Raw genomic sequence first — 56,869 nt, forward strand, 5'->3', positions numbered from 1 at the left:
CGAGAACACCGGGTGCCCTGGCGGCCCTGACCAGCACCCGGCATCCCCCCGGACGGAGTCCGGCACGCCGCCGAAGGCGGCCGACGAACACAGCCCAGACGGCTGGGAGGCGAACCACGCCGCACTCGCCCACCTGCGAGAACACCGGGTGCCCTGGCGGCCCTGACCAGCACCCGGCATCCCCCCGGACGGAGTCCGGCACGCCGCCGAAGGCGGCCGACGAACACAGCCCGGACGGCTGGGAGGCGAACCACGCCGCACTCGCCCACCTGCGAGAACACCGGGTTCCCTGGCGGCCCTGACCGGTGCCCCCGGCGCGGGATCCCAGGTGGTCCTGAGAAGTGGTGATCGGGGTGGGGTCGGGGCCTTGCGTTCGCGGGACACAATGGAGGGTGGCCCTTTCGCAGGGCGGTGTCATCCGGACCCTTCCGAACCGTACGAGGAGGTCGAGACATGGCGGAGCCAACGCCGCGTCGTGACGAACAGCGGCTACGCCCCGCGCCCCTGCTCTTCGAGCCCGCCGAGGCGGCCGCCGACCCCGAGCACTTCTTCGACCTGGAGTCGATCGACGATCCGCGGGCGCTGCTCTCGCGGGCGACGGAGCTGACGGTCGCGTTCCGCGCGGCGGCCGACCGGGCGGTGGAGTTCCAGGCGATCGCGGCGGCGCAGCTCGCCGATCCGCGGCGGTTCGACCGGCTGACCCCGGCGGCCATCGCCGAGCGGGCCGACTGGACCGAGGACTATGCCAAGAAGATGGTGGAGTTCGGCCGGGACCTGCTGAGCGGAGCCGAGGGCGGCGTGCACGCCAACCCGGCCGACCCGGTCTGACCCCACACGCCCCCCGCGCCCCGCGCGCGCCGTCCCCCGGCTCTGGCATATGCCGGGCGGGCAAGATACCCCCGCCCACCGTTCCATGTCCCGATTTCCCGCAACCCTGAGGAATCGTCCACTCACAGCGGGTAGATGTATCCGCCATGAGCCGCACAGGGAACGAACCCTTCGCCGACCACCTCGACCAGCGGGCAGGCCAGCGCTCCGACGCCTCGGGCGTCACCGCGGACGGCGCCGCCTGGCTGGCCTCGGCGGACACGTATCCCCGCAGCACGCTCGCACTCTGGCAGGAGCGGCCGGACGCCCCGCTCGTACTGCCCTGCGGCACCGTCTTCGACGTGGTGAACGTGCCCGCGGTCTTCGGCCGCCGGATGCTGGACCGGCTGTGGGACGAGGGCCCGGGGTCGGGCCCGGTGGCCGTCCACCGGGGACGGATGCTGCTCTTCGCCGCGGCCGGCACCGCACACCGGCTGCCCTCGCTGCTGGAGTGGGAGGAGTGGGGCTGCCGCGGCCGGGACGACGGCCGCAAGGAGGGCATCCCGCCGCTGCTGTGCCACGGCAACGGCGACGCGGTGACCCTCCCGGCCCTGTCCGGCGAGGCTCTGCCCATACGCCCCGCCTCCCGCTGGCTCGTCGCCCCGGACACCCGCCACCCCTGGCTGCCGGGCCCGGAGATCATGCTCTGGGCGGCCGTGCGGGCCGCCCGCGCGGCGGTGCGGATATCGATTTTTCCTCCCAGCGACCAGGATGCTAAGGTCTACGACGTCAGCAGGCGCCGCTAGCTCAGTTGGTTAGAGCAGCTGACTCTTAATCAGCGGGTCCGGGGTTCGAGTCCCTGGCGGCGCACGACGACGATGGCGGGACAAGGTCGCGAAGAGCGATCCGGTCTCGCCATCGCTGTATGTACGCGGCAAGGAGTACGCGGCATGCGCGCGACAGGCGTCAGGCCGTGGTGATCTTGACGGTGTAGGCGCCGGACGCCGTACGGTTCTCCACCTCCACCCGGACCCCGTCGCCCGGCACGGTGAAGCTCTCCCCCACGTCGATCGGGGCGTCGGCGAGCGCGGGCTGGACCGAGGACTCCTCGCAGGCCCCGGTGTGCGGATGGGCGTCGATCACCTCGATCGGGCCGCCACCGGACTCCGCCCCGCTGCGCACCCGGTACACCAGCACCCCCTGCCGGCACCCGGTCACGTCGTAGCCGATCGACGCCCGCGCCTCGATGGCCAGCACGCTGTCGCTCCCGGTGCGCACCACGACCAGCTTCGTTCCGCCGCCGAGCCCGAACAGCGGCGACCCGGCGGCGGTGGTCACCGACGGCCCCTCCTCCGGCGGGCTCGCTCCCGCCGGGCCCGCCTCCACCGGCTCCAGGGTCACCCGGGTCGGCCCGCCTCCCCGCACACAGGTCACCTGACGGGGGTCCAGCCAGCCGAGCTTCCACTTGTGCCAGGCGAAGAGATCCGGCGACAGGCCGAACTGACTGCCCATCAGGTCCCAGTCCCCGACGTAGGTGTCCCAGTCGCCCTTGCCGTCCGCGGGCCGGTGGTACAGGTCGGGCAGGTCGAAGACGTGCCCGGTCTCGTGGGCGAGCACCAGCCGGTCCGGCGGGTGCCGTTCGAAGACGGTCACCACCCGCCGGATCTCCTTGCCGTCGGCCACCAGCGGGGTGTCCAGGTTGACGACCTTCGTCGCGTCCGAGTCGACGCCGGGCGCGTCCGGGTCGGCGACGAAGTAGACCACGTCGTAGCGCGAGAAGTCGACTTCGGGGTCGGCCGCGGCGAGCGCGTCCCGCAGATACGCGGTGCGGTCCCGGGCGTTCCAGTCGCGGTGCACTGCGTACGCGGTGGACGGGCGCGGCATCCGGATCCACCGCCGCAGCGGGTGGGGGCGCAGGGTGAACCTGCCGTACGACGCCTGTTCGAAGTACCGGCTGGTGGCCGGGAAGTGGTCGGCGGCGAGTTCGGCCGGGGTGGTCCGCGGGGTGGAGTCCGGGAAGGACAGGAACACGAGGACGGCGTTCAGCGTCCGGGCCGGCCGTACGTAGGCGGGGTTCCAGGTGTCCAGCCCCTCCGAGTGGTGGGCGTCCGTGCGTTGCAGGGCGCAGGGCGCGGGGGAGAACGGCTCGGCGACCGAAGGGCCGCCCAGGACCGAGGTGGCGGCGACCGCCGACATCGTGGTGAACACGGCCGCGGTACTGCGCAGCACGGGACGTGCCCCGGCCAGGTTCAGCGCGTTGCGGACGTCACGGCCGAGTGCCTTCAGGGGCAGCTGACACGGCACGGGGGACCTCCGGGGGCGGTTCACGGGACACCGAACCCAGCCTGTGGGAGTTTGGAGGAGTACGCCCTGTTTGTCTGCACCGGAAGGGTGAGGGAGGCGAGTTCACGGCAGGACAGCCCGACAGGGGTCCGGGAAAAGAAACACCTCCGGACCGCTCACGGAACGTCACAGATGGTCAGCCGTACAAAGAACTCGTCCATGTGTGGTCGAAACGATGTCGGTGAGTGGCCGGTCGTCGCGCGGGACAGGCGAGTGGCTGGAAGGGGTCCGCCGACGGCATCTATGATCGACACACTTTTCCTGCACTTTCCTGCGCGGACACGGGCCGGGACGCCGTCCACCAGCCGGCGGACCACCCGACGAGACCGAAAAGAAGACCGAGTGCACTGCGGGAGCGAGCGGTGAGCGGAACGTCCGAAGGGCCGACGCCCGCGGCAGACCTCATCCGACCTACTGTCACGGAGAGTGATGCCGCGAGGCCTCCGGGTACGGACCCGGTCGCGGCGGTCGCCGCCGAGCGGGCCGTGGCCCCCACCGCGCCCGCGCCCTCCGGCACCGGTCCCGCCGGGTTCCTGCCCGTCCACGGCCTCACCCGGATGGCGGAACCGGCCCCGGCGGCCCCCCGATTCACCGTCCTGGCCGAATCCGCACCGCCCGTCGTCGACCTGCTCGGGTCCGCACCGCCGCCTGCCGGCACCGTCCCGGAACCGGAATCAGCCCCGGCTTCCCACCCGGACACCGACGCCCTCTCGGAGCTCGGCCCCGACGCCGGGGCCGAGCGTCCCTTTCGGTCCGCCTTCTCCGCGGCGCCGTTGGCGATGGCCGTCGTCGACCCCGAGGGCCTGGTCGTCAGCGCCAACGAGACCTTCGGCGCGCTCCTCGGCACCGCCCCCGACGAGCTGACCGGCCGGAACGCCGCCGAGCTGGTGGACCTCGCCTCCGACGCCCGTACCCGGCACGCCTACGCGGAGGTGCTGCGCGGCCGGCAGGCCCGGCTGCGCTGCGCCCGCCGGCTCAAGCACCCGGACGGCCACCGGCTGTGGGTCCAGGTGACGGTCGCGCCGCTGACCCCCGGCTCCCCCGGCGTGCTGCTGTCCGTGGCGGACATCAGCGCCCGGCGCGAACTCCAGGCCCGGCTGCGGCACTTGAAGAACCACGACCCGGTGACCAGGCTGCCCAACCGCACCCTGTTCTTCGAGCGCCTGTCGGCCGCGCTGGAGACGGAGTCGTACGAGTGCGGCGGGAGCGGCCGGATCGGCCTGTGCTACCTGGATCTCGACGGCTTCAAGGCGGTCAACGACACGCTCGGCCACCGCATCGGCGACCGGCTGCTCACCGCCGTGGCCGAACGGCTGACCCGGTGCGCGGACGCGGCAGGGCACGGCCGGACCAGCACACCGCTGGTGGCCAGGCTAGGCGGCGACGAGTTCGCGCTGCTCGTCGAGGACTCGACCGGCACCGAGCAGCTCGCGGAGCTGGCGGAGTCGGTGCTCTCGGCCCTCCAGGAGCCCTTCGAGGTCGCCGGCCGGCGCCTGTCGGTGTCAGCGTCCATCGGCGTGGTCGAACGGCACGCGGCCGGTTCGTCGGCCACCGCGCTGATGCAGGCCGCCGACACGACGCTGTACTGGGCGAAGGCCGACGGCAAGGCCCGCTGGACCCTGTTCGACCCCGAGCGCAACGCGCACCGCATGACCCGCCAGGCCCTGGTCTCCACCCTGCGCGCGGCCGTGGAGCGCGGCGAGTTCGCCCTGGAGTACCAGCCGCTGGTCGGCATGGAGGACGGGCGGTTGCGCGGGGTCGAGGCCCTCGTCCGCTGGCGGCACCCGGAGTTCGGCACGCTGACGCCGAATCGGTTCATCGCGCTGGCGGAGGAGGACGGCTCGATCGTCCCGCTGGGCCGCTGGATCCTGGGCACCGCCTGCCACCAGGCCCGCCGTTGGCAGCTCGACCACCCGGACGAGCCGCCGATCTTCGTCAGCGTCAACGTGGCCGTCCGCCAGGTGTGGGACTCCGACCTGGTCGCGGACGTGGCCGAGGTGCTGGCCGAGACCGGTCTCGCGCCGCACCTGCTCCAGCTGGAGCTGACCGAGTCGGCCGTGATGGGCTCGGCCGGCCGGCCGCTCGAAGCACTGCGCTCGCTGAACGACATGGGCGTCCACATCGCCATCGACGACTTCGGCACCGGGTACTCCAACCTCGCCTACCTCAGCCGTCTGCCGGTGTCGGCGCTGAAGCTGGACGGCTCCTTCGTACGCGGATTCCAGCACGAGGAGCCGGAGGGCGCGGCGAGACGGCCGAACCCCGCGGACGAGGTCATCGTGGAGGCGATGATCCAGCTCGCGCACCGGCTGGGGCTGACCGTCACCGCCGAGTGCGTGGAGACGTCCGACCAGGCGAGCAGGCTGCGCCGGATCGGCTGCGACACCGGGCAGGGGTGGCTGTACTCCCGCCCGGTGTCGCCGGACCGCATCTCCGAGCTGCTGGGCGGCCGCGCCTGCGGACGCGGCTGAGCCCGCTCAGTCGCCGGGCCGGCGACGGACGTCGGCCGGCAGTCCGTAGGCGTCCGCGATGAGTTCGTAGCTGCGCAGGCGTACGGCGCCGCTGTGCGCGTTGCTCGTGATCATCAACTCGTCGGCGCCGGTGCGCTTTTGCAGGTCGTCGAGGCCGGAGCGGACCTCGTCGGGGGTTCCGTGGACGACGTTGGCGTTCCAGGAGTCGACGAACTCCCGCTCCATCGGGCTGAATTCGTACGCCTCCGCCTCCTCGGGGGTGGGCACGAGACCGGGGCGGCCGGTGCGCAGCCGGACCATGTTCAGGGCGGCGGCCAGCACCTGGCGACGCGCCTCGCGCTCGTCCTCGGTGGCGAGGGCCGCGACACCGATGAGGGCGTACGGGGCGTCCAGCACCGCGCTCGGGCGGAACGAGTCGCGGTAGAGGTCGAGGGCGGGGACGGTGTTCTGCGCGGAGAAGTGGTGGGCGAAGGCGAACGGCAGGCCGAGCGTGCCGGCCAGGCGGGCGCTGAAGCCGGAGGAGCCGAGCAGCCAGACCGGCGGGCGGTGCGGGGACTGCACGCCGCCCGGGGAGGTCGCCTGGACCGGGCCGGGGACGGCGTGGATGCGGCGGTAGGGGTGGCCGTCGGGGAAGTCGTCATCGAGGAAGCGGATCAGCTCGGCGAGCTGCTGGGGGAAGTCGTCGGCGCCCCGGTCGATGGGGGTCCCCCCTGCTCGAGCGGAGCCGAGAGCTTGGGGGAGGTCGGTGCGGCGCAGGGCGGCGGCGGTGGCGCCGTCCGTGCCGGGGGCGCGGCCGAGGCCCAGGTCGACCCGGCCGGGGGCCATGGCCTCCAGGGTGCCGAACTGCTCCGCGATGACCAGCGGGGCGTGGTTGGGCAGCATGACGCCGCCGGAGCCGAGGCGGATGCGGTCGGTGTGGGCGGCGAGGTGGGCGAGGATCACGGCCGGGGAGGAGGAGGCGACGCCCGGCATCGAGTGGTGTTCGGCGACCCAGTAGCGGTGGTAGCCGCGGGACTCCGCGGTCTTCGACAGGGCGACGCTGGTGCGCAGCGCGTCGGTGGCGGTGTGGCCCGCGCCCACGGTCACCAGGTCCAGTACGGACAGGGGCACCGGGGCGGTCCCGTGTGTGGTGCCCTTGATCTCGTCTCCCGCCACGGATGCCTCCAGCTGGTTGACCGTTCACTTTCCTGATCGGGGTCAACAGGGCACCGCTGCCGTTTGTTCCTTGCCCACCCGCCCGTCTCGCCCGCTTCGAAGGGACCGCCACGGGGCTCTGCCCCGGACCCCGTGAGGTGTCCGGGGCAGAGGCCCCCGTGACGGCTGTCTCAGACCGTGTTCACGCCGCGAGCGCGTGACCCGGGTGCAGGACCACCTTGGTGTAGCCCTCGATCCGCTTGTCGAACTTCTGGTACGCCTGGGGCGCGTCGGCCAGCGGCAGCTCGTGCGAGACCACGAAGCTGGGCTTGGCGCGCCCGGCCATGATCAGATCGCGCAGCTGCCGGTTGTACTGCTTGACGTTGCACTGGCCGGTGCCCATCTGCTGACCCTTCTCGAACATCTTGCCGATGGAGACCAGCAGCTGGCCGTGCTTGGCGTGCTCGTCGGGCCCGCCCGGGTCGGAGGGCACGTACAGACCCGGCACGCCGAGCATGCCGGTGGGCCGCACCGTCATGACGAGCGTGTTCAGGACGACGGCGGGCTCCTCGTGGCTGACGTCCTTGTGCGACTGGGCCTGGTAGCCGACGGCGTCCACACCCTTGTCGGTGCCCTCGCCGTTGGTCATCTCCTTGATCTGCTCGGCCGGGTCGCCCTTGGTGAAGTCGATGGGAATGGCCCCGATCTCCTCCGCCTTGGCGAGCCGCTCGGGCACCCGGTCGACCGAGAACACCTTCGACGCGCCGCGCAGCAGCGCCGAGTAGGCGGCCATGAGGCCCACCGGTCCGGCGCCGAAGACGGCGACGGACTCGCCGGGCTTCACCTGGGCGAGTTCGCAGCCGTGGTACCCGGTCGGGAAGATGTCCGCGAGCAGGACGAAGTCCGTCTCGAACTCTTCGCCCGGCGGCAGCTTCAGGCAGTTGAAGTCGGCGAACGGCACCCTCAGCCGCTCGGCCTGGCCGCCGGTGTAGGGGCCCATCGCCACGTATCCGTAGGCGCCTCCGGCGAAGCCGGGGTTCACCGTGAGGCAGAACCCGGTCTTCCCGGCGAGACAGTTCTTGCAGAACCCGCAGGCCACGTTGAACGGCATCACGACCCGGTCGCCCCGGGACAGCGACGTCACGCCGTCCCCGATCTCCTCGACGATGCCGAGGTTCTCGTGGCCGAAGACGATGCCGGACTGGGCGGCCGTGCGGCCCTCGTACATGTGCAGGTCGGACCCGCAGATCGCGGTGGACGTGACCCTTACGATCACATCGTTCGGGTGCTGGATCTGGGGATCGTCGACGTCCCTCACCGTGACGTTGAAGGGCTTTTCGTAGACGACGGCTTTCACCTGGGTCACCTCCGCGTCGAAAGCTGGACGACGGCGGCGACGACGGGCCGTTGCCGGGGGACACCAACCAGGGGGATGACACAGGAAGGCGGGGGCGCTCGGTCGTCCCGGGCCCCGGGCGTTCTCGCTGCACCGCCGGACACTTCAAGGGTCCGCCCGCGTGACCGCGACCGCAACCGCGCCGGTGTCACACCTGGACGATCGGCTCCCGTGTGAACAGCGCGCCCAGAGCGGGGGCGTTGACGCGGCGGTCGGTGAGCCGCAGCGCCTCCCAGACGGTCACCTGGTTCGCCGTGAGGACGGGCTTGCCGAGCTGCTTCTCCAGGGCGGGCAGGTGGGACACCGTGTGCAGGGCGGTGTCGGGCAGCAGGACCGCGTCAGCCTCGGGGACGTCCGCCTCGCGCGCCAGGGCCAGGATCTCCGCCTCGCCCCAGGTGCCCGCCTCGGCGGCGGTGACGATCCCGGCGCTGCGGGCGGCGGCCACCTCCACCTTCCCCGCGTGCAGGAAGTCCGTGAACAGGCCGGTGACGTCCTCGGGATACGTCGCCGCGACCGCGACCCGGCGGGCGCCGACCTCGGCCGCCGCGTGCACGAAGGCGAACGAGGTCGAGGAGGCCGGCGTGCCCGCCGCCCGGGCCAGCTCGCGGACCTGCTCGTGCGCGCCCTCCCAGCCGCGTACGAAGCCGCCGCCGGTGCTCGCCCACACCACCGCCTCCGCGCCGGACAGCCGCAGCCCCTCGACGCCCCGGGCGAGCCGCTCGGGCGCGCCCATCTCGTACAGCGTGTCCACCCGGTAGGCGTCCTCGCCGATGTCGGTGTGGACCAGATCCACCCGGATGTCGCTGCCCAGGAGCTGCTCGATGCGCGGATAGTCGTCCTCTGCGGAGTGGCCCGGGTAGAGGAATCCGAGTGCGGTCATGGCCTGCCTTCCTGCGGTTCGTCGAACGGTACGGGCCAGGCGCCGTCCTCGTGCCGCGGCCCGGACGGCGCGGGAGCACACCGGACGGCAGCGCCTGGTACGGCCCTACGGCTCGGGTACCCAGCCGGCGCGGGGCAGCCCACATCGTGACCTGGTTGGCCGAGATCACCGGTATGCGCGGTCCGGCCTCCGGCTGCGGGATCACGTCGTAGGTCTCCCGGACGTGGTGACCGCGGCCACCGCGCCCGCCCGTGTCGTCGCCGCGCGCAGGGCGCGCTCGCCGGCGATCCCGCCGACGGAGCTCCGCGCTGCGGGCGGGGTCCGCCGGGGAAGGAGATCCCCCGTGCCGTTCATGTCGTTCGTGGTGTCCATGGCAGCCACCTGCCTCACGTGCGGGAGACGGAGGGGCGCCGCCGACGGCAGGCGAACGACACGGTGGGGCAGCGGAGAGCAACCGTCCGTGCCGGCCCCCGTGTTGACGTCGGTGGATTCGGGTGCGAGCGTGGTCAATCCGTGCACGTCAGACGGCCGCCCCTTTCGAGAAACGGCTCGCCATGAGTGTCCCCGTCCTGCTCGTCCTGGACGCCGATCCGCCGCCGCGTCTGGGCCGGCTCACCGGCCGCGCCCGGATCGTGCGCACGGACGCGGCCGGGCTGGCCGCGCGGCTGCCCGAAGCGGACGTGCTGCTCGTGTGGGACTTCGCCTCCACCGCGGTGCGGGACGCCTGGCCGGGCGAGGGGCCGCGGCCGCGCTGGGTGCACACGGCGAGCGCGGGTGTGGACCATCTGATGTGTCCGGAACTCGCGGCGTCCCCCGCGGTGGTGACCAACGCCCGGGGCGTTTTCGACGAGCCGATCGCCGAGTACGTCGCCGCGCTGGTCCTCGCCCTGGCCAAGGACCTGCCGCGGACCCTGGACCTCCAGCGCGAGGGCCGGTGGCGGCACCGCGAGTCGCAACGGGTGGCCGGTACGCGCGCGTGTGTCGTGGGCTCCGGGCCGATCGGCCGGGCGATCGCGCGCACGCTGGGCGCGCTGGGGGTGCGGGCGGCGGTCGTCGGCCGTGCCGCGCGCGCCGGTGTGCACGGCCCGGAGGACCTGGACCGGCTCGTCGCCCGCGCCGACTGGGTGATCGCGGCGGCCCCGCTGACCGAGGAGACCCGCGGCATGTTCGACGCCCGCCGGTTCGGGCTCATGCAGCCCTCGGCGCGCTTCGTCAACGTCGGCCGGGGGCAGCTCGTCGACGAGGAGGCGCTCGTCCGGGCGCTCGCGGACCGCTGGATCGCGGGCGCCGCCCTGGACGTCTTCCAGGACGAACCCCTCACCCCCGAAAGCCCGTTGTGGCGGGTGCCGGGCCTGGTCGTGTCCCCGCACATGAGCGGTGACACGGTCGGCTGGCGGGACGAACTGTCGGCCCAGTTCGTCGAGTTGTACGGCCGCTGGGAGGCGGGCGAGCCGCTGCCGAACGTCGTCGACAAGCGGCGCGGGTACGTACCGGGACACTGACCCCTGTCTGGAGGCGCGATGACCGAGATCACCGAGCTGACCGCGGGAGAACTGCTCGCCGGCTACCGCAAGGGCGAGTTCAGCCCCGTGGAGGCCACCCGGGCGGCCCTGGAGCGGGCCGAGCGGATCCAGCCGGAGGTGAACGCGTTCGTCCGGATCACCGCCGAGGACGCCCTGGCGCGGGCCCGGGAGTCGGCGGACCGGTGGCGGCGCGGAAGCCCGTCGGGGCTGCTGGACGGGGTGCCGGTGACCGTCAAGGACATCCTGCTGCTGCGCGGCCACCCGACCCTGCGCGGTTCCAGGACCGTGCCGGAGGACGGCCGTTGGGACGAGGACGCCCCCTCGGTGGCCCGGCTGCGCGAGCACGGCGCGGTCTTCCTCGGCAAGACCACGACCCCCGAGTTCGGCTGGAAGGGCGTCACCGACTCACCGCTGACCGGCGTCACCCGCAACCCGTACGACCCGTCGCGCACCGCGGGCGGCTCCAGCGGTGGCAGCGCGGCGGCCGTGGCGCTCGGCGCGGGCCCGCTGTCGCTGGGCACGGACGGCGGCGGCAGTGTGCGCATCCCGGCCGCGATGTGCGGGATCTTCGGGATGAAGCCGACGTACGGCCGGGTCCCGCTGTATCCGCCCAGCGCCTTCGGCACGCTGTCGCACGTGGGTCCGATGACCCGGGACGCGGCGGACGCGGCGCTGCTGCTCGACGTGATCGGGGTGCCCGACGCGCGGGACTGGTCGGCGCTCGGACCGGCCCCCGGCTCGTTCACTCAGGCGCTGGCCGGCGGGGTGCGGGGGCTGCGGGTCGCCTACTCGCCGTCCCTGGGCGGACAGGTGCCGGTGCGTCCGGCGGTCGCCACGGCGGTGCGCCGGGCGGTGGCGGGGCTGGCGGATCTCGGCGCGTACGTCACCGAGGACGACCCGGACTTCGCGGAACCGGTGGATGCCTTCCACACCCTGTGGTTCAGCGGCGCGGCCCGTGTCGTGCAGCATCTGGGGCCCGAGCGGCGGAAGTTGCTGGATCCGGGGCTGCGGGAGATCTGCGCGGCCGGCGCCCGGCTGTCGGCGCTCGACTACCTGGCCGCCGTGGACGTGCGCATGGAACTCGGCCGCACCATGGGCCACTTCCACCAGGGCTACGACCTGCTGGTCACGCCGACGCTGCCGATCACGGCGTTCGAGGCGGGCGCGGAGGTGCCGAAGGGCTCGGGGCACCGGCGCTGGACCGGGTGGACGCCGTTCACGTACCCGTTCAACATGACCCAGCAGCCGGCGGCGTCCGTGCCCGTGGGCAGCGACGAGGACGGGCTGCCGGTCGGTCTCCAGATCGTGGCCGCGCGGCACCGCGACGACCTGGTGCTGCGGGCGGCCCACGCGCTGTACGAGGCGGGGCCGGCGACCCGGCTCACGCCCGCCGGAAGGTGAGATCGCCCGGGATCGGAGTGACCGTCGGATTCCCCGTGGTGGCTCCGCGCCCGGACACGGAACGGTATCTCCCCGGACACCGTTGGATCACATCCCCGAGTCCACCCGCATAGACCACCCAGAGCGGGCAGGCGCCACCACTGTCCGCGAAGGGCCCGAGCCGACGAGGCCCTCTTGGAGGGTGAGTATCCGTGTCCGAGTTCCCCAACCTGTCCCGCCGGGGCTTTCTGACCAGGACGGCGGCCGTGGGCGGCATGCTCACCGTCCCCGGGCTGCTGGCCGCGTGCAGCAGGACGGACAGCGGCGACGGCAAGGGCTCGAAGCTGGAACAACTGAGGAAACAGGGCTATGTGAAGGTGGCCTACGCCAACGAGGCCCCGTACGGCTTCGAGGAGGGCGGGCAGCTCAAGGGCGAGGCGCCGACGCTGCACAGAGAGATCTTCAAGGCGCTGGGAGTGGACGAGCTGAAGCCGGCCTTCTCCGAGTGGGACGGCCTGATCCCCGGTCTCCAGGCCGGCAAGTACGACGTGATCAGCGCGGGCATGGCCATCATCCCGGAGCGCTGCCAAAAGGCACTGTTCTCCGAGCCGGAGTTCGTCTCGCCCACCGCGATGATGGTGAAGAAGGGCAACCCGGGGAACCTGACCGACCTCGCCTCCGCCAAGGCGGCCGGGGCGACCCTCGGCGTGATGTCGGGCGCGGTGGAGAAGGGCTACGTCACCGCCGCCGGGATCTCCGAGAGCGGCATACGGACGCTGCAGAAGCCGCAGGACGGCGCGGACGCGGTCGCGCAGGGCAGGATCGACGCCTTCGTGCTGACGGGCATCTCGCTGCGCTGGCTGGCCAGGACCAACCCGAAGGTCGAGGTCACCGAGTCGTTCGTGCCGGTGGTGAACGGCGTGAAGCAGTACAGCCCGGGCGGCGCCGTCTTCCGCAAGGGCAGCGAGGAACTCCGGGACGCCTTCGACGAGCAGCTCAAGAAGATCACCTCGGATCCGGACCGGTACGTGCGGCTCGTCGGGGAGTACGGGTTCGGCAAGGACACGATCCCGCCGGCGGACCTGAAGACCGCCGACCTGTGCAAGGACTGACGGGGTCGCCTGCCCATGGCTGACTTCTACTCGTACTTCTTCGACCACATCTCCACCGTGTGGTCGGGGCTCCTGGTGACGGTCGAGGCCACGGTCCTCGGATCGGTCGTCGCGCTCGCCCTGTCCTTCGTCTTCGGCTTCGCGGCCGGCAGCAGGCTTCCGCTCGCCCGGGGCGTGTCGCGGGTGGTCGTGGAGTTCCTGCGCGGCACCTCGCTGTACGTCCAGCTCTTCTGGCTGTACTACGCCTTCCCGCTGCTGGCCGGGTACGAGCTGTCACCGCTGTTCTGCGGTGTGGTGGCGTTCGGCATGAACTACGGCGCCTACGGCTCCGAGGTGGTGCGCGGCGCGCTGAACGCCGTGCCCAGGGCACAGTGGGAGGCCGCCGTCGCACTGAACATGACGCCCCTGCAGCGCATGCGCCGGGTGATCCTGCCGCAGGCGTGGGTGCAGATGATCCCCTCGTTCACGAACCTGCTGATCCAGTTGCTGAAGTGCACCCCGCTGCTGTGGCTGATCTCCGCGGCCGACCTGACGACGGTGGTCCAGCAGATGCGTGACCGCACCGGCGCGACCACCTGGGCGTATCTGACCCTGCTGGTGATCTACTTCGTCCTCGCCTACGCGCTGACCCTGCTGATGAACGCCCTGGAGCGGCACGCCAAGTCGCGGCTCGGCCTGCGCACGGACCGCCGCTCGCTGCTGCGCCGCCGCGGCGCCGGGCCCGCGCGCGAGCCCGGGACGGCGGGAGGCGCCTCGTGAGCTACGCATGGGACTGGGACGCGGTCCGTGACTCGCTGCCGCTGCTGTGGCACGGCTTTCTGACCACGCTGCTGGCCACGGTCCTCGGCACCGCGGTGGCCGCCGTGCTCGGCCTGCTCGCGGCCGTGGCCGGGCGGGTGCCGACGCGGCTGGTCACCGTGCCGGTGCGGGCGGTCACCGAGTTCGTCCGGTCCACCCCGCTGCTGGTGCAGCTGGTCGGCGCCTACGCGGTCTTCGACACGGTCGATCCGCTGACCATCGGCGTCGCGGTGCTCGGCATCCACTACGCCTCCTACCTGTCGGAGGTGTACCGGGCGGGCATCGACGCCGTGCCGAAGGGCCAGTGGGAGGCCTGCCGGGCGCTGTCCATGTCGCCGCGCCGCACCTGGCAGGCGGTGATCCTGCCGCAGGCGGTGCGCAAGGTGCTGCCGGCGCTGGGCAACTACGGGATCTCGATGTTCAAGGAGACCCCGTTCCTGGCCGTCATCACGGTCCAGGAGATGGTCGCCAAGGCCCGGGAGTACGGCGCGGACCACTTCACCTACGCCGAGACGTTCACCCTCGCGGGCCTGTTCTTCCTGGCGGCAAGCTATCCGACCTCGCTTCTGATGAGAAAGCTGGAGAAGCGCCTTGGCCACTGACCCTTTGCAGAAGACGCCGCCGCAGGCGCCCGAGAACGTGACGCCGGACGCGCCGCCCGCGGATCTGGTCCGCTTCGACCAGGTGGTCAAGCGCTTCGGTGATCACGTCGTGCTCGACCGGCTGGACTTCGCCGTCCGGCGCGGTGAGCACGTGACGCTGATCGGGCCGAGCGGCTCGGGCAAGACGACCATCCTGCGGCTGCTGATGACGCTGGAGCGCGTCAGCGGCGGCGTGATCCACGTGGACGGCGAGCCGCTGTCCCACATGCCCGGCCCGGACGGGACCCTGCGGCCGGCGGACGAGAGGCATCTGCGCCGGATCCGCAGGAAGATCGGGATGGTCTTCCAGCAGTTCAACCTGTTCCCGAACATGAAGGTGCTCCAGAACATCACGGAGGCGCCCGTCAACGTGCTCGGGATCGGCCGCGACGAGGCGGAGGAGCGGGCCCGGGAACTCCTCGGCCTTGTCGGACTCGCGGACAAGACCGACGCCCATCCCTCCCAGCTGTCCGGTGGCCAGCAGCAGCGGGTGGCGATCGCCCGGGCGCTCGCCATGCGGCCGGAGATCCTGCTCCTGGACGAGGTGACCTCGGCCCTGGACCCGGAACTGGTGGCCGGTGTGCTCGACCTGCTGAGGGAGATCGCGCACACCACCGACATCACACTGCTGTGCGTGACCCACGAGATGAACTTCGCCCGGGACATCTCCGACCAGGTGCTGATGTTCGACTCGGGCCGGGTGATCGAGTCCGGGCCGCCCCGGAAACTCTTCGGCGACCCCGACCACGAGCGGACCCGGGAGTTCCTGAGCGCCGTTCTGTAGGGGCCGCTCCGGGGGCGCCGGCGGTCTTCCGGGCCGCCGCGGCGCCCCCGGCCTCCGGGGTGGTCGAAGCACCCCCGAGGACCAGGTAGTATTTTCTTCGTCGCCGGCCGCGGGAAGCGGACGGCGGGAGTCATGCGCCGCTAGCTCAGTTGGTTAGAGCAGCTGACTCTTAATCAGCGGGTCCGGGGTTCGAGTCCCTGGCGGCGCACGGATGAAGGGCCCCTCGTGATCACGAGGGGCCCTTTTCGTGTGTTTACGGCAGGAAGCCGTCCACCGCCGAGAAGGACGCGTGGACGACGACCATGAAGATCACGCAGCCGGTGATGAACACGCCCAGGAAAGCCAGCAGGCAGCCCGACTCCGCCGCGAGCTTCCCGTGCGCCGGGGCGTGGGCCGTCGCCCGCTCCGGCCGCTCCGCCACGTAGTGCACGGTGACGATGTCGCCCTCGACGACCGTCGCGGGTCCGTTGCTCTCCTCGAAGCGGACGCTGCGGCCGTCACGCGTGGTGAACTCATAGACGTGGTGCAGCGTCGTGCTCACCATGCTCTCCCCGCCGCCGGCCGTGGTGTACGTCCGCAGACACCGCGCCTCGGCCGTGAGCCCGCTGCCCCAGGCGCCGCGCACCTCCCGGGCCCGGCGGAGGACCCTGGTCAGCATGAAGACCGCGGCGCCGATCATGAGCAGCGGCACGACGTAGAACAACGCTTCCATGACATCCCCCGAACTCCGGTGCCGCCGCGATCGGCCGGCGTGGGGGGAATCTACCCACGCCGGCCGGCCCGGCGGCTCAGGGAATGCTCAGATCCGCGCTCAGAACGTGACGTCGGAGCAGGCGTAGAACGCGTTGCCCGTGTCGGCGATCGTCCAGACCGCGAGGATGACGTGGTGGCCGCTCAGCCCGCTGGGCAGGTTGCCGCTGTGGCTGAGGGTGGACGGCGGGCGCTGTCCGTTGTAGGGCACCGTCAGGAACGGGGTGGTGTTCAGGTCGGCGCGGGTCAGGGCGTGGTTCTGGTTCCAGCCCTGCTTGGTCACGTAGTACTTGAAGTCCGTCGTGGCGTGCATGGCCGTGAACTGCCAGCGGAAGGTGTAGCTCTGGCCGCCGTTGACCTTGGTGGTCGGCCAGGCGCCGCCCGAGGGGGTCTTGGGGCTGTCGAGCTGGCTGAACCGGGTGTTGTTCCCGGAGCAGAGCTGCCCGTCGGACGCCCCGGAGGCCGGGAAGCCCTTGGGCCCCTCGACGCTCTGCGGCTCCCACTGGATGTCGCCGCAGTTGGCGACGGTCCCGTTGTTGCAGAGCTTCTGCCGGCTGATGGGCAGGTCGGTGTAGCCGTGGCTGCTCGCGCCGCCGGTGGAGAGCACGAAGGCTCCGGCGGTCGCGATGCCGAGCACGGCTGCGGAGATCTTGGCCTTGGTGCGCATACTGCCGCTCCTGGAGACGTGGGGGAGGTTCAGTGAGCTGTGCAGGTCTAGACCAAGTTCAGGCTATTGCCGTTACTTGAACATGTCCATACCAAAGGTGGGACCTCCCCCGCGCCCGTCACGACCCCGGTTCCCGGCCTCCCGCGCAGAACGCCACCGTCAAGTCCCGTACCAGCAGCTTGCGTTCGTAGTCGTCGAGATCGACAAGACCCCGCGTGGTCAGCCGGGTCACCGTGTCCTCCACCGAGTCCACCACCGAAGTGAGCATGGTCGCCCGGTGCCGCGCGTCCAGTGCGGCGACGCTGCGCCGGTGCATGGCGGCGGCGACCTCGGGCGCGTACTCGACGCGGACCGGCCGCACCGAGAACACCTCGAGACCGACCGGCGCCACCTCTCGCGCCACCAGCCGGGTCAGCGTGTCCGCGGGGGCCGCCCCGCCCCGCGCGGCACCCGGCGGGTCCACCGGCACCCGGGCCAGCGCCGCCTCGACGCACTCGCGCAGATACGTCTCGTGGTCGTCGATCGCGAGTGTGGCCCGCGCGGTGTCCCGCACCCGCCACACCACCAGCACCACCACCCGCAACGCGACCCCGCCCGGATCGGCGGCCGGCATCGGCTCGCTGCGCCAGTGCCGCAGCCTGACGTCGATCGGGCGGCGCGGCATCAGCGGATTGAGCCACAGCAGCCCGGTGCGCCGGACGGTCCCCCGGTAGCGGCCGAACAGGCCGAGCACCCAGGCCCGCCCGGTCCCGCCCCGGGCCAGTCCGCCGAAGCCGAACAGGGCGAGCGCTCCCGCCCCGGCGTACGCGGCCCACTGCGGTCCGCCGAGTCCGGCGCCCGCCGGCTCCGGCAGCCGCAGCGCCTGCGCCGCGACGTCCGGCAGGACGCCGGCCCACCACGAGGTGAGCACACAGCCCGCCGCCCCGCAGGCCCCGGCCAGCACCCCGGCCGCGCCGGGCAGCACGCGCGCCGGGTGCTCCGCCAGTTCGGGGTCCACCTCCGGCACCGGGCGGGCCGGCGCGGGCACCCGGCGCCCGCGCCCCAGCCGCGGCTGCTCGCCCGTGCCCTTCCTGCTGCCCACCACCGTGGGCCTGGCCGGCAGCGGGGCCGGACCGGGTTCGTCGCGGAACAGCAGATGGACGGGGATCTCGGTGGTCGACTCGTTCTGGATGAGCCGGGGGACACAGCGGCCCGCCCGGCCGTCCGGCGCCATCGTCGCCTCGCGCCCCTCGGATTCGGGTGTGGGGGACGTGGTCGTACTCATACCTGCCTCCAGCCTCCGCGCCAGATGGTTCAGACGTTCGTACGGTGGGTCGGCGGCCCCGCGGGGACCGCGGTCATGCGAAGAGCCGGCGCCAGGTGTCCGGCCCCGGCAGGCCGTCCGCCGCGCCGCCCCGCCACCCCAGGGCGCGCTGGAAGGCCTCGACGGCCCGCCGGTCCGCGTCCGACCAGCGCGGCCCCGGCCCGTTCCGGTAGAACCGGCCGTACCCCTTCCGCACGAGCTGCCGGCCCAGCTCGGTGACGTGGCGGTTCTCGGCGCCGGGCCGGAACATCTCCCGTCCCGGATAGGCGGGCACCCCGTGCGAGGCGGGGGCCGCGGCCTTGATGTCCTTGCCCTTCCCGGTCACCAGCAGCCGCCACGTGCCGGGCCCCGGCAGCCCGTCCGCGGCCGCCCCGGTCCAGCCCTGGGCCCGCTGGAAGGCCCGGGTGGCCCGCCGGTCCGCCTCCGACCAGCGCGAGCCGGGCCCCTTGGCGTAGTAGGAGGCGCCGCCGCGGGCGGCGAGCATCCGGCCGAGGCGGGCGACATGCGGGTTGTCGGCGCCGGGACCGAAGTACGCCGCTCCCGGGTACGGCGCGGGCGGGGGCGCGGCGGGGGCGGCCAGGTCCCGGGTCAGGCCCTTGTAGCGGTAGGGGACGTACCGCTTGGAGTTGGTCCAGTAGGCGTACGGGGTGGTGATGCGGCGGGTGTGCGGCGGCACCTGCTCATAGGCGAGGTACGAGATGTGCCGCGGGTCCTTCCAGCCGCCGAAGAGCACCACGTGCGAGCCCTTCTGGGGGTTGGCGGGGTTGTGGAAGAGCAGGATGTCGCCGGGCTGGAGCTGGTCCTTGGTGATCCGCACCGCGTACTTGCCGAGACTGCCCGTCCACTCGTTGCGCGGCAGGTTCCAGGCCATCGAGACGTAGCCCGAGCAGTCCTGGCGGTATCCGTCGCGCCAGAAGCGGCTCATGTCGTACGGCACCCGCGCGTCCAGCCACTTCTTGGCCCGGCCGACGATCAGCGACCGGGTGGTGGCGCCGATCGCGAGCGGCTCCTCCTCCTTGACCGGCCGGTCCGTCCCGTCCGGCCCGAACAGCGCGCTCACGCCGCCCTGCGGGGTCCCGGAGTCGCCGCCCCGGGACTGGTCGGCCCGCAGGCCGGGCGTCCGGCCCGCGCTGTGGATGGCTGCCGCCGCCGGTACCGCCTGGCCCGCGCCGAGGGCCGCGGCGGTGACGGCCGCCACGACCAGCGCCCGGTGCGCGGCGGCCGGACGGGCCGGGGTGCGGGCGGCCGGGGAGCGGAAGAGGCCGCGTCCGGGCACGCACCGGGGGCAGTCGCAGTCGCCCGCGGGGTCGATGTCCTCGAACACCGGAGACCTCATGCGATCTTCCTCACACTTCATAGGTGTATGTCCGGATCTGTGCACGTTGATCATTGCCACAACTGTCCACCGGGCGCGAACATTGACGGTCCGAATGATGTACAGGGCGGCTCGCCCCCCCTGGCGGCCGGGCATGGGCGGCCGGGCACGGGTGGTCGGGAGGCCCCCGCAGGTCATGTAAAGTGAACGACGTCAGCAGGCGCCGCTAGCTCAGTTGGTTAGAGCAGCTGACTCTTAATCAGCGGGTCCGGGGTTCGAGTCCCTGGCGGCGCACCACGACGAAGGCGAGCACGGTCCCTCAGGACCGGGCTCGCCTTCGCGTTTTGGCGACCCGAACCCCCTCGATGCACGTTCTTCCCGCAATGCGCGCGTATGGCCGGTAAACTCCGAGTTTCGCGTCTTGCGATCATGCTGAGCACCGTAGAACCCTGGATGTCGAACTGCCGCCTCTTTGGCGGCACTTGGGGGGTGCGAGGGATGTTGGGGGGTGTTGGGGGGTTGTAGGAGCCGGTTGTCCGGCGGCGCGGTGAGCCGTGACTCCCGCGCGCCGACGGCTGCCACGGGGCGGCCGGACAACCGGTGGGCCGCGACGCCGTGTCTCCGGGGTGGGACCGACGACCAGGTGATCCGCGGCCGGCACGCACACGTCCGTCACGGGCCGAGGGGGGCCTCGAACGGGCGAAGGAACCGACGAACACGCGCTCGCATGCGTGTGGGGGGATGAGTCATGACGTCGACGCCGACGGGCGCCCGGCACGAATCCGATCCTTCTGAGACGACCCGGCTGAGAGTGCCGGGACACCGCACCGGCACCACGGGGACCTTCCGCAGAATCAAGAAGTCCCTGCCGAAGTACGACTACGAGCACTACAGCCGGCTCGCCGGCCCTCTCACCGAGCCCGACCCGGACAAGCCGTACACGGTGCAGTACCGCTCGCTGATCTCGCAGGAGCCGCACCGCATCCGGGTCGCGCTGATGCTCGCCGCCGCGCCGCTGCTGTCGCTGGTCCTGCTGGCCTGGCTGCTCCAGCCCACGCACTGGACCGTACGCGACTACCCGGCCTACGACTTCCTGCCGGCGCTCGACATGGTGATGCTGGTCTCGATCGGCCTGATCGAGTTCTTCCGCTGCATGAACGTGCTGTCCAACGCGCACGCCACTCTGGTCGCCCGCGACCCGGTCCCGGTGGTGCCGCAGAGCGGCACGCGGGTCGCGTTCCTGACCTCCTTCGTGCCCGGCAAGGAACCGCTGGAGATGGTGACCAGGACCCTGGAGGCCGCCGTGCTGCTGCGCCACCGGGGCCTGCTGCACATCTGGCTGCTCGACGAGGGCGACGACCCGGAGGTGAAGGAGGTCTGCGCGCGCCTGGGCGTGCACCACTTCAGCCGCAAGGGCGTCGAGCGCTGGAACCAGGCCAAGGGCCCGCACCGCGCCAAGACCAAGCACGGCAACTACAACGCCTGGCTCCAGGCGCACGGCGACGAGTACGACTTCTTCGCCTCCGTCGACACCGACCACGTGCCGCTGCCCAACTACCTGGAGCGGATGCTGGGCTACTTCCGCGACCCGGACGTCGGCTTCGTGATCGGCCCGCAGGTCTACGGCAACTACGACACGTTCGTCACCAAGGCCGCCGAGTCGCAGCAGTTCCTGTTCCACGCGCTGATCCAGCGGGCCGGCAACCGCTACGGCGCGCCCATGTTCGTCGGCACCTCGAACGCCGTGCGGATCAAGGCGCTCAAGCAGATCGGCGGACTGTACGACTCGATCACCGAGGACATGGCCACCGGCTTCGAGATGCACCGCGCCAAGAACCCGGCGACCGGCCGCAAGTGGAAGTCGGTGTACACCCCGGACGTGCTCGCGGTCGGCGAGGGCCCGAACGCCTGGACCGACTTCTTCACCCAGCAGCTGCGCTGGTCACGGGGCACCTACGAGACGATCCTCAAGCAGTACTGGAAGGGCTTCGGCACCCTGCCCGCGGGCAGGCTCTTCAACTACACCATGATGATCATCTTCTATCCGATGTCCGCCCTCAACTGGATCCTGGCGGCGCTGAGCTGCGCGCTGTTCCTGGGCCTCGGCGCCTCGGGCGTGAACATCGACCCGACCGTGTGGCTGATGCTGTACGGCAACGCCTCCGCGCTCCAGATCGGCCTGTACGTCTGGAACCGGCGCCACAACGTCTCACCGCACGAGCCGGAGGGCTCCGGCGGAGTGGCCGGCATGGTGATGTCGGCGCTGTCGGCGCCGATCTACGCCCGCTCGCTGATGGACGCCGCGCTGCGCCGCAAGAGCAAGTTCGTGGTGACCCCGAAGGGCGAGTCGGCGAGCCCCGACACCCTGTTCGGGACGTTCCGCATCCACTGGTTCTTCATCCTGGTCTTCGGCGGCTCGCTCGTCGCGGGCTTCGCCCTCGGGCACTCCCACCCGGCGATGGTCACCTGGGCAGTCTTCGCCATGCTCGTCACCGCCGCACCGATCTTCGCCTGGCGGTGGACCCTGCGGCAGGAGCGGCGCCGGCAGGCGACCGCGTCCGCCGCGCCCCGTCCGCCGGCCGCGGTCCCGGCGCACCCGGACCGGGCGCACACACCGGCCCAGGGGACGCCGGTCCCGGCGGCGGAGGTACCGCCGGGCCAGGGACCGGGCAACGCGGGCAGGCAGGGGCCGAGTTGGGCCGGAAAGGACGCGGCGACGGGCGAGCACACCATGGAGATCGCCCTCGGTGGACTGGGGGGACGTAAGGAATGAAGGACCAGGCCGGCCTCCGGCGCGCCCGACGGCTCGGGATCGGCGCGGTGGTGGTAGTCGCTCTGGCCGGGATGAACGGGCCGTGGCTCTACCGCTTCGGCACGGAGCGCTATCACGAGTACAAGATCAACAAGCCGGAGTACAAGGCCGAGAACGGCCACTGGGAGATCGTCGAGTTCCCCGAGGAGTACCGGCAGAACACCATCCACGCCGTGCTGCTGCACACCGGCAAGGTGCTGATGGTCGCGGGTTCGGGCAACAACAAGAAGAACTTCGACGCCCGGCGGTTCGACACCCGGATCTGGGACCCGGTCAAGGGCACGATCAAGAAGGTGCCCACGCCCGAGGACCTGTTCTGCACGGGCCACACCCAGCTCGCCGACGGCAACATCCTGATCGCCGGCGGCACCAAGCGCTACGAGAAGCTCCAGGGCGACGTCACCAAGGCCGGCGGCTTGATGATCGTCCACAACGAGAACCCGGACAAGCCGATCACGCTGCCCGCGGGCACGACGTTCACCGGGAAGGAGAACGGCAGGACGTTCGTCTCCAAGGACCCGGTGCTGGTGCCGCGCGCCAAGAAGAACTTCGACAAGGCCGGCCGGTTCCTGGGCAACACCCCGGGCCTGGGCCGCATCTACGTCGAGGCGCAGAAGAGCGGCGCCCGGTACGAGACGGGCAGCCAGGACAACTACCGGATCCAGGGGCTGTCCGGCGACGACGAGCGCAACACCTACGGCATCGCGGAGAAGCTCGCCCTGGACAAGAAGGACTTTCAGGGGATCCGGGACGCCTACGAGTTCGACCCGGTCGCCGAGAAGTACATCAAGGTCGACCCGATGAACGAGGCCCGCTGGTACCCGACGCTCGCCACCCTGAGCGACGGGAGGATCCTCAGCGTCTCCGGCCTGGACGACATCGGCCAGCTGGTCCCGGGCAAGAACGAGGTCTTCGACCCCGGGACCAGGAAGTGGACGTACACGCCGAAGGTCCGCCAGTTCCCGACCTACCCGGCGCTGTTCCTGCTGCGGAACGGCAAGCTGTTCTACTCCGGCTCCAACGCGGGGTACGGTCCGGCCGACGTGGGCCGCGACCCGGGCGTCTGGGACGTGGACAGCAACGAGTTCACCAAGCTGCCCGGTCTGAGCGACGCGCGGATGATGGAGACCTCCGGCACGGTGCTGCTGCCGCCCGCGCAGGACGAGCGGTTCATGGTGATCGGCGGCGGCGGGGTGGGCGAGTCCGAGCTGGCCAGCCGGAAGACCCGGATCATCGACCTGAAGTCGAAGAACCCGCGCTTCACGGACGGCCCGGCGCTGGAGAAGGGCACCCGCTACCCGCAGACGTCGATCCTGCCCGACGACTCCGTCCTGGTCTCGGGCGGCTCGGAGGACTACCGGGGCCGGGGCGACTCCAACATCCTCCAGGCCCGGCTCTACGACCCGGCGACCAGTACCTTCAAGCGGGTCGCCGACCCGCTGGTGGGCCGCAACTACCACGCCGGCTCGATCCTGCTGCCGGACGGCCGGGTGCTGTTCTTCGGCTCCGACTCGCTCTACGGCGACAGGGCCAACACCAAGCCCGGCACGTTCGAGCAGCGCGTCGAGATCTACACGCCGCCGTATCTGTACCGGGACGCTCGGCCCTCACTGTCGGGCGGCCCGCAGACCATCGCGCGGGGCGCCTCCGGCACGTTCACCTCGCAGCACGCCGGGACGGTCAAGAAGGTCCGGCTGATCCGCCCGAGTGCCTCCACGCACGTGACGGACGTCGACCAGCGCTCGATCGCGCTGGACTACACCACGTCCGGCGACAAGATCACGGTGACGGTGCCGAAGGGCCGGAACCTGGTGCAGTCGGGGTGGTACATGCTGTTCGCCGACGACGACCAGGGGACGCCCAGCGAGGCGCAGTGGGTGAAGGTCCCGTAGCTTGGACACGTGTGTGGGGCTGTGACTTGGTGCTGGTCACAGCCCCACAGGTGGAGTGGCACGGAGACTGCGGCACGTTCCTGAATGCCTGAACCAACCGGGGTGGGCGGCGGAAGACCCCGTGCCCACCCCGGGATCCGGGGGTGGGCACAGGGCTGCGGGCCCTGGATCACCTCGCCGCCACACGCGCACCCGGGCCCTGTACCGTCAGAAGACCATCTCTGCGATCCGCCCGGCGATGGTGAACGCGTGTGTGCCGTAGACGGCGAAGACCGCGACGGCGGCAAGGACGACTATTCCGAGCGGGACAGCCCAGGCGAGACGGATCTTCATGCGTGCTCCTTATTCTTGACGGGTTCCGGTTCCGTCATGCTTCCGACAGTCAGTACGGTGTCGCAGCGGTCTCGGACAATGTCGTTGTGCGTGGCGATGACCACGGCGCAGCCGTCATCGCTCATCGTGCGGAGAATGTCCACCACGAGGGCGGTGTTGTCGTGGTCGAGCGCGCCGGTGGGTTCGTCGGCCAGCACGAGGGCCGGTTGTTTGACGATGAGGCGGGCCAGCGCAACGCGCTGCTGTTCACCGCCGCTGAGCCTGTGGACCTGCTCCTTCTCGCGGCCGTCCAGCCCGACACGTTCGAGGGCGTCGGCGACCGTTGGGGAGTTCTCCCGCTTCCTGCGCGGCTTCATGGCCACTTCGAGGTTGGCGGCGACAGTCGCGTTCTCGATCAGGGCGTAGTTCTGGAAGAGGTAGCCGAGGACGTCGCGCCGGTACCGCCGGGCGGCGCCCGGGCCGAAGCCCGTGATGTCCTTGCCCTCGTGGCGGATCGCTCCCGAACTGGGGCTGTCGAGAAGCCCGAAGCAATTGAGCAGAGTCGACTTGCCGGAGCCACTCGGGCCGACCAGCGCAAGCAACTGACCGCGCCGGACGGTGAAGTCGAGGCCGGACCAGAGAGTGCGGGGGCCGTAGGACTTGCCGAGGTTTTCGATCTTGATCATGCGCTGGCTCCGGGAGAACGGTTTGGCGTCATGCCTCTGCCGCTCCTTCCTTGACGATCCGGCGATGGAAGACCGCCAGTGCCACGACAACCGCCGTGACCTCGACGGCGACGAGTAGGGCATTGGCGGCGAGGCCGAGGCCGGTGATCTCGATGGGGGCAGTGGGCCGCGCCGCTCGCATGGCCGCACGCTCCAGGTTCTGCTGGTTCTCCCGCCAGATCTGGAACGGCATCCAGACAGCGAGAAGGGCGGCCAGGACACCCTCCAAGGCCAGGAGGGAGCGGTGGGTGGCGGTGAACCGCCAGCCGCTGATGTGCCGGGCAAAGATGTTCTGTGCGTTCTTTCGGGCGTGGACGACGCACGCTCCGACGCCGGTAATGAGCAGGACCGATATCGCCACCGCCAGGTTGAAGAGCTGAAGCCTGAAGTCGGCGACCAGGTCGCGGAGGTTGAGGGCGGCGTTCTGGCCGACCGGGCTCATGCCGGTGACGTATGTCTCCAGATGGTGCTTCGCGATTCCGGCTGTGACATCGTCCGGGTCCTTGAAGACGAGACTCTGCTGGGAGGCATAGGACATGTACCCGCGGTCGCTCATGTAGGGGGACCCGTCGGGAATGACGATGAGAACCGGGTCTTGTACGAAGGACTCGTCCGCATCGGGGTTGGTCCTGCTCTGCAGCCGGCCTCGGGGATTGTAGGTGAAGAAACGTTGACCGTTCTTGATCTTCAGAGCGGATACCCGCTTGCCGGGGACCTTGTCCGGTTCTCTCGGATTCAACGTCTCCGGGACCATGGCGGCGAGCCGGTCGGTGTACCGGCTCAGACCCTCGGGCACGAGCAGCCGAATCCGGGTGTGGTCGGCTGTTGTCCCGGGCAGACGTCGACCGCCCGGGTCGAGGACCGGCTGCGCGGCGAGGTAGGACTCGTTGACCAGAAGAAGATCACGGTCAGGGAGTGCATCCCGGTTGCCCGAATTCCGGAAATGCCGGTGTCCGACGACAAGAATCCGTCCGTCCTTGTCCGCCTGGCGCAGCCAGCCCCCCCACCTGCTCGGTGAGCTCGTTCAAGCCGTTCTCGCTTGCGACACTGCCGTTGAGGGCGAGCGCTGTCGTGTCCCCGATCCGGCGGTAGGTCTCGATGCTTGATTCACGGGCCATGATGTTCTGGCCCGCCAGGACGACGTCACCGGTGATACCCACCGCGAGCAGCAGGGCGGGAATCCGTACGAGGTAGGTGCTCACCGAAGCGGTGCGTGTGGGCAGTTCACCCTTGAGGGCGCGCAGCAGCTCGGTCCGGAAGGTCAGCTGGAGGACGATCGCGTGGGTCGCCAGGGCGACGAGGCCCAGCCCGGCGGCGAACCCCAGGGCGACGAGAGCGAAGGTCCCGATCCAGGCCAGCCCGTTGTACAAGGCCAGCAGCAGGAGGACCAGGGCGGTCACGGCCAAGAGGGCGGCCATCCAGAAGACGGCCAGCTGACGAAGGTCCCGCAGGAGTATCCGCCCGAAGCCTCTGCCCTGCAGCCGTTGGACTCCGTAGGTCTTGGCACTGAGCATGACTCCGGCACCTGTCATCGTCACGGCGGCCAGGGCGACGATGAAGAAGGAGTGGAGAAGAGCGCTGCCGCTGTATACCGGAGTCAACTGCTCGATGGAGTAGGGGTGGTAGACCGCGGCCTCGAATCCGAGGCCCGTCAGGACCTGGACGAGTTCGCCGGCAGCCTGGTCCGGTCCGAAGACGTAGTAGTAGCCGCGGGGATCACGATTGCCGAGTTCGGCGACGGGGTGCACATCGGTGCCGTAGTCGCGGTCGAACGCGGGATAGCCATCGCGCAGCCAGTCGGAGCGGGGCCCGCCGGCGGCGAGATAGAGGTGTCGACGACTGTACGGCGCCTTGAGATCGGGGGTCTCACGGGCGATCGTCGCCCTGTGGGAATCGGCGAACTCCGTCAACACGCGGGTGACGTCCGCACCGCTGGTCGCACCGTTCGAATCGGTCACCCATACTACGGCTGAATGCCCCATGGCCCAGCGCCCGTCGAGGTCTCGGATGAACAGAAAGGCGAGTACGGCGGAGAACACCAGCACAGCGGCGTGGACGAACTTGATACTTCGGTGCAGCATGAACGACCCGGGATTGGGGAGCGCGGCTCCGGGAGGGCAGAGCAGACAGGCAGCGGGCCATCCGCGCGAGACGTAGCGTCTGTGTGCGCAGCCGACCCGCTCACCTCAGGGTCAGCAGACGGTCAGGCCCACCCGCATCAGCAGGAGGTGTTGTAATAGGCATGCGCATGACATGGCTGTGGGAATAATTCAAGATCATCACGCCCGGCGGCAAGATCATTTTTCGGCCATCCCTGCGGTTGAGGGGTCGTCGCGTTCAGGCGCAGGGCCAGATGCCTACGCGCCCGTCGAGTGCCTGGGGCATCGCCCCGTCGGATCCCGTCGGATCTACCCGCTGGCCCTCGCCAGCTTCAGCGCGTAGTCGGACCACCAGTCCCCCGCCTTCGGGCCGCCCTTGCAGGTGCCGTCGGACTCGCCGGGCCGCTTGACCCACAGATACGCGTCGGCGAGCGGGTCGGCCGTGCTGGTCGTGGGCGTCTCGCCGAGGGCACGCCCCGGCGGGTTGCACCAGCGTTCGCCCGGATCCCCGCCGTCGTAGGGGCCGTTGCCGTTGCGGCTGGTGTCGACGACGAAGTGCCTGCCGCCGAGTTTGGCGGACAACTGCCTGCCGTAGGCGAGGGAGTCCCGGGTGGAGTAGAAGTTGGAGACGTTGACCGCGAAGCCGTCGGCCCGGTCCACGCCCGCGCGGCGCAGCGGTTCGAAGATCTGGTCCGGGTGGCCCCAGCCCGCGTTGCCCGCGTCCACGTACACCTTGGTGTTCTTCAGGGACTTGAGCCGTTCGACCGCGCCCTTGAGCAGGTCGTAGCGCTCGTCCTGGAACTCCTCCGGGGTGCAGCCGTCCACCAGGTGCAGCAGGGCGTCCGGCTCCAGGACCACCGTGGCCGGGCGGTCGCCGATGCCACGGGCCACGCCGTCCACCCAGGCGCGGTAGGCGTCCCCGTCGGCGGCGCCGCCCTGCGAGTACTGGCCGCAGTCGCGGTGCGGGATGTTGTAGAGGACGAGCAGCGCGGTGCGGCCCGCCTTGTCGGCGGCCTCGGTGAAACCGCGGGCCTCCGGCTCGGGGTTCTCCGGGCCGATCCACTCGCCGGTCGGCTGCCCGGCGATCTTCCGGATCTGCTCGGCCTCGGCCTTCTTCCCGGACTTGAGGTAGGCGGCGACCTGACGGGCCGCGCCGCTGTCCGGGTTGACCCAGAACGGGTCGGCCTCCTTGGGCTGTTGGGTGATCGCGGCGCCGTCGTCCTTGTCATCGCCCCCGGAGGTGCACCCGGCGGCCAGCAGTGCCGCCCCCAGCACCGCCACGGACGCCCGGACCCCCGCCGCACGGGCACACGAGAGGGCCCCCCTCATGCCGTACATGCCATCCCCCTTGGTGCACTCGGCCGGTTCCCATGCTGTCACAGCTCACGGATCGTCCGAGGGCTCTCGACGGGCCCGGGGGGGCTCATTGACCGGCGCCCGAGAGGTGCGCCGACACGATCACGTGCGCCGTGCAGCCGCCGCTCTCCCGGTCGGCGGTGGCGCCGCAGCCGATCAGCCGCAGCTCGGCGCGGCCCGGCTGCCGCGCGCCGGACGCCTGCCGGACGCCGAGACCGTCGCGGGGCAGGACCTCGACGTCGTCGACGGTGAAGTCGGCGACGCTGCCGTCGTCGCGGACCACCCGGACCGCCTCACCGGGACGCAGCGAGCCGATCCGGTCGAACGCCCCGGTCCGGCCTCCGGCGCCGAGGTCCCCCACCAGCAGCGCGGTCCCGGACGCGCCCGGTTTCACTCCGGCGCCGTACCAGCCGACCGTGCCGGACCGGTCCGCCGGTGGCGGTTCGACGGCGCCCCGCGCGTCCAGGCCGCGGGCCACCACGGGTGCCCGTACTCCCAGGCCGGGGATGTCCAGGCGCCGCGGCGGGGCGTCGGCCGGCGATTCGGCCGCCGCGGCCGGCCGGTCCGCGGCGGGCCGGCCGGCCGCGGCCATGTCCCCGGTCGCCGACGGGGCCAGGGACTCCCTTACGTCGGCCAGATCGCGTCCCCACAGCCACAGCCCGAGCAGCAGCACCACCCAGGCCAGGCCGGCCAGGAGGCGCCCGGTGCAGCGGGAGTGGGTGCGGGTGCCGTCGTGGTCGGACATGACGGTCCCGCTCTCAGCGCGACCCGCGGTCGCGACGGCCGCGCGCCCGTGGGAGAAGGACGGCCGCCCCGGCGGCACCGGCGAGCACCAGCCCGGTCACCTCGTGCGCCGCACCGGGCGCGGGCGGTCCGGCGGGTGCGGGGGCCCGGCCGGTTGGAACGAACAGTGCCGGTGGTGTGCGTGGTGGGCTCGGGGGAGCCGCGGCCGCGGGTGGCTTCGACGGCGCTGCGGCGGCGCGGGCACCCGGGGCCGCCGGGGGGCCGGGCGGAAGCGGACCGTCCCTGCCCGTTCCGTCCACGGCGTCGGCCGCCGGGACGAGTGCAGCGGCCGCCAGAAGTCCCGTGCAGAGTGTGAGGCGCAATGGACCCATCGTGAAACCTCCGCCATCAGGAGACTCCCGACGGGCCCGGGCCGCATCCGCTGGGGTGCGGTGCTGCTCCGTACGGGTGAGAAGAGGTTTGTGGACGGGAGGCGCTTCGCGGACGGGGCTCTCAGATCCGCTCGACGAGGTCCGCGATCGAGTCGACGACGTGGGACGGCCGGAACGGGTAGCGGTCGATCTCGCCCGCCTGCGTGACACCACTGAGCACCAGGAACGTCCGCATCCCGGCCTCCAGGCCCGCGAGCACATCGGTGTCCATACGGTCGCCGATCATCGCGGAGGTCTCCGAGTGTGCACCGATCGCGTTCAGCCCGGCGCGCATCATCAGCGGGTTGGGCTTGCCGATGAAGTACGGCTTCCTGCCGGTCGCCGCGGTGATCAGGGCGGCGACCGAGCCGGTCGCGGGCAGGGCGCCCTCGGCGGACGGGCCCACGTTGTCCGGGTTGGTGGCGATGAACCGGGCGCCGTCGTTGATCAGCCGCACGGCCTTCGTCATGGCCTCGAACGAGTAGGTCCGGGTCTCGCCCAGGATCACGAAGTCCGGGTCGTGGTCGGTCAGGATGTAGCCGATGTCGTGCAGCGCGGTGGTCAGGCCGGCCTCGCCGATGACGTAGGCGCTGCCGCCGGGCCGCTGGTCGTCGAGGAACTGGGCGGTGGCCAGGGCGGACGTCCAGATGTTCTCCATCGGCACGTCCAGGCCCATGCGCTGCAGGCGGGCGTGCAGGTCGCGCTGGGTGTAGATGGAGTTGTTGGTCAGCACCAGGAACGGCCGGCCGGACTCACGCAGCTTCTTCAGGAAGGCGTCGGCACCGGGGATCGGAACACCCTCGTGGATCAGGACACCGTCCATGTCGGTGAGCCACGACTCGATGGGCTTGCGGTCTGCCATGTGCCTCGGCCTCCTGCCGTACGCGTACTTGCGTGAGTCCAGCCTAGCCAGAGGCCGGATCTTGCCGGTGGCCGGTTCAGCTGACGGACGGCCCGAGCGGCGCCATGACCTCGCCGGTGTCGACGGTGACGGAGTCGAAGCGGATTCCCGTCAGCCGGCTTCCCTGAACAGGGCGGGCAACTCGGCCACGGAGCCGAGGACATGGGTGGCGGGACATGGGTGGCGGGACATGGGTGGCGCCGGCGGCATGGAGATCCTGCGCGCCGTGCGCGCCGGTCAGCACTCCGGCGGCTCGGGTCGGGGGGCTCGCATCAGCCGCGTCTGCGGGTCAGTGTCAGGGTGCCGCCGGTGGCGAGCAGCCCGGCGGCGAGCGCGAGCGCTCCGGGCGGGGTGACCGGGCCCGTGCGGGCGAGCTCGTCGGGAACGTGGTCGCCGGGGCCGTGGGGGCCGCGGAGCGGCCTCGGTTGGTGCGGGCCGGTGTCGGCGTCATCGGGGTCCGTGTCGATGCGGAACGCGTAGTCGTCGGACTGGCCGACCCAGTCCCCGTCGCCGTCGTGCCGCTGCACCACGGCGGCCGTCGCGGTGACCTCGTCGGCGACGGCGTCGGAGGTGATCTCCAGCCGGACCGTCACGGTGACGGTCTCGCCCGGGCCGACGGTGAAACCGGGCAGACCGGCGTCGAAGGGACCGACGAGTTCCTGCTGATCGGTGGTCTCGAAGGACACCGGATGCGCCTCGGAGCCGTTGTAGAACTCCATGTGGGCCTGGTCCGCCCTGAGAGTGCGCTGGGTGTCTACGAGCACCACGACCGGGTGGATGGCGGAGCAGGTGCGGGAGGTCGTGTTGGTGAGGTCGATGAGGAAGTCGCCGTATCCGCCGCCCGCCCGGTAGGTGTCGGGGCCCCCGTGGATCCGGCTGGTGATCGGGAACTGAGGGTCGTCCGGCCCGGCGCAGGTGGGGCCCGACACGGCATGGGCCGGTACGGCCGGAAGGGCGACGGCTGCGGCAAGGCAGAGGAACAGGGACGTGCACAGGCGCATGAACACATGACCGTGCCGGACAGCACGGCCCCGGCAGGTCAGCCACCCCGGCACGCCCTCGAACGCCCCCACAAGTCCGCCCGATCGGCCCCGGGGACGGGCGCGGGCCCCTACCAAAGACGCGCGCGGGTCCGGGCGGCCCGCGCAAGGCCGAGCGGGCCAGGCGGGCGGATACGGGCGCGCAGGGCCTGACGGGACCGGCGAAGGCAGGTCAGGCCGCGCCCGGCGGCAGACGCAGGCTCGGCGGCACACGCGGGCCCCGGCGGGCCGGGCAATGCCAGGCGGGCGTGCGGAGCCGGGCGGGCCAGGCGGGCGCGCGGAGTCGAGCGGGCCAGGCGGGCGGATGCGGGCGCGGAACCGGGCGGCCAGGCGGGCGGAGGCCGGCGCGCAAGGCCTGACGGGACCGGCGAAGGCAGGTCAGGCCACGCCCGGCGGCAGGCGCAGGCTCGGCGGCACACGCGGGCCCCGGCGGGCGAGGCAAGGCTGGGCGGGCCACCGCGAGGCCGGCGGACACACGGGGCCAGGCAAGGCCGAGGCGGACGCGCGGCGAACACGGACGGGCGGTGTGCCGAGGCGAACACGGACGGGCGGTGTGCCGAGGCGAACACGGACGGGCGGTGTGCCGAGGCGACCGGCTGTCAGCCGTCCCCCCGGCCGAACACCGGCGCGAGCAGCAACTGGGCCGCTCCCTCCGCGACCCCGCGCTCACCTCCCGGGGCGATCCGGACCGGCACCGTGTCGCCCGGCGCGCCCTCCCGCCGGGCCCGCGCCGCGAGCACGTCGGCCACGCCCGTCACGAACGCCTCCGGCGCCGCCGCCACCGTACGGCCGCCGAGCAGCACCAACTCGATGTCGAGCAGGCCGACGAGGTTCGCGGCCCCGGCTCCCAGCACGCGTGCCGCCTCCGCGATCTCCCCGCGTTCCACGGCCGCGAGGCACAACGCCTCGACGCACCCCCGGTCCCCGCACCCGCACAGCGGCCCGTCCAGCTGGATCACCTGGTGCCCGAACTCACCCGCCCCGGTCCGCGCCCCCCGGTGCACGCTCCCCCCGATCACCAGCCCGGCCCCGAGCCCGGTTCCGAGGTGGAGGTACGCGAACGAACGGCCCTCTCCCGCGACCGCCAGGCCCAGCGCCGCCGCGTTCGTGTCCTTGTCGACCACGACCGGCACCCCGAGCCGTCGCGCGAGCGCCTCCCGCAACGGAAACCCGTCCCACTCCGGAAACCCGGTCACCCGATGCAGCACCCCCCGCCGGTGATCGAGCGGCCCGGGCAACGCCACCCCGACTCCGAGGAGGGTCCGGACGTCGGAGGACCGGGGGCGAGTTCCCTCGGCCGCGGCCGCCCCGGCGTCCGCCGCTCCGCCCCCCAGCACCTCCCCCACCAGCCCCTCCACCTCGCACGCCACCGTCGCCACGACGGACTCCGCGCCCGCGCCGAGGTTCAGCGGGCCACGGCGTTCGCCGGTCACGGTGCCGTTCAGGTCGACGACGACCAGACGGAGTTCGTCGCGGTCGACGTGGACCCCCACCGCGTGCCCCGCCTCCGGCACCAGTCGCAGCACCGTGCGCGGTTTGCCGCCCGTCGACGCCCGCCGCCCGGCCTCCGCCGCGAGGCCCTGCTGCCGCAGCCGTGCCGTGATCTTGCTGACCGCCTGCGGAGTCAGCCCGGTCCGCTCCGCGAGTTCCAGCCGGCTGATCCCCTCCGCGCCCGCCCCTCGCAGCAGATCGAGCACCAGCGCGGCGTTGTGGCTGCGCAGGGCCGGCAGGTTCACCCCCGCCGTCCCCCTGCCCGTCACTCCCGAGACCGTCACCGCGTCCGCTCCGCCCTTCCGCCGCTCACACAGCACCGCTCACACGGCACCGCTCACAGAAAGCGGTCCACGCAGCACCGCTCTCGCAGCCATTCTGCCCGCCGCTTGCACTTCGGCAACAGCGTTGCCAAAGTAGGATCCATGACTGGCACCCCCCTCCGCGTCGGCCTCGTCGGCTACGGCCTCGCCGGCTCCGTCTTCCACGCCCCGCTGATCGCCGCGACAGCGGGCCTGGCCCTGGACACGGTCGTCACCTCGAACCCGCAGCGGCAGGAACAGGCCCGCGCCGAGTTCCCCGACGTCCGCGTCGCCGCCGCCACCGACGAACTGTTCGCCCGCGCCGGCGAGCTGGACCTGGTCGTCCTCGCCTCCCCGAACAAGACGCACGTCCCGCTCGCCACGGCCGCGCTGAAGGCGGGCCTGCCGGTGGTCGTGGACAAGCCGATCGCCGGGACCGCGGCCGAGGCCCGCGACCTCGCCGCCCTGGCCGACGAGCGCGGACTGCTCCTGTCCGTCTTCCAGAACCGCCGCTGGGACAACGACTTCCTCACCCTGCGCCGGCTGGTCGCCGAGGGTGAGCTGGGCGACGTATGGCGGTTCGAGTCCCGTTTCGAGCGCTGGCGTCCGCAGCCGAAGGGCGGCTGGCGCGAGTCCGGCGACCCCGCCGAGATCGGAGGCCTGCTGTACGACCTCGGCAGTCACGTGGTCGACCAGGCCCTGGTGCTGTTCGGCCCCGCCACCCTGGTGTACGCCGAGTCGGTGGTGCGCCGCGCGGGCGCCGAGGCGGACGACGACACCTTCATCGCGATCACCCACGCCAATGGCGTCCGCTCCCACCTCCACGTCTCCGCGACGGCCGCCCAACTCGGCCCGCGTTTCCGGGTGCTGGGTTCCCGGGCGGGCTATGTGAAGTATGGCCTGGACCCGCAGGAGGCCGCGCTGCGGGAAGGCACCCGCCCGAACACCGACGGCTGGGGCGTCGAGGACGAGGCACTGTGGGGCCGCGTCGGCTCCGGCGACTCACCGCTGACCGGCGGCGGCCGTCCCGTACCGACCGTGCCCGGCGACTACCCGGCGTACTACACGGCCGTTGCCGCCGCCCTCCGCGACGGCGCCCCGAACCCGGTGACCGCCCAGGAGGCCGCCGCCGCCCTCGACGTCCTGGAGGCGGCCCGCCGCTCGGCCCGCGACGGCGTGGCGGTGCGGCTGTGACGAACGACACGCGCCCGGCCCCCGCGGCCACCCCGGGCATCGAGGAACTGGAGGCCCAGGAACGCCGTCTGGTCCTCCCCCGCTTCACGTACGACGACGCCTGGGCGCTGGGCTCGCTCCTCGTGGAGCTGGCACGGGAGCGGCAGGCCCCGGTCGCCGTCGACATCCACCGCGCCGGCCAGCAGCTCTTCCACGCGGCCCTGCCCGGCTCGACCCCCGACAACGACGCGTGGATCGCCCGCAAACGCCGCGTGGTGGAGCGCTACGGCTGCGCCTCCTACCTGGTCGGCGCCCGCTTCCGGGCCAAGGGCACGACCTTCGAGGCCTCCTCCCGCCTGGACCCGGACCTGTACGCGGCCCACGGCGGCTCGTTCCCGCTGCACGTCGAGGGCGCGGGCGTGATCGGCGCGGTGACGGTGTCCGGACTGCCGCAGCTGGAGGACCACCGGATGGTGGTGGAGGCACTGGAGCGGTTCCTGGGCGAGGGGTGAGGGAGCACGAGGATCACCGGCGGCCCACCCGCCCGGTCGCGCGTTCAGAGGCGCCAGAGCAGCGCGATCAGGCTGACGAACGCCAACAGGCCCATCGGAACCAGGAACGGTGAAACACCGGGCCGCCGGGAGACCGAACGGGACAGCGCGGCGATGATCCTGGCATTCGCCAGGGCCGCCGCCGGCCAGAACACCGTCTCCGGGGATCACGCAAGATCGAGACTACTGCTCTTGGGGGAAGCCGCGGAATCTCCCGGGACGCCCTCCGGTTGGGGACTGCCGCAGGCGTGACGATCAAGCCACAGCACCCCATCCGGAGGGATCGGAACCGATGAGCGACACCACAGGCCACGCGCACTCCGTGCGGGAGACCATCGGCCGGTACGGCATCTGGAGCATCGGACTCCGCTCGGAGAACGCGGCCCGGCGCGGCGAACTCGCCGAAGCGGCAGCGGAGTTGGAGGAACTCGGCTACGGAGCCATCTGGCTGGGCGGCAACAGCACCGCCCGCAACGCCGCCCCGCTGATCGAGGCGACCGGGCGGATCGCCGTCGCCACCAGCATCCAGAGCGTATGGCAGCAGGACGCCGCCGACAGCGGGGCGGAGTTCACCGCGCTGGAGGCCACCCACCCCGGCCGCTTCCTGCTCGGGCTCGGAGTGAGCCACGGCCCGCGTGTGCAGCAGTACCAGAAGCCGTACTCGACGATGGTCGGCTATCTGGACCGGCTCGACGAGCTCGACCGGTCGGGTGAGGGCGGCGTGCCCGCCGGGCGCCGCGTCCTGGCCGCCCTCGGCCCCAGGATGCTGCGGCTCGCCCGGGACCGTGCGGCCGGCGCGATCCCGTACCTGACCACGCCGGACCACACCGCGCAGGCCCGCGAGATCCTGGGCGGGGCGGCGCTGCTGGCACCGGAGTTCAAGGTCGTCCTGGAGACCGACCCGGCCACCGCCCGCACGGTGGCCCGCGAGTACCTCGCCCCCTACCTGGAGCTGCCGAACTACACCGACAACTTCCTGCGCCTCGGCTTCACCGACTCCGACGTCACCGGCGGCGGCAGCGACCGCCTGATCGACGCGGTGTTCGCCTGGGGCGAGGAGTCCCGGATCCGCGAGCGGATCGAGGCGTTCCACGCGGCGGGCGCCGACCACGTGGCGCTCCAGGTGGTCACCGCCGGCCCGCGCGACGCCCTGCCCAGGGAGGCGTGGCGCAGGCTGGCCCCCCTGCTGGCGTGACCGGGCCCCACCGCCCCGACCCGCGGAGCGCTACGCGTCCTTGAGTTCCTGCCGCTGCCGGCCAAGACCCTCGATCTCCAGCTCGACCACGTCCCCGGCCCGCAGGTACGGCTTCGGCTCGGGCTGCCCCAGGGCGACCCCGGCCGGTGTACCGGTGTTGATGACGTCCCCGGGGTACAGGGTCATGAACTGGCTGACGTAGCGCACGACTTCGGCGACGGGGAAGATCTGGTCGGCGGTCGACCCGTCCTGCCTCAGCTCGCCGTTGACCCACAGGCGCAGCGACAGCGCCTGTGGGTCGGGGACCTCGTCGGCGGTGACGAGCCAGGGGCCGAGCGGGTTGAACGTCTCGCAGTTCTTCCCCTTGTCCCAGGTCCCGCCGCGCTCGATCTGGAACTCCCGCTCGGAGACGTCGTGCGCCACCGCGTACCCGGCGACGTGCGCGAGCGCCTCCTCGTGCGACTGCAGGTAGCGGGCCGTACGGCCGATGACGACCGCCAGCTCCACCTCCCAGTCGGTCCTGGCGGCGCCGCGCGGCACGAGCACGGTGTCGTCCGGCCCGACCACGGTGTCCGCCGCCTTGAGGAAGATCACCGGCTCGGCGGGCGGCTCGGCGCCGGTCTCACGGGCGTGGTCGTGGTAGTTCAGCCCGATGCACACGACCTTGCCGATCCGCGCGACCGGCGGCCCGATCCGCGACGCGTCCGAGTCGGGCCCCGTCCCGTCCGGTCCCGTCCCGTCCGGCCCGGTCCCGTCCAGCGCGGGCAGTTCCCCCGCGGCCGCGGCGGCGCGGATCCGGGCGAGTGCGGCGTCGTCGGCGAGCAGCGCGCCGTCGATGTCCGGGACGATGCCCGACAGGTCGCGCAGGACCCCGGTCGCGTCCAGCAGCGCGGGCCGCTCCGCACCCGCCGTGCCGACTCGCAGCAGCTTCATGTGTCCAACTCCCTCGATCGCGGGGCGCCCGGCCGATGAAGGCGACCTCGGTGCGGCGGACGCGGCCATCGGAGGGCTGGTCGATCGTCCAAGGTCGCCCCGCGCTCCGCAAGACGGCGTTCACGTACTGGACCGCAGCCCCGCCTGCGGGAACGGCCGGCCCGCGCGCTCACCGGTGCAGCAGGAACCGCTCGGCCGCGCTCCACGCCGTACTGGTCACCACGTACAGCGCGGCGGCCAGCGGCACCACCGCCACGGTGACCAGCGTGAAGAAGGACATGTACGGCATGGCCCTGCCGACCGCGCCCACGGCCCCGCCGCTCCCGCCCGCCATACCCGCCATACCCGCCACGTCCGTCGCGTTCAGGGACTTCCTCGCGCGAACGAAGTTGAACGCGGCGACCACGGCCACCACCGCGAACAGCCCCAGATACACGGCTCCGGCCGCCCCGAACGCCCCGCCGCCGGCCAGGGCGTCGGCCCACCGCCCGTCGAGCGGCGCGGCCAGCAGCCGGTGGCCGAGCAGTCCGGCGCCGTCAGCGTCCGGCGTCGAGAACAGGTGGTACAGCAGGAAGAATGCGGGCAGTTGCAGCAGGCTGGGCAGGCAGCCCGACAGCGGCGACACCTTCGCCTCGGCGTGCAGTTCCAGCACGGCCTTCTGCAGCTTCTCGGGGTTCTTCCGGTACTTCTGGCGCAGCTCGCCGATCTGCGGCTGCAACGCGGCCCGCGCCTTCTGCCCGCGCGCGGCGGCCCGGGAGAGCGGGTGGAGGAGGAGTCGCACGAAAGCGGTGAACAGGACGATCGCGACGGCGGCCGCCGAGGCGTGGAACAGCGGCTGGAGCAGGTCGGCGAGTTGCTCGACCAGGCCGGCGAAAACGGACATGAGTGAGCCCTCCGGGGGTCTCGTCGTGCCAGGCGTACGGCGATGGCGTACGGGGATGACGGCATGACGACCCGCGCGGGGTCACTCGGTTTCACATGGTGGAGTGAGCGGTGCCCCGCACGGTGGTCGCCGGGAGGGCGTGCCCGGGTGCCCTGGGCCGCGGCCGGCCCGCGGCGTCGGGGTCGCGCTGGGGCAGGAAGGCCGTACGGCGGTCCCGGTCCCGGATGGCCGTACGCACCCGGGTGGGCGGTACGGCGGGTGCGCAGCGGGAGGCGAGCACCGCGCAGGCGACGAGCGCGGAACCGGCCGCGGCGGTCGCGGCGAGCGCGAAGGCCACGGTCCCGGAGAGACCTCCGGCGGTGGACAGGGCGACCGGAAGCAGGACGAAGAGGGGCAGGAGGAGGGACAGGAGCAGCGGCACGGCGGAGGGACGCGTGGCGACGCGACTGCGGATCACGCCGGCTCCCTCCCTCCGGTGTGCGCCGTGGTGCTCCGGCACCCGCGGCTCACCGTCCCGTCGTCTCGTCATCTGCTTCTACAGGGTTCATCCGGTTATACAGGATCGAGGTCGAGCGGCTGCAGCAGCCGCCTCGGCCTGAGCAGGGCCCGGCCGACCGGATCCGCCGGGTCCGGATCGAGTCCGGGTCCCGGCTCCATCCCTCTTCTTCGGAGGGAATCCGATCCTGAGCCCTGCGGCGCGGAGCGTCGCAGCGTTGCTCCGGAATGCTCTACGGCGACAGCCGTGCTCAGTCCGGTCGCTTCTGGCTCTCGATGTAGTCCTTGACCACCTGGAGCGGTGCGCCGCCGCAGCTTCCGGCAAAGTAGGAGCCGGACCAGAACCGGCCGTGCGTGATGGCCCAGTTCGTTCGGCCGGTGAACTCCTGTCGCAACCGGCGTGAGGACACGCCCTTGAGGGAGTTGACCAGGTTTGACAGGGAAACCTTCGGCGGGTAGTGCACCAGCAGGTGTACGTGGTCTCCTTCGCCGTTGAACTCGATCAGGTCGGTCTCGAAGTCCTCGCAGACCTTCCGCATGATCTCTTCGCAGCGCGTCAGCATCTCGTCGTTGAAGACGGTCCGCCGGTACTTGGTGACGAACACCAAGTGTGCATGAAGGTTGTAGACGACGTGACGACCTCGTCGTACATCAGGGTTTGGTTCCCAGCGTGGTGACATGAACCAAATGATAGAATCGAGGTCGACTCGAACCGTGGGGGGTGGGCTGAATGATCCGTGCGTACAAGTTCCTCCTGCGGCCCACCGTCCGCCAGGACCAGGCCCTCTCCGAGATGCTGGCCGATCACTGCTCGCTCTACAACGGCGCGTTACAGGAACGCCGCGACGCCTACCGGCACGTGTCGAAGACGAGCGTCGCGTACGGAATGCAGTCCGCGCAGCTCAAAGACATCCGGGCATTCGACCCGGAACGGCAGGGCCGCTGGTCCTTCTCCAGCCAGCAGGCCACCTTGCGGCGTCTGGACAAGGCGTTCGCCGCGTTCTTCCGCCGCACCAAGGCAGGCGACACGCCCGGATACCCGCGTTTTAGGGGTGTGAACTGGTTCGACACCGTGGACTTCCCGAGGAACGGGGACGGCTGCCGCTGGGACAGCACGCCGCACGATCCGGTCACCCGCGTCCGCTTCCAGGGCGTCGGGCACGTCAAGGTCAACCAGCACAGGCCGGTAACCGGCAAGGTCAAGACCGTCAGCATCAAACGCGAAGGCCGACGCTGGTACGTCATCCTCACCGCCGAGCAGACCGCGCCCGAGCCGCTGCCCAAGACCGGCTCCGTGGCCGGCATCGACCTGGGCATAGCCAACTTCCTCGCCGACTCAGGCGGCGGGTTCGTGCCCAACCCGCGCCACGGACGCAAGGCCGCCACGAAACTCGAAGCCGCACAACAAGCCCTCGCCAGGTTCCCGCGGGTGCGCCGCGACAAGCGCACCGCCAACCACCAACGAGCCGTGAACAAGGTGGCCGGCCTGCTGAAGCTTCCCCGTGAAGAGACTGAGCGGGAGTGGGTCCTGGTGCCAGGACTCGTGCTCAGCCGTGTGCCCCGAACGGTTGTGGGCACACTGGTCGCCCGCTTTCGCTCCGCGTCCGGCGCCAACGGATCGTGTCCGCGGTCCGGGAATGCGGGGGCGGGGTCCCTCGCACCCCGGGCTGCCCGATACGGCCTGGACAGTCCGTTGCCCCACCGCATCACTCACGGTGCGATGGGGGCGGTGCCGTCCGACGCCGGATCGGGCATCCCAGGGCGCGCCTTCCGATCGCCACGGCGGCAGCGTCGTGCCGCGTGGGCTTCCTGTTCTTGGCGGAGAGGGGTTTCTGCCAGTGCTGGGCACCCCAACGGCTGGTGTAGGCCGGGTCCACGGCGACGACCGTGACGCCGAGCTCGGCCGCCATCGACACCAGCCGTGCCCGCAGACGGGCGGCGGGCAGGCCGGAGATCAGTTTACGGAACCGCTTGCGGCGGCCGTGTTTCTCCCGGGTCTTCTCGGCGGCGAAGTCCAGGTCCTCGATCGCGAGGGACAGACCGTGACGCGCGGCCCAGTGCAGCAGACGGATCAGGGCATGGCGCACCTGCGCGTCGCGGTGGCCTGCGGTGCCGGTCAGCTGGTAGTCGAACCGGCGGGGCGCGCCGACCGGGTTGCCGTGCTCGTCCAGGCGCCAGGCGGCCAGGTGGTCGGCGTTCATGTCCACCCCGACCAGCCCGCCCGCACGGCCTGCAGCGGCACGGCCTGAACCTGCGGGTTCTGGCACGGGGCGCCGACGTGGCGATGGTGTTGTCGGCGGGACTGGCGCTGGCGGGCCTGGGGGTGGCGCGGGAGCGGAAGCGGGGATGAGAACGCGGGGCTGGACTCCAGGGGGCCTCGGGGATGGGGACCTCTAAAGGACCCCGGGCTCCCCTGGCCTGCAGATACCTCACTTTTGTCACTCCCCGGCAGTACGGTGTCCCCCATGCGCCCCGCCACGCCCGCCGAAGACGCCGACCACGCCACCGAAGCGGCCCGCCTCGAGCGGACCGCCGATCTGTATCCCGAGGACGCCGAGGCCCTCCTCCTCCAGGCCGCGGCCCACCGGGAGCTGTCCGGCGACCGCCCCGCCGCGACGACCCTCTACGACCGGCTCCTGTCCTCCGACACCGCCCTGGACAACCCCCACCTGGTCCGGGCCCTCAAAGCCGCCAACCTCTGGGAGTACGGCCACGAGGCGGAGGCGAGAGCGATCATCGAGGGCGTCCGTTCCGCGGCGCCCCGCGACCCGGCGCCCTGGGTGATCGTCGCGGAGTCCCTGGAGGCCCACGACGAACTCGAAGCAGCGCACGAGACGTTCACCCAGGGCGTGGAGCTGCTTCTCGCGGAGGCCCAGCAACCCCCGCGCGCCACCCACCCGCTCGTCTTCGGCCGCCACCGCGTCCGCCGCATGCTGGGCGCGGGCCACGACGACTGGGACATGCTGGCCGACACCCTGCACAACTCCCCGGTCCCGCTGGACGAACTCCACGACCCGAAGCGCGTCTGGTCCCTCGGCTCGGAGAACCCGGCCGAACTGCGGGCGGAGATCACCCGCCTCCGTGCCGAACTCGGCGCCTACCGCGCGGCCCTCTCCCGCCCCTTCCCGGTGGCGGTCCTGCACTGGCCGGCGGAGGAACTGTCCGAGCTGCTCACGGCCTACGACGGCCTCACGTCCGAATACCCCTCCCACGAGACCCACTTGGCGACGATAGAGGCCTCCCTGCGCGAACTGGCCTCCTCCGGCACCCCCAACCTGGGCATCGTCACGGGCACGGTTCCCTCCTACGAGGCCTTCGCCGCCTCGGAGGCCGCCTCCCCGTCCGACCCGGCCCTGCTTCCCCAGTACGCGACGACCCTGGCGGCCCGGGGCCGCGCGGTCGCCTGGCCACCGCAGCGGGGGTCGCAGTGCTGGTGCGGCTCGGGGCAGGCGTACGGGGAGTGCCACGGGGCGGCCAAGCCCGCCGAACCCGCTGGAACCGTCTGAGCGCGCCGGAGGCGAGCGGGTTCAGTCCCGCTCGCGGGCGCCGGCCTCAGCCGGCCGGTGCGCGGCCCGGCCGGGACGGCTCGCGCCGAAGGCCGTCACGAGCAGGTCGAGCAGCGGCGCCGAGCAGGGGTGCGGGTCGCGGCGCGGAGTGATCGTATGGATGCCGCGGGCCGGGGGGTCCACGAGGGCCACCGTGGTGACATCGGTCCGCAGCGCACCGCCCAGCACCCCCGGCATCAGCGCGATGGCGTGGCCGGCCGCGACCAGCGCCAGCTTGCCGGGCAGATCGGCCGCGGCGAGGTCGATGCGGGCGGTCACTCCGGCGCGGGCGGCGTGCTGGCGCAGCAGCGCCGCCGAGCCCTCGTTGTCCTCCACCCAGGTCTGGTCGGCCAGGGCCTGAACACGCACCGGGGCGCTCCCGGCCAGCGGGTGGCCGAGGGGCAGCACGACGACCATCTCGTCCATTCCCAGGAACCGTAGTTCGAGACGCGGGTCGTCGGGCAGTCCCGGCGGCGCGTCGGTGACCACGGCGAGGTCCAGGTCGCCCGAGACCACACGGTCGTACAGCTCCAGGCTGAGTCCGGGCGACAGGCTCCACGGGACCGTTCCGGCGGTGTCCAGCAGGCGGCGTATCGCCACGGGCACGATCCCGGCGGCCAGGGACGGTGTGGCACCGACGGCCAGGGGCCGTACCGGCGCACCGTCCCGCAGGTCCCGCACGGCACGAACCGCCCGGTCGGCCTCGGTGAGCGCGGCCGTCGCATGACGGCGGAACAGCTCCCCGGCAGGCGTCGGACGCACACCACGCGCGTGCCGCTCCACCAGCGGCACCCCGAGCTCGCGCTCCAGTCCGGCGATCTGCCGGGAGACGGCCGACTGCGTGTAGCCGAGTTCGTCGGCCGCGGCCGACAGCGACCCGAGCCGGCACACCGTCACGAAGGTCCGCCATGAAGTGAGCGTCATGGCCCGCAAGTATGCCCGCCGGTCTGCGGATCCCGCAGACCTGTCCTGCGAGATCTGCGCTTGTCGCAGCCCTCGTGGTGTCCGAGGCTCGGACGCATGACCGCACCTCACACCGTTCACACTGTCGCTGTGCTCGGCCTGGGCCGCATGGGCGCCGCGACCGCGACCCGACTCGCCGGCCAGAACTGGGACGTCCTCGGCTGGACCCGGTCCGGCCGCCATGCCGCCGCCGGTGCCGTCGAAACGACTCGCGACCCGGAGGACGCCGTGGCGAAGGCGGACGTCGCGCTCCTGGCACTGTTCGACGCACAGGCGTGCCGGCAGGTCGTCGACCGCATCCGCCCCGCCCTGCGACCGGACACGATCGTGCTGAACACCAGCACCATCGCCCCCGCCGAGGCCGCGGCACTGGCACGGCGACTCGGCCCGTCCTACGTCCACGCGCCCGTGCTCGGCTCCGTACCGGCCGTGGCCGCCGGCGCCCTGCGCATCCTCGCCGCCGGAGACCAGGACGCACTCGCCCGCGTCCGACCGCTGCTGCGCGCGCTCGGCACCGTACGGCCCGTCGACGACGCCGCCACCGCCGCGGCGCTCAAACTGATCGCCAACAGCAGTCTCGCCGGCGCCGTCCTCGCCCTGCGCGACGCACTGCGGCAGGCCGACGCCCTGGACCTGCCCCGCGCCCAGGTGCTGGACGTCCTCGAACTCGGCCAGCTCGGCGGCCTGGTCACCCGCAAGCGGACCTTTTTCGCCGACGGGACGGCCACGAGCACGGCCCCTGGGGAGTTCACCATCGGCGCACTGGCCAAGGACATGGCGCTCCTGGCCGCCGCGTCGGACAGCCCCCTGCGCAGCGCGGCCGACCTGGCCGGCACCCCGGCCGACCCGGAGGCCGACATCGCCGCGGCCGCCACGGTTCCCGCCGTGGACGGCGCCGTGCTCGAACCGCTGCGCCGCTACATCCAGGGCCACGCCACCGGCGACCCCGCCCACTTCCGCGAGGCGTTCCTGCCCACGGCCCACATCGAGGGCGTCCGGGACGGCGCGTTCGTGTCCTGGCGTCTGGACGAGTACTGCGGGCTCTTCCCCGGCCACCCGGCCACGGACGAGCCGACCCGCACCCGCCGCATCGACACCGTCGACGTCCACGGCACCGTAGCCACCGCGTCCATGACCCTCCGCCACGGCCCGGACACCTTCACCGACGTCTTCCTGCTGGTCCAGGCCGAGGGAAGGTGGCGCATCGCGAACAAGGCGTACCACCGGACTCCCCGGCCGGCGGCGTGAACGTCCTGGCCCTTCTCGTCCCGACGGTGCCGGCCGGCAGCCACCCGCTTCCCGGCCCGCCCCAGGCCGAGGTCCCCCGGCTCACGCCTGGCTGAAGGGACACCATCTCGGGCCAACTGATCTTGTCCCCCCAACAAGCTTTAAGGTGCTGCTTGTTGGTCGAGTCATCGGATCGGCGGATCAAGGGATCGGCGGATACGGGGATCAGGGGGACGAGGGCCGATGAACAACGCTGGTGCGACTGAGGTGTTCCAGCCCCTGCAGCCGGACGACCCACCCGTGGTGGCCGGTTACCGCCTCGCCGCCCGGCTCGGCGCTGGTGGCATGGGCCGGGTCTACCTGTCGCACACGCAGGGCGGACGACCGGTGGCGATCAAGGTGGTCCGCCCGGAACTGGCCGACGACCCGGTTTTCCGGCGACGTTTCCGCCGGGAGATCACCGCGGCCCGGCGGGTCCGGGGCGCGTACACGGCCGAGCTGATCGACGCCGACGCGGACGGCGTACCGCCATGGCTGGCCACACTCTACGTACCCGGCCCCTCACTGACCGAGGCTGTCGCCCGGCGCGGACCGCTGCCGGTTCCGGCGGTGCTGTGGCTGATGGCGGGGGTGGCCGAGGCCCTGCAGGCCATCCACGACGCGGGCATCGTGCACCGGGACCTCAAGCCGTCGAACGTGCTGCTGGCCACCGACGGCCCGCGCGTGATCGACTTCGGCATCTCGCTGGCCTCGGACGTCACTTCACACACCACTACGGGCGCCGCCATCGGCACACCGTCGTTCATGGCTCCCGAGCAGGCGTCCGCGGGCGAGCTGACGGCGGCGACCGACATCTTCGCGCTCGGTCAGACGGCGGCGTTCGCGGCGCTGGACGAGCCGCTGTACGGGACCGGCCCGGCGGTCATGGTGCTCTACCGGATCGTCAACGAGGAACCCGACCTCTCCCTCCTGCCCGAGCAGCTCCGTCCGCTGCTCGCCCGATGCCTGGCCACCGATCCGGAGGAACGCCCCACCCCGGCGGAGGTCGTCGAATGGTGCCGCCAACGGCTGGGCAAGGACGCCGACGCGGGCGGCGGACCGGCAGTCTGGCGGGAGATCGCGGGACCGGAAGTGACGGTCCCGCCCCCGGTCCCGACCCCCACCCAGGGCTACACGCTGCCCTCGGCCGGCTGGCCGCAGCCGTTCGTCACGGCCCCACAGCCCGCGTGGCAGCAGCCGGCCGTCACGGCCCCACAGCCCGCATGGCCGCGGCCGCCGATGCCTCCGAGCCCGGCCGAGCGACGCACCCGAAGACGCCGCGCCGCCCTGATCGCGACCGCCTCCGTGACAGCGGGTGCCCTGCTGCTGACCGGCCTGACCTGGTCGGTCGTCAGCACGGTGAACCGACTCCGTGCCTGGGAGACGGCCGCGTCCTCGACGCCCCCTCCGAAGACGTCCGCAGGGTCCTCGGCGTCCTCGCCCAGCTCCGGGAAGGATGATCGGGCATCAGAGGCGTCCCGCTCCTCCTCTGCCCCGGCCAAGCCGCCGCGAGCCGTCCCGTACGCCTTCCAGTTCCTGGACGACAAGAACTCACTGAGCATCAAGGAGCCGGTCGAGCGTGACGACCGAAAAGGAGACATCCGCCTCGTCTGCAAGGAGACTTGCGCGCTGGAAAGCGACACCAGCGTGCTCACCCTCCTGTACGGCAAACCGGGGGCCGGCCTCGAGAAGTGCCGTCTCGCCCTCTCCGGCGAGAAGAGCCACCACCTCGCGCTGGACTGGGTGGCGAGCGGCAGCGAGATCTGCGTCAAGCACTCCTCCGGAGACATCGCGCTGCTCGTGATCCAGGTGAAGTCAACCGCAATGCCGAAGATCGCCTTCGTCACCGCGGACATGACGGTCTGGCGGGCGGCGTAGCCAGTCCGGATTGACCTGTCACGCACTGTCGCCACCCCAACACCCCGCGATACCCTGCCGACTGACCGGTGAGGGCACGACCAGCAGACACGCGAGGGGGACCGTGGCGCGGCGTGATGTGCGGGATCACTACGACGGGCTCGCAGCCGAGTACGACGAACACTGGGTCTACGGCCCGGAGTACATCCCCTGGATGTCCGGCCGGATCAAAGAGGCGCTGACGCTCGGCCCCGACGACCGAATCGCCGACATCGGCTCCGGAACAGGCCTGTTCGCCCGCGAAGTGGCCCGGCAGACGCAGCCGCGCCATCCCATTCTGTGTGTCGATCCCTCTGACGCCATGCTCCGGGAGCTCGGTACTCCGTCCCCGCCCTCGCTGACGCCGGTCGTCGCCTCCGCGGAGGACATCGCCGAAGGACGGACCCGGCTGCCGTACGAGCGGCTCGACGCGATGTGGCTGAAGGAGTCGGTGCACCATGTGACCGACCAGGAGCGCACACTGCGCGGCCTTGCCAACCTGCTGGCCCCCGGCGGCCGACTGCTGGTGGTCATGCTTCCGGCCACAATCCAGTACCCACTGTTCAAGGCCGCCCTCGCCCGCTTCGAGGAACTGCAGCCGGACCCGGCCGTCATCCAGGAGCATCTGCGTACTGCGGGACTGGACGCCCGGCTCGACCACGTCGAGCACGAACTGCGGATCGACCGGGACAGGTACCTCGGCATGGTCCGTGCCCGCTATATGTCCCTGCTCTCCACTTTCAGCGACAGGGAGATCGAGAAGGGCATCGCGGAGATGCGAGCCGCTCACCCGGAGCCCGAGCTGGTCTTCCCCGACCGGTTCGCGTTCATCCTCGGACGACAGCCAAAGGAGCGCGCGTGAGCACCGTCGTCGACGAACGACTGCGACGTCTGCGCGGGGAGCTCGACGATCACACGCGGATCGCCGACCGTCTCGGACTCGATCTGGAGCGCCCGTTACGGTCGCTCAACGACGGCTACCCCGAGAACGCGGTAGCGCTTGTCGGGAAGCTGACCGAGAAGCTCCTCAAGGAACTGTGGCGACACCACGGCGTCGAGGGCGATCCCGCGACGAAGGCGCTGAACGACCTGGTGAAGCGCTGCCGCCCGTACATCCGGAGCAGCACGGTTCTCGACGCGCTCGACGACATCCGCCGCCTGCGCAACCGCTCCACCCACGATGGCTACGAGATCAGCGACGAGGACGGACTGCTCGCGGTCCGCAGGCTGGTCGACGTCCTGGTCTGGTTCACCGACACGGGCAGCGCCGCCCTGCTCGGCGGCGAACCCGACGTGGCCCCCGAGGTGGGCCGCCGCTGCGAGTTCCTGGCCGGGCTCCACATCACCCTCGGCTACCGTCAGGCCAAGCGGTTCGTCCTCAGCCCGGACACCGTCTATCTGCTGTTCTGCCGGGAGTCCGGTATGAAGCTCGAATACGTCGAGCTGATGCTCTCCCGGGACGCCGACGACCTGGGCACCGTCCTCGCCTCCCACGGGGGCGAGTTGCTCCGCACCCGGTTGCCCAAACTCACCCGGTTCGTCGTCGTGGACAACGACGGAGGCGCGGCCCCCGGAGCTCTGCACCAGTTGCTGGGCACGGACTTCCGGATCGTGCGGTACGACGGGTTCGTCGACACCCTCGTCAACCTGGACGCCCATCTCGCCGGGCTCACGGCCACCACCACCGCCGAGATCGCCGAGGGCACCGCCCAGGAACCGTGGGTCACTCTCGCCGCCACGGCCCTGAGCACCGACCCGCGCACCGGCGCACCGGAGGTGACGGAGTCCGGCGACGCGGCCGACCTCCTGGCCCGCCTGGCACGCGGAAGCGCCAACGTACTCGTCACCGGCCGGCCAGGCAGCGGCAAGAGCACCCTCCTGCGCGCCATGGCCACCAACCCGGAGATCCGCCGATTCCGTTTCTATTTCGACCTCGCCCTCAAACCGAAGGACGAACCCTTCTCCGAGTACGCGGCCCGTCTCCTCGCCCCGGCCATGGACGCCTCGGACCGCTCCCGCGCGTACGACCTCTTCCTCTACCTGATCCGCTCCGGGACCGCGCTGTGCGTCCTCGACGCCGTGGACGAGGGTGTCGAGGAACCGAGCGCCGCGGGATTCCTGCGCCTGTTCACCGACCTCGCGGCCGTCCTGTCCGCTGAGTCGGCGGTCGTCATGAGCTCCCGGGTCTCCTTCCTCGCGGACTCGCCCCAAGTGCGGCAGCTACTCGACAACGGCGCCGGACGCTCCGAACAGCTGGTCGAGCAGATGTACGCGAACGGCATCGAACCGTCACGCGTCCCCCACTTCCACGTGGTACGGCTGACCGAGCCCGCCGCGACCCCGCTGGAGAGGCGCCTGACCGCGCGACTCGGTCTCTCCCCGGGGCAGCCGCTCGCGCACATCCTCGGCACCCACATCACCCGGACGCTGACCGAGAGCGGGCGGCCCGAGCTGGAGGAGCGCCTTCCCCTCGCACTCGGCCAGCCATTCCTCACCGACCGAGCCGTCTTCTCCCTGCTCGACCTGCACCGCGCTCTGGGCCCGGACGCCTTCAAGGACGGACGCCTCGACCTGGCGGCCTGCGTCCTCGCTCCACTGCTGCGCCCGGCGGGTCCCGACCACGTCGCCTTCGTGCACACGGCATACCAGGAGTTGCTGGCCGCCCGCCATCTCACCGACCCGGCCCATCTGGACGCGGCGGCGGACATCCCGGGCGGCGCCTTTCTGACAGAACAGGTGCGTGCCTTCCTGGCAGACCAGTCCGCGGGCGCCACCGACACACGGGACGACTGCGTACTGCCCGCCGGGGCGTATCTGGTCGGTCCGGCCGAACGGCTCCTGATTCGCCGCGTCGAGCGCCCCGTACGTTTCGACCGTCGCGCCGTGACGGTCGCGCGCTACCGTCGCTTCCTCAACGCCCTTGATGCGGACGGTACATCGCGTTGGGACCACCCCGACCAGCCGGCGCATGTCAGCCACCACCCGTGGACCGACCGGCTGCGCCATCGCGACTTCTACGAGAACCCGCGTTACGACAACCACCCGGCAATCTGCGTCAACTGGTGGAGTGCCTACGCCTTCGCCGCGTTCGAAGGCAAACGCCTGCCGACGTCCCTCGAATGGGAGGCCGCGGCACGCGGCACCGACGGGCGGCTCTTCCCCTGGGGAGACGCTCCGGACACCAGCCTCGTCAACTGCGCCGACACCTGGGTCGCCCACCCCGTCGTGACCTACCAGGCGTGGTACCGGGACTTCGCCGGCGACGCCATTCGCCGCGCCGGAGCCACACCCTCTGACGAACGCCCCGGCAACCGCTCCCCGTTCGGCGTGCTGGACATGGTGGGCAACTGCTGGGAGTGGACCTCCACCAGCCTGGACGACCCCGCCGAGGCCGTCATCTGCGGCGGAAGCTACGACAACCCGATGCGCGCGGTGCAAACCAGCACCAAGGGCGTCTACCGCAAACGCGGCGGGAGCAACGCGGTCGGCTTCCGCTGCGTGCAGGACATCGATGCGGGGCACGTACCGGACATGGCGCAGGGGGCCGGGACGACCGGCGAGGAAGGAACGACGGCATGAGCGGCGGCGGACCCCGGCACGGCACCATCGTCGACCGTCGGCCGAGCGGCGGCGGAACGACCGGCACGGTGGGCTCCTACATCGTCCGGGACGACGAGGAGGAGCGGTACTACAGCTTCGACTACCGGCAGATCGTGACCGAGGGGTTCCGCACCATCCGGACCGGTGAACGAGTCCGCTTCCACATCAGCGCCCACAGCCCGGACCGGGCCGAGTTCGTCATCCGTCTCGACCAGCCGGACCCGGCGGCGTACTACCGGTGACGGGCAACGACGTGCCATCGCTGGACGACGTCATGGGCGCTCGTCAGGAACTGACCGTCGTCCTGCCCGCCCGACTGCGCCGCGCCCCCGGCTGGCCGGAGGGCCCGTTCCCGTTCGAGCTCGGCAGCCGTCGTACGGACGCGACGACCCGGTCCACGTACTTCACGCCCGCCTCCGCGCGTACCCTCTACGGCACTCCGGGACAGCCGCGGCGCTGGCACCTGTCGCTCGACATCAAGCAGGACGAGCTCCACCTGCTCGGCATGGAACTGCTCCGCGCGGCCACCGCTCGCGACCCGGAACACGCCCTCGTCGTCCTGCACTTCACCGTGGAGCGACCGCTCCTCCCAGTGCTGCGGTCCCTCGCCGGCCGCCGGCTCACCATGGACGACGACCCGGTGACCGGCCTCACCGGATCGTTCGACCCGGCCACGCTCCTCGCCGGAATCGCCGACGTCCGTGACTCCGCCACACCCTTCGCCATAGCCCGCCCGTACACGATCGCCTTCCTGACCCCGACGGCCCAGCACACCCCCTCCCTCCGCGACGGCCGGGAAGGCGATCTGCCCGCCACGGCGGACAGCTGGCTGTGGCAACTGGCCTCACGCTCCAACTCGGAGGACTTTCCCCTGGCTCCGGAGACCGCCGCCGAGGAACTCAAGGGTGCCGTGCGGATCTCCGCGGACTGGAGCGCCCTGGTGCTGCGGCAGGGCGCCGCCTTCCTCGGCCACCGGCCCGACACGGGAGAGGGCGACTTCTTCGAGTTCGGCGCGCTGCACTCCCGCACCGTCTACCTCGACGCCCTGCTGCTGGGTTCCCTCCAGCGCGACCACATCGACGAACTCACCGACGAACTCTCGGACGTGTTCACCTCGCCCCGGCGCCTGGCCCGCCGCGTAGCCACCCTGGAGCGCAGCATCGCGCTCTTCCGCAGCGGCTACTGGCGCCAGCACCTCACGGCCCACGGCCCCGCCAACGAGCTGCTCCTCGCCTTCCAGCACCAGCACCGCCTCCCGGCCCGCTTCGCCGAGATCCTCGCCGAGGCCGCCGACTACAGCCGACTCGTCCAGACCCAGGAAAGCCAGCAGATCAGCGGCGCCCTGGGCGTCCTCACCATCCTCGGCCTGCCCCTCGGCACGGCACTGGGCATCCTCCAGGTCCTGGACGACCACTCCCTGTCCCACCTTCTCGTCGGCCTCGGGTTGTCGGTGGCGGCGACGGCCGCGGCTCTGACCACGCGGTACGGGCGGTTGGTGCTGTCTTCTTTGCGGGGCGGGGAGAGCGGGCGATAACGCCCGCGCTGGTGGGTCCCGGCGACCGGCTGTCATGGCAGGTGGCCCCTGGTCTCCGTCCTCGGAGACCAGGGGCCACCAACGTCAGGCACCCAGCACATCTGGGTGCTGCGGCACCGCGAAAGCCATCACTCCGGAGCGCCGAAGTCGGCAAGCAGCGCCGTGACTCGGGTCGGCGCCTTGTCCAGGAGAAAGTCGTCAACGAAGACCACGTCCGCGACGCCCCGGCTGTCGGCTGCGGCAGCGCCGCGCACAGTACTGATCCGGCAGGAGGGCGGCAACGACTGGTCAGCTGCCTCGAACGGGCTCTTCGCTGCCAGCCAGACCCGTTCCTCGAAAAGGACAGCCGGCCCGGCACCCCCCAGATCATCCACAAATTGCGCGTCCTCAGGCGGGAAGTCGGACGCCCAGTTGCGAAGCAGTCCCGCGACCCGGTGAGCTCGCTGGTTGCCCACTGCCTCCCGGCCTTTGAGGATGGCCAGGAGGTCACCGGCCAGTCGCCAGTCGAGCAGGCTGTGATAGGCCATGTTCGTGTAGTCGCGTAGGCACTGGTAGCACGAGCCGCGGCAGTCACGGCCGTGCGAACCAGCCGCGAAGTTAGCCAGCATGCGGTCCGCAGTCGCCATGAGCTGCTCAAACACATTCGGCTCAGCCAGGTGCGTGCAGTATCCGGCGCCGTTATCCAAGGTGTCGGAGAGGAAGGCAAAAGTGCGCGCCTGCCTGCTTCCGGAGCCGGCTCCATGAATGCCGGATGCGATCTCGTTGGGCTGCACCTGGAGGATCGAGCCTGCAGCAGCCCGCAGCAGCGCAGCAAGCGAGTACCAGGCCGCCCGCCTGCCCGAGCGGTCGTCCGGGAAACCTGTGCTCTGCGGCACTGAGGTCAGGTTGAGACGCAGTCCGAGTTCCGGAATCTCGCCGACTTGAGGTCCGAGGAGGAACAGATCCGTGTGCTGGGTCGCGCCGATGGCGGTGACTAGCGGTTCCTCTCCGGATGCGATCTCCTTCGTGAGCCAGGGGAATAGCTCGGCCGCACCGGTTTCCAGGTATGCGCCGGACCAGCGTGCGGTGGGACTCACTCTGGCGAAGGTGAACAGCCGGCCGCCGTTGTCGTTGACTGCATACTTCTCCCCCTTGCCGGCGTGGACAGCCATGCCAGGTGTCGCGATCCTCTGCGGTGCGTCGTTGTCGAGGTCAGTGGCGGTGCGCGGAGCGAGTGACCGTGCCCTCCATGCGAAGTTGCCGTCGAAGTCCCGGGCTTTGCCTGCTGAGTAGAAGCCGGCCGGTTCGCGGAGCTCGATCTCGCGATACGAGCCGTCAGCGGCCCCGCAGGCACGGCAGGGCGGCGGCGAGGTATCTTCCTCCTGATTCAAGGCCAGCTGCACATTTTGCGCGAGGTGGCCGCAAGCACGGCAGATACCGATGGAGGCGGGCTGACCGAATGGCTTGTCCACAGCGCGTGGGGTCCTGCCGGTCGGCGTGAATGCGACGACTCCCGCAGCGGTATGAACCTGCCCGTCCTTGACCGTCTCAGCGCCGGGTGCGAACTGGGAGATGGCGATGTCCAGTGACCGGTCGACGACCCCGCTAGGCGGCCACGGGTACGAATCGAATGGTCGCTTGGTGTACAGATAACGCGCTGACGTAGGGAATCCGAACATCGGCAGCAGGCCGGACTCCGCTAGTCGCTGACTGAGTTCGTGGTGACCGCCAGGCGCGTCCGCGATCCGCGTAATGCTGCTGACGAGTTCCTCGGCAACCCATGCCGCTGCTTCAGCAGGCGACCAGGTGCTGCGGGTACGGTCAGCGAGGGCTTCGGCAAGGCTTCGGATCTCGGCATCATGCGACTTGATCCACGCACTGACCGCGTCGCTTACGGCGGGCCAGTCTGCGGCGTGGCCAAACTGGCCGTGAACATTGCGAGTCGGATCGATTCCCACTTCGCCCTCGGTGGCGGCCTGCACTGCATCGAACGCCCGGCGCAGGACTTCCGCGGCGAGGACCCTCTGATAGATGTCCCTCATGTCGGTGGAAAGGTACGGGGGCGGGGTCGGGTCGTTGGTGATGCGCTTGGGATCCTGGAAGTAGTGCTCATCGTGACTACGGCCGCGGCACACAGTCAGCGCGAGCGCGACGGGCGAAGTGCGACGTCCTGCCCGTCCGACACGCTGCTGGTAGTTGAACCGGGTTGGCGGCATGTTGGCCATGAGGACGGCTGAAAGCGGGCCGATGTCTACTCCGGCTTCCATCGTGGTGGTGACGGAGAGGACATCGAGGGTGTCAGGGAGCCTGTGCTCCTTGCCGTCCAAGAAGATCCCTTGGAAGCGGGCCTGCCGAGCCTGCGCGTCTAGGCGGTCGGTCTGACCAGTAAGTTCGGCAGTGTTGAGCCGGAAGTTTCCAAACTGCTTGCGGGCCAGCCAGGCGTAGTAATCGGTGTCGGCGCCCTCGAACGCTTCAGGCGCCGCAGGCAGGGGACGGCGGCACTTCGTGCAGATACCTATGCCTGGATGGAGGTGACGACGGCGACAGACGGAACAGGTCCAGGAGACAGCGCGGCCGTGGCGCAGCGCGACGTGCGCGGGCTGGATGACATACCCGACGACAGCACTACCCCAGGTGCGCTCCACGGCTGCCTGTAGATCGTCGGGGTCCTGCCCAAGGTGCTCTGCGGCACTGGTCCAGAATTCCCTGAGCCTCTTTGGCGCGATATCCGCGGGACTACGCAGTCCCGCGAATCGACGCATATGGCCGAGGACGCGCAGGCTCGCCCGGGCGAGCGCGGCATCGGAGGCCCGCTCGGCTTCGAGCGGCGCCTGATCGGTCGTGAGGGTGAGCCAGCCCAGACCGAGGGATTCGAAGTCACGGCCGGCGCTGCCATACAGGCCGCTGAGCAGTTCGCTGCTGAGCGACTCACGTATGTCCTGACGCAGATGTTCCTGCCGCTCGCTCAGGACCAGGCTCGATTCATCGCGCACCTTGCCGCCCGGGTTCTCGGGCCACTGGTACAGCGAGGTCCAGGACTGCGGCAGCGTGCCCTTCTGATTGGCAGTCTGTTGCAGGGACGCCTTCGGGCCGCCGGGGTTGACGCCGAGATGCACAAGACGTTCTGCGATCGCAGCGCCATGACTGTCGAGGCTGGTCAGGTGGCTTAGGCGGTTGTAGAGCGCGGCCTCCTCCGCAGGATCGGGGAGATCATCATCAAGGTCGTCAAGGCTGTCGGATGTCCGAGGTTTCTGGAGCTTCTCCCAGGCGTCATACGTATCCCGGTCCCGCGCCCTGAGCCGACCGCGCGCGGCCTTGGCCGCCTCCTTGTCCACCCGAGTACCAGGCAGTTTGCGGTAGAAGTTCGCTACGGCTGCGAGGTCGGCAGCCGGATCGCCCTGGGCCTCGATCTCCTCAGCAAGCAGCAGACGCAGGAGGTCCTGGTAGTGGCGCAGCCCGAGGCCCGCGGACAGCTTGGCCGCATCCTGCCGACTGTCGGAGAAGACCACTGCCTGCCGGTTAGGCAGGAGAGAAAGAATGCCGGTCGTCAGTACCTGGTTGACCTTCTCGAAACCAGTGCGCATGGATCGGACCGGCGTGCGCATGCGGCGCGAGTCCCGCAGGCTGAGGCTCTCACTCCCGATCCGCCGCAGCTCCCAATCGTCGCCGCACGAAGGGCACCGGGTCGGTGCCGCAGGAATGTCTTCGAGTCTGAGCCGGGCACTTCCCCGCTTCGGCTGGGGAACGCTGACGTGGAAGGACCAGCCAGTGTGGTCGCGGTGGTTGCGGAGTATCCCGGTGAGCGGGTCGTACCTGCTGCGCTTGAACTCGAAGCTGGCGCTCAGTGTGCCCTTGTCCGACGTGGTGTCCCAATCCGGTTTGTCCGTGGCAGGGGTGTCCTTGCTTGGCCAGTAGACGATGTAGTTGGCGGCACTCGGCCCGAGAGCGGCAGCATCCGGGAGAGAGTCAAGGTCAGGCAGGTCTGCGAGCAGTCCAGCTTTGAACTGTCCGTTGCTGGCATTACGGAAAGCCGACTGCGGTGCGTAGCCTCCTAGGAAGACGTCTCCACAGTTCTGGCAGTACAGGAGCTCAAGGACTCGTGCGTTACAGCTACAGCGCGGCGTAGGCCGGGAGTACAGCTTGCCGACAGCCCGCTCGCTGCCATCTGGACGTTCGGTATCCGGGCATGCGGGGTCCGAGCAGGCCCAGACTCCTGGAATGTTGCGGAAAAAGAGGTGTCCGCGCAGCTTGGGGGCTTTCGGGTCCTGTGAGCGGCGCAACGCATTGAGGACTCCGCGCAGCGCCTTGTCCCGGGTCGCGGTGTCCGCGGCAGGAAACAGCCGTGCAGCCACTTCCGTGTCAAAGTCTGCGATGAGCCTGTCTCCGTCGCGCAGGGCGTTGACAAACGCTTCGTCCGTCCCGCTGTCACGGAGGAGCCTTCCGGCTTCCTCAGGTTCCGTGGCCGCGTCCAGGGCAGCGTATGCCCCGGCGTACTTAGAGATGTCGGTCCGGGTGTGCGGCGGGAGCACGAGCTGGCCGCCCAGGACCTCGAACCGGCTGCGTTCTGTGCCGAAGAACTCCTCCAAGAAGTCCAGATCGCGCGGTGCTTCGAGGGAGGCGGATGCGGCGAGGATCCGGAACTTCTCCGGCTTGTCGTCCAGTCCGAGACGGTGGCGCAGGTTGCGCAGAAGGTAGGAGATTTCGGTACCCGCGGTGCCGCGGTACATATGGAGCTCATCAACGACCAGAGTGAAGCGGGCGTCTGGGACTTCCTGCAGCCAGCGGCGCGTCTTATCGAAGATCCCTGACTCACGCGAGCGCATCAGCATGACGTTGAGCATGCTGTAGTTCGTGATCATGATGTCCGGAGGCGCTTGGATCATGTCCCAGCGGCTGCGCATCTCCGCGCCGTCCAAGCGGGGGATGAAGTACCGGCCGTCACCAACTGCCTTCTGCGCCTGGCGCGAGCGCTCCTCGGTCGCGGCGAACTCCTTGCGTAGCGTCTTCACTCCAGCGCTTGAGCCGATGTCGCCCGGGACGGGTGTCGCTCCCGTGTAGCGGCCAAAGTAGAAGCGATGACCGGGCCGCGCACGCGCGAGCCAGGCTCTGACGCCATCACTGTCAAGTGCCTTGCGCAGACGCATCATCTGGTCGTCGACGAGAGCGTTCATGGGGTAGAGGACCAGAGCGCGCACTGCCGCATGCCGCCCGCTCTCGCCTGCCCGCTGCGCCTGGTAGTTGCCGTCGGGAGACGCCCACCAACGGTTCGACGGAAGTGAAGCGGCTGACCAGTCTGCTGACTCGCGGACCAGGTCCGCCAGGATAGGCAGCATGAACGACTCCGTCTTGCCGGAGCCTGTGCCGGCTGTAACGACGATGTCGCGCGCGTCGCGCTCTGCGGCGACGAGGGCTCGATGCTGGTGCTCGTAGAGCGAGGGAACCCCCTGCAGAAGTCCAAGCTGCACCAG

At 71.1% G+C, this 56,869-nt stretch carries 48 protein-coding genes, 3 tRNA genes and 2 pseudogenes (1 of these 53 only partly in view); 26 read left to right on the forward strand and 27 right to left on the reverse strand.

Features of this window, described 5'->3' with window-relative positions:
- Window positions 1–453 precede the first annotated feature (453 nt).
- The 3 genes from ACIOWN_RS11950 (at window position 454) to ACIOWN_RS11960 (ending at window position 1,677) form a co-directional block, all read left to right on the forward strand.
- The gene (locus ACIOWN_RS11950; RefSeq protein WP_100569227.1) at window positions 454–828 is read left to right on the forward strand and encodes a hypothetical protein; all 375 of its coding nucleotides are present in this window, start codon (window positions 454–456) and stop codon (window positions 826–828) included.
- Window positions 829–974: 146 nt separating this feature from the next.
- Window positions 975–1,613, forward strand: coding sequence for a bifunctional DNA primase/polymerase (locus tag ACIOWN_RS11955; RefSeq protein WP_401981841.1), 639 nt, complete (start codon window positions 975–977; stop codon window positions 1,611–1,613).
- A tRNA-Lys gene (locus ACIOWN_RS11960) sits at window positions 1,604–1,677 on the forward strand. The genes ACIOWN_RS11955 and ACIOWN_RS11960 overlap by 10 nt, the downstream gene beginning before the upstream one ends.
- A 96-nt stretch (window positions 1,678–1,773) precedes the next feature.
- On the opposite strand, the gene ACIOWN_RS11965 is transcribed toward ACIOWN_RS11960, so the two are convergent.
- Complete coding sequence (locus tag ACIOWN_RS11965; protein ID WP_401981844.1) at window positions 1,774–3,111, reverse strand: M6 family metalloprotease domain-containing protein; 1,338 nt, start codon at window positions 3,109–3,111, stop codon at window positions 1,774–1,776.
- Window positions 3,112–3,512: 401 nt separating this feature from the next.
- Between ACIOWN_RS11965 and ACIOWN_RS11970 the strand changes: the two genes are divergently transcribed.
- Window positions 3,513–5,621 (forward strand): EAL domain-containing protein, encoded by a 2,109-nt coding sequence (locus ACIOWN_RS11970; RefSeq protein WP_401981846.1) that lies wholly within the window; start codon window positions 3,513–3,515, stop codon window positions 5,619–5,621.
- Window positions 5,622–5,627: 6 nt separating this feature from the next.
- On the opposite strand, the gene ACIOWN_RS11975 is transcribed toward ACIOWN_RS11970, so the two are convergent.
- The 5 genes and pseudogenes from ACIOWN_RS11975 to ACIOWN_RS11995 form a co-directional block, all read right to left on the reverse strand.
- Window positions 5,628–6,776, reverse strand: a complete 1,149-nt coding sequence (locus ACIOWN_RS11975; protein WP_362348019.1) for an LLM class flavin-dependent oxidoreductase — start codon at window positions 6,774–6,776, stop codon at window positions 5,628–5,630.
- Between the two features lie 181 nt (window positions 6,777–6,957).
- Entirely contained in the window at window positions 6,958–8,112 is a 1,155-nt protein-coding gene (locus tag ACIOWN_RS11980; protein ID WP_362348236.1) for a glutathione-independent formaldehyde dehydrogenase, read from the reverse strand.
- Between the two features lie 187 nt (window positions 8,113–8,299).
- Entirely contained in the window at window positions 8,300–9,031 is a 732-nt protein-coding gene (locus ACIOWN_RS11985) for a decarboxylase (protein ID WP_362348021.1), read from the reverse strand.
- An 88-nt stretch (window positions 9,032–9,119) separates the two neighbouring features.
- Window positions 9,120–9,245: pseudogene (locus ACIOWN_RS11990) on the reverse strand (decarboxylase); the annotation flags it as partial.
- Window positions 9,233–9,403, reverse strand: a complete 171-nt coding sequence (locus ACIOWN_RS11995; protein WP_401981851.1) for a hypothetical protein — start codon at window positions 9,401–9,403, stop codon at window positions 9,233–9,235. The gene ACIOWN_RS11995 and the pseudogene ACIOWN_RS11990, both read right to left, overlap by 13 nt.
- Before the next feature lie 182 nt (window positions 9,404–9,585).
- On the opposite strand from ACIOWN_RS11995, the gene ACIOWN_RS12000 reads away from it, so the two are divergent.
- From ACIOWN_RS12000 to ACIOWN_RS12030, 7 genes are all read left to right on the forward strand, one after another.
- Window positions 9,586–10,533 (forward strand): D-2-hydroxyacid dehydrogenase, encoded by a 948-nt coding sequence (locus ACIOWN_RS12000; RefSeq protein WP_362348023.1) that lies wholly within the window; start codon window positions 9,586–9,588, stop codon window positions 10,531–10,533.
- 18 nt (window positions 10,534–10,551) lie between these two features.
- Entirely contained in the window at window positions 10,552–11,955 is a 1,404-nt protein-coding gene (locus ACIOWN_RS12005; RefSeq protein WP_362348024.1) for an amidase, read from the forward strand.
- A gap of 191 nt (window positions 11,956–12,146) precedes the next feature.
- Window positions 12,147–13,046, forward strand: a complete 900-nt coding sequence (ehuB, locus tag ACIOWN_RS12010) for an ectoine/hydroxyectoine ABC transporter substrate-binding protein EhuB (protein ID WP_401981855.1) — start codon at window positions 12,147–12,149, stop codon at window positions 13,044–13,046.
- 15 nt (window positions 13,047–13,061) lie between these two features.
- Complete coding sequence (ehuC, locus tag ACIOWN_RS12015) at window positions 13,062–13,805, forward strand: ectoine/hydroxyectoine ABC transporter permease subunit EhuC (protein ID WP_362348028.1); 744 nt, start codon at window positions 13,062–13,064, stop codon at window positions 13,803–13,805.
- Window positions 13,802–14,446: an ectoine/hydroxyectoine ABC transporter permease subunit EhuD gene (gene ehuD / locus ACIOWN_RS12020; protein WP_362348030.1), complete on the forward strand. Its 645-nt coding sequence runs from the start codon at window positions 13,802–13,804 to the stop codon at window positions 14,444–14,446. The genes ehuC and ehuD overlap by 4 nt, the downstream gene beginning before the upstream one ends.
- On the forward strand, window positions 14,436–15,269 hold the full coding sequence (ehuA, locus tag ACIOWN_RS12025) for an ectoine/hydroxyectoine ABC transporter ATP-binding protein EhuA (protein ID WP_401981857.1): 834 nt from the start codon (window positions 14,436–14,438) through the stop codon (window positions 15,267–15,269). Before ehuD ends, ehuA begins: the two co-directional genes overlap by 11 nt.
- 134 nt (window positions 15,270–15,403) lie before the next feature.
- Window positions 15,404–15,477: transfer RNA gene (locus ACIOWN_RS12030), tRNA-Lys, on the forward strand.
- Window positions 15,478–15,522: 45 nt separating this feature from the next.
- Here the strand turns inward: ACIOWN_RS12030 and ACIOWN_RS12035 are convergent.
- The 4 genes from ACIOWN_RS12035 to ACIOWN_RS12050 all read right to left on the reverse strand — a co-directional run bounded on the left by ACIOWN_RS12035 (window position 15,523) and on the right by ACIOWN_RS12050 (window position 19,325).
- Window positions 15,523–15,981 (reverse strand): DUF3592 domain-containing protein, encoded by a 459-nt coding sequence (locus ACIOWN_RS12035; RefSeq protein WP_401981859.1) that lies wholly within the window; start codon window positions 15,979–15,981, stop codon window positions 15,523–15,525.
- Between the two features lie 99 nt (window positions 15,982–16,080).
- The gene (locus ACIOWN_RS12040) at window positions 16,081–16,686 is read right to left on the reverse strand and encodes a lytic polysaccharide monooxygenase (RefSeq protein WP_100569240.1); all 606 of its coding nucleotides are present in this window, start codon (window positions 16,684–16,686) and stop codon (window positions 16,081–16,083) included.
- A 118-nt stretch (window positions 16,687–16,804) separates the two neighbouring features.
- Window positions 16,805–17,950, reverse strand: coding sequence for an SPFH domain-containing protein (locus tag ACIOWN_RS12045; protein WP_401981861.1), 1,146 nt, complete (start codon window positions 17,948–17,950; stop codon window positions 16,805–16,807).
- A 73-nt stretch (window positions 17,951–18,023) separates the two neighbouring features.
- Complete coding sequence (locus ACIOWN_RS12050) at window positions 18,024–19,325, reverse strand: peptidoglycan-binding protein (RefSeq protein ID WP_401981863.1); 1,302 nt, start codon at window positions 19,323–19,325, stop codon at window positions 18,024–18,026.
- 199 nt (window positions 19,326–19,524) lie between these two features.
- Here ACIOWN_RS12050 and ACIOWN_RS12055 point away from each other — a divergent pair.
- From ACIOWN_RS12055 to ACIOWN_RS12065, 3 genes are all read left to right on the forward strand, one after another.
- Window positions 19,525–19,601: transfer RNA gene (locus ACIOWN_RS12055), tRNA-Lys, on the forward strand.
- 451 nt (window positions 19,602–20,052) lie between these two features.
- The gene (locus ACIOWN_RS12060; protein ID WP_401981865.1) at window positions 20,053–22,077 is read left to right on the forward strand and encodes a glycosyltransferase family 2 protein; all 2,025 of its coding nucleotides are present in this window, start codon (window positions 20,053–20,055) and stop codon (window positions 22,075–22,077) included.
- A complete protein-coding gene (locus tag ACIOWN_RS12065; protein WP_362348040.1) occupies window positions 22,074–24,008 on the forward strand; it encodes a kelch motif-containing protein in 1,935 nt (644 codons plus the stop codon). Before ACIOWN_RS12060 ends, ACIOWN_RS12065 begins: the two co-directional genes overlap by 4 nt.
- A 207-nt stretch (window positions 24,009–24,215) precedes the next feature.
- Here ACIOWN_RS12065 and ACIOWN_RS12070 read toward each other — a convergent pair whose 3' ends face one another.
- From ACIOWN_RS12070 to ACIOWN_RS12110, 9 genes are all read right to left on the reverse strand, one after another.
- Entirely contained in the window at window positions 24,216–24,341 is a 126-nt protein-coding gene (locus tag ACIOWN_RS12070; protein WP_362348041.1) for a hypothetical protein, read from the reverse strand.
- Window positions 24,338–25,006 (reverse strand): ABC transporter ATP-binding protein, encoded by a 669-nt coding sequence (locus ACIOWN_RS12075; protein ID WP_401981868.1) that lies wholly within the window; start codon window positions 25,004–25,006, stop codon window positions 24,338–24,340. The genes ACIOWN_RS12070 and ACIOWN_RS12075 overlap by 4 nt, the downstream gene beginning before the upstream one ends.
- 28 nt (window positions 25,007–25,034) lie before the next feature.
- Window positions 25,035–25,799, reverse strand: a complete 765-nt coding sequence (locus tag ACIOWN_RS12080; protein WP_401981870.1) for a hypothetical protein — start codon at window positions 25,797–25,799, stop codon at window positions 25,035–25,037.
- 154 nt (window positions 25,800–25,953) lie between these two features.
- Window positions 25,954–27,126 (reverse strand): hypothetical protein, encoded by a 1,173-nt coding sequence (locus tag ACIOWN_RS12085; RefSeq protein WP_401981873.1) that lies wholly within the window; start codon window positions 27,124–27,126, stop codon window positions 25,954–25,956.
- Between the two features lie 327 nt (window positions 27,127–27,453).
- On the reverse strand, window positions 27,454–28,482 hold the full coding sequence (locus tag ACIOWN_RS12090) for a glycoside hydrolase family 6 protein (protein ID WP_401981875.1): 1,029 nt from the start codon (window positions 28,480–28,482) through the stop codon (window positions 27,454–27,456).
- Between the two features lie 85 nt (window positions 28,483–28,567).
- Window positions 28,568–29,245: a class F sortase gene (locus ACIOWN_RS12095; RefSeq protein WP_362348048.1), complete on the reverse strand. Its 678-nt coding sequence runs from the start codon at window positions 29,243–29,245 to the stop codon at window positions 28,568–28,570.
- Window positions 29,246–29,736: 491 nt separating this feature from the next.
- A complete protein-coding gene (locus tag ACIOWN_RS12100; protein ID WP_362348050.1) occupies window positions 29,737–30,516 on the reverse strand; it encodes an HAD-IIA family hydrolase in 780 nt (259 codons plus the stop codon).
- A 311-nt stretch (window positions 30,517–30,827) separates the two neighbouring features.
- Complete coding sequence (locus ACIOWN_RS12105; protein ID WP_362348051.1) at window positions 30,828–31,556, reverse strand: hypothetical protein; 729 nt, start codon at window positions 31,554–31,556, stop codon at window positions 30,828–30,830.
- Between the two features lie 638 nt (window positions 31,557–32,194).
- Entirely contained in the window at window positions 32,195–33,370 is a 1,176-nt protein-coding gene (locus ACIOWN_RS12110) for an ROK family protein (protein ID WP_401981880.1), read from the reverse strand.
- Between the two features lie 141 nt (window positions 33,371–33,511).
- On the opposite strand from ACIOWN_RS12110, the gene ACIOWN_RS12115 reads away from it, so the two are divergent.
- Both ACIOWN_RS12115 and ACIOWN_RS12120 read left to right on the forward strand, forming a co-directional pair.
- Window positions 33,512–34,582 carry a Gfo/Idh/MocA family oxidoreductase gene (locus ACIOWN_RS12115; protein WP_401981882.1) on the forward strand — a complete coding sequence of 357 codons (1,071 nt, stop codon included), beginning with the start codon at window positions 33,512–33,514 and terminating at the stop codon, window positions 34,580–34,582.
- Complete coding sequence (locus ACIOWN_RS12120; protein WP_362348057.1) at window positions 34,579–35,073, forward strand: heme-degrading domain-containing protein; 495 nt, start codon at window positions 34,579–34,581, stop codon at window positions 35,071–35,073. The genes ACIOWN_RS12115 and ACIOWN_RS12120 overlap by 4 nt, the downstream gene beginning before the upstream one ends.
- A gap of 44 nt (window positions 35,074–35,117) precedes the next feature.
- On the opposite strand, the gene ACIOWN_RS12125 is transcribed toward ACIOWN_RS12120, so the two are convergent.
- Window positions 35,118–35,267, reverse strand: a complete 150-nt coding sequence (locus ACIOWN_RS12125) for a hypothetical protein (protein ID WP_401981885.1) — start codon at window positions 35,265–35,267, stop codon at window positions 35,118–35,120.
- A gap of 137 nt (window positions 35,268–35,404) precedes the next feature.
- On the opposite strand from ACIOWN_RS12125, the gene ACIOWN_RS12130 reads away from it, so the two are divergent.
- Complete coding sequence (locus tag ACIOWN_RS12130) at window positions 35,405–36,307, forward strand: LLM class F420-dependent oxidoreductase (protein WP_362348060.1); 903 nt, start codon at window positions 35,405–35,407, stop codon at window positions 36,305–36,307.
- Window positions 36,308–36,337: 30 nt separating this feature from the next.
- Here the strand turns inward: ACIOWN_RS12130 and ACIOWN_RS12135 are convergent, their stop codons facing one another.
- The 5 genes and pseudogenes from ACIOWN_RS12135 to tnpA form a co-directional block, all read right to left on the reverse strand.
- The gene (locus tag ACIOWN_RS12135) at window positions 36,338–37,240 is read right to left on the reverse strand and encodes a fumarylacetoacetate hydrolase family protein (RefSeq protein WP_401981888.1); all 903 of its coding nucleotides are present in this window, start codon (window positions 37,238–37,240) and stop codon (window positions 36,338–36,340) included.
- A gap of 169 nt (window positions 37,241–37,409) precedes the next feature.
- Window positions 37,410–38,123 carry a YidC/Oxa1 family membrane protein insertase gene (locus ACIOWN_RS12140; RefSeq protein ID WP_401981891.1) on the reverse strand — a complete coding sequence of 238 codons (714 nt, stop codon included), beginning with the start codon at window positions 38,121–38,123 and terminating at the stop codon, window positions 37,410–37,412.
- 91 nt (window positions 38,124–38,214) lie between these two features.
- Window positions 38,215–38,580, reverse strand: coding sequence for a DUF6412 domain-containing protein (locus ACIOWN_RS12145; RefSeq protein ID WP_362348065.1), 366 nt, complete (start codon window positions 38,578–38,580; stop codon window positions 38,215–38,217).
- 95 nt (window positions 38,581–38,675) lie between these two features.
- Window positions 38,676–38,780: pseudogene (locus ACIOWN_RS12150) on the reverse strand (transcriptional regulator); the annotation flags it as partial.
- An 89-nt stretch (window positions 38,781–38,869) separates the two neighbouring features.
- Window positions 38,870–39,298 (reverse strand): IS200/IS605 family transposase, encoded by a 429-nt coding sequence (tnpA, locus tag ACIOWN_RS12155; RefSeq protein WP_401981893.1) that lies wholly within the window; start codon window positions 39,296–39,298, stop codon window positions 38,870–38,872.
- A gap of 50 nt (window positions 39,299–39,348) precedes the next feature.
- On the opposite strand from tnpA, the gene ACIOWN_RS12160 reads away from it, so the two are divergent.
- The 3 genes from ACIOWN_RS12160 (at window position 39,349) to ACIOWN_RS12170 (ending at window position 42,124) form a co-directional block, all read left to right on the forward strand.
- Window positions 39,349–40,509, forward strand: coding sequence for an RNA-guided endonuclease InsQ/TnpB family protein (locus ACIOWN_RS12160; RefSeq protein ID WP_401981895.1), 1,161 nt, complete (start codon window positions 39,349–39,351; stop codon window positions 40,507–40,509).
- A gap of 151 nt (window positions 40,510–40,660) precedes the next feature.
- Entirely contained in the window at window positions 40,661–40,867 is a 207-nt protein-coding gene (locus tag ACIOWN_RS12165) for a hypothetical protein (RefSeq protein WP_401981898.1), read from the forward strand.
- 216 nt (window positions 40,868–41,083) lie between these two features.
- Window positions 41,084–42,124 (forward strand): SEC-C domain-containing protein, encoded by a 1,041-nt coding sequence (locus tag ACIOWN_RS12170; RefSeq protein ID WP_401981901.1) that lies wholly within the window; start codon window positions 41,084–41,086, stop codon window positions 42,122–42,124.
- Between the two features lie 21 nt (window positions 42,125–42,145).
- Here the strand turns inward: ACIOWN_RS12170 and ACIOWN_RS12175 are convergent, their stop codons facing one another.
- A complete protein-coding gene (locus tag ACIOWN_RS12175; protein WP_401981903.1) occupies window positions 42,146–43,087 on the reverse strand; it encodes a LysR family transcriptional regulator in 942 nt (313 codons plus the stop codon).
- 96 nt (window positions 43,088–43,183) lie between these two features.
- On the opposite strand from ACIOWN_RS12175, the gene ACIOWN_RS12180 reads away from it, so the two are divergent.
- From ACIOWN_RS12180 to ACIOWN_RS12205, 6 genes are all read left to right on the forward strand, one after another.
- Window positions 43,184–44,374 carry a nuclear transport factor 2 family protein gene (locus ACIOWN_RS12180; protein ID WP_401981906.1) on the forward strand — a complete coding sequence of 397 codons (1,191 nt, stop codon included), beginning with the start codon at window positions 43,184–43,186 and terminating at the stop codon, window positions 44,372–44,374.
- 222 nt (window positions 44,375–44,596) lie between these two features.
- Window positions 44,597–46,270 (forward strand): serine/threonine-protein kinase, encoded by a 1,674-nt coding sequence (locus ACIOWN_RS12185; RefSeq protein ID WP_401981908.1) that lies wholly within the window; start codon window positions 44,597–44,599, stop codon window positions 46,268–46,270.
- A 103-nt stretch (window positions 46,271–46,373) separates the two neighbouring features.
- On the forward strand, window positions 46,374–47,150 hold the full coding sequence (locus ACIOWN_RS12190) for a class I SAM-dependent methyltransferase (protein WP_401981911.1): 777 nt from the start codon (window positions 46,374–46,376) through the stop codon (window positions 47,148–47,150).
- Window positions 47,147–49,867: an SUMF1/EgtB/PvdO family nonheme iron enzyme gene (locus tag ACIOWN_RS12195; RefSeq protein ID WP_401981913.1), complete on the forward strand. Its 2,721-nt coding sequence runs from the start codon at window positions 47,147–47,149 to the stop codon at window positions 49,865–49,867. Before ACIOWN_RS12190 ends, ACIOWN_RS12195 begins: the two co-directional genes overlap by 4 nt.
- Complete coding sequence (locus ACIOWN_RS12200; protein WP_401981916.1) at window positions 49,864–50,130, forward strand: hypothetical protein; 267 nt, start codon at window positions 49,864–49,866, stop codon at window positions 50,128–50,130. Before ACIOWN_RS12195 ends, ACIOWN_RS12200 begins: the two co-directional genes overlap by 4 nt.
- 32 nt (window positions 50,131–50,162) lie before the next feature.
- Window positions 50,163–51,422 (forward strand): hypothetical protein, encoded by a 1,260-nt coding sequence (locus tag ACIOWN_RS12205; RefSeq protein ID WP_401981918.1) that lies wholly within the window; start codon window positions 50,163–50,165, stop codon window positions 51,420–51,422.
- Between the two features lie 128 nt (window positions 51,423–51,550).
- On the opposite strand, the gene ACIOWN_RS12210 is transcribed toward ACIOWN_RS12205, so the two are convergent.
- On the reverse strand, window positions 51,551–56,869 hold the 3' portion of the coding sequence (locus ACIOWN_RS12210) for a DEAD/DEAH box helicase (protein ID WP_401981921.1). Its footprint extends 276 nt past the window's final position; 5,319 of the gene's 5,595 nt are visible here — the last part of the coding sequence; the start codon falls outside the window, past its right edge; the stop codon is at window positions 51,551–51,553.

The organism is Streptomyces sp. NPDC087787, from assembly GCF_044743035.1.
In the GTDB taxonomy this organism is placed as follows: Bacteria; Actinomycetota; Actinomycetes; order Streptomycetales; family Streptomycetaceae; genus Streptomyces.

Excerpts from the sequence above, each read along its gene's own strand:
- ACIOWN_RS11950 (WP_100569227.1), top strand. The coding sequence starts at position 454 with ATGGCGGAGCCAACGCCGCGTCGTGACGAACAGCGGCTACGCCCCGCG.
- ACIOWN_RS11955 (WP_401981841.1), top strand. The coding sequence starts at position 975 with ATGAGCCGCACAGGGAACGAACCCTTCGCCGACCACCTCGACCAGCGG.
- ACIOWN_RS11985 (WP_362348021.1), bottom strand. The coding sequence starts at position 9,031 with ATGACCGCACTCGGATTCCTCTACCCGGGCCACTCCGCAGAGGACGAC.
- ACIOWN_RS11995 (WP_401981851.1), bottom strand. The coding sequence starts at position 9,403 with ATGGACACCACGAACGACATGAACGGCACGGGGGATCTCCTTCCCCGG.
- ACIOWN_RS12000 (WP_362348023.1), top strand. The coding sequence starts at position 9,586 with ATGAGTGTCCCCGTCCTGCTCGTCCTGGACGCCGATCCGCCGCCGCGT.
- ACIOWN_RS12005 (WP_362348024.1), top strand. The coding sequence starts at position 10,552 with ATGACCGAGATCACCGAGCTGACCGCGGGAGAACTGCTCGCCGGCTAC.
- ehuC (WP_362348028.1), top strand. The coding sequence starts at position 13,062 with ATGGCTGACTTCTACTCGTACTTCTTCGACCACATCTCCACCGTGTGG.
- ACIOWN_RS12035 (WP_401981859.1), bottom strand. The coding sequence starts at position 15,981 with ATGGAAGCGTTGTTCTACGTCGTGCCGCTGCTCATGATCGGCGCCGCG.
- ACIOWN_RS12040 (WP_100569240.1), bottom strand. The coding sequence starts at position 16,686 with ATGCGCACCAAGGCCAAGATCTCCGCAGCCGTGCTCGGCATCGCGACC.
- ACIOWN_RS12045 (WP_401981861.1), bottom strand. The coding sequence starts at position 17,950 with ATGAGTACGACCACGTCCCCCACACCCGAATCCGAGGGGCGCGAGGCG.
- ACIOWN_RS12050 (WP_401981863.1), bottom strand. The coding sequence starts at position 19,325 with ATGAGGTCTCCGGTGTTCGAGGACATCGACCCCGCGGGCGACTGCGAC.
- ACIOWN_RS12060 (WP_401981865.1), top strand. The coding sequence starts at position 20,053 with ATGACGTCGACGCCGACGGGCGCCCGGCACGAATCCGATCCTTCTGAG.
- ACIOWN_RS12065 (WP_362348040.1), top strand. The coding sequence starts at position 22,074 with ATGAAGGACCAGGCCGGCCTCCGGCGCGCCCGACGGCTCGGGATCGGC.
- ACIOWN_RS12070 (WP_362348041.1), bottom strand. The coding sequence starts at position 24,341 with ATGAAGATCCGTCTCGCCTGGGCTGTCCCGCTCGGAATAGTCGTCCTT.
- ACIOWN_RS12075 (WP_401981868.1), bottom strand. The coding sequence starts at position 25,006 with ATGATCAAGATCGAAAACCTCGGCAAGTCCTACGGCCCCCGCACTCTC.
- ACIOWN_RS12080 (WP_401981870.1), bottom strand. The coding sequence starts at position 25,799 with ATGGTCCCGGAGACGTTGAATCCGAGAGAACCGGACAAGGTCCCCGGC.
- ACIOWN_RS12085 (WP_401981873.1), bottom strand. The coding sequence starts at position 27,126 with ATGCTGCACCGAAGTATCAAGTTCGTCCACGCCGCTGTGCTGGTGTTC.
- ACIOWN_RS12090 (WP_401981875.1), bottom strand. The coding sequence starts at position 28,482 with ATGTACGGCATGAGGGGGGCCCTCTCGTGTGCCCGTGCGGCGGGGGTC.
- ACIOWN_RS12095 (WP_362348048.1), bottom strand. The coding sequence starts at position 29,245 with ATGTCCGACCACGACGGCACCCGCACCCACTCCCGCTGCACCGGGCGC.
- ACIOWN_RS12100 (WP_362348050.1), bottom strand. The coding sequence starts at position 30,516 with ATGGCAGACCGCAAGCCCATCGAGTCGTGGCTCACCGACATGGACGGT.
- ACIOWN_RS12105 (WP_362348051.1), bottom strand. The coding sequence starts at position 31,556 with ATGCGCCTGTGCACGTCCCTGTTCCTCTGCCTTGCCGCAGCCGTCGCC.
- ACIOWN_RS12115 (WP_401981882.1), top strand. The coding sequence starts at position 33,512 with ATGACTGGCACCCCCCTCCGCGTCGGCCTCGTCGGCTACGGCCTCGCC.
- ACIOWN_RS12130 (WP_362348060.1), top strand. The coding sequence starts at position 35,405 with ATGAGCGACACCACAGGCCACGCGCACTCCGTGCGGGAGACCATCGGC.
- ACIOWN_RS12135 (WP_401981888.1), bottom strand. The coding sequence starts at position 37,240 with ATGAAGCTGCTGCGAGTCGGCACGGCGGGTGCGGAGCGGCCCGCGCTG.
- ACIOWN_RS12140 (WP_401981891.1), bottom strand. The coding sequence starts at position 38,123 with ATGTCCGTTTTCGCCGGCCTGGTCGAGCAACTCGCCGACCTGCTCCAG.
- tnpA (WP_401981893.1), bottom strand. The coding sequence starts at position 39,298 with ATGTCACCACGCTGGGAACCAAACCCTGATGTACGACGAGGTCGTCAC.
- ACIOWN_RS12160 (WP_401981895.1), top strand. The coding sequence starts at position 39,349 with ATGATCCGTGCGTACAAGTTCCTCCTGCGGCCCACCGTCCGCCAGGAC.
- ACIOWN_RS12170 (WP_401981901.1), top strand. The coding sequence starts at position 41,084 with ATGCGCCCCGCCACGCCCGCCGAAGACGCCGACCACGCCACCGAAGCG.
- ACIOWN_RS12175 (WP_401981903.1), bottom strand. The coding sequence starts at position 43,087 with ATGACGCTCACTTCATGGCGGACCTTCGTGACGGTGTGCCGGCTCGGG.
- ACIOWN_RS12180 (WP_401981906.1), top strand. The coding sequence starts at position 43,184 with ATGACCGCACCTCACACCGTTCACACTGTCGCTGTGCTCGGCCTGGGC.
- ACIOWN_RS12185 (WP_401981908.1), top strand. The coding sequence starts at position 44,597 with ATGAACAACGCTGGTGCGACTGAGGTGTTCCAGCCCCTGCAGCCGGAC.
- ACIOWN_RS12200 (WP_401981916.1), top strand. The coding sequence starts at position 49,864 with ATGAGCGGCGGCGGACCCCGGCACGGCACCATCGTCGACCGTCGGCCG.
- ACIOWN_RS12205 (WP_401981918.1), top strand. The coding sequence starts at position 50,163 with ATGGGCGCTCGTCAGGAACTGACCGTCGTCCTGCCCGCCCGACTGCGC.